Genomic DNA, 56,441 nt, shown 5'->3' with positions numbered 1-56,441 from the left:
TCGTCGACGTAGCCGTTTCCGCCCTGAATCTCCATCGCGTAGGAAGCGGTGTCGACGGCCATCCGGCCCGTGCGGAGCTTCGCGATCGGGACCAGCAATCGCAGCAACCGGTAGGTGTCGTCGAGTTCGTCGCTCGAGTCGCCGTTCCGTCTCGCCCGCTCGCGCTCGGAGAAGAGCCGACCCGCCTCGTAGACGTACGCCGTCGCGGCCTCGTAGTCGACGGTCATGTCGACGAGATCCTCGCGCATCAGCGGGAACTCGTCGATCGTCCGTCCGAACGCCTCCCGGGTCGCGGCTTGCACCTTGCTCTCGAGCAGGGATCGACCCATGATACCACACGATGCGGCGGCGTTCGACAGCCGCTCGAGGTTCAGCATCTCGGTCATCTGTTTGAATCCGGCTTCCTCCTGTCCGACGAGGAACGCCTCCGTCTCCTCGAACTCGACTTCGCCGGTCGGGACGGAGATGGTTCCGAGCTTGTCCTTTAGCCGACGGTACAGCTGGTCGTTTACGGCGTCTCCCGGCGGTTCTCCGTCGAAGTCGTGCCGGTCGCCCTTGGTCATGACTCCCCCGTCGGGGTCGCCGTGAGGGACCAGGAACATCGAGAGGCCGTCGGTTCCCGCCGGCGCGTCCGCCGTCCGGGCGAGCGCGAGCGTCCCCTCGGCGTCGATATTCGAACAGAACCACTTCTCTCCCGTGAGCCGCCAGCAGTCGGCCGTCTCGTCGTACCGCGCGGTGGTTTCGTTCGCCCCCACGTCGCTACCGCCCTGTTCTTCGGTGAGGAACATCGCGCCTTCGATCAGGTCGTCGTAGTCCCGGCTGACGAGCCCCCGGTAGTAGTCCGCGAGTTCGCCGTCGTCGAACCGCTCGAGGACCAGCGCCGCGCCGGCCGTCATCGCGACGGGACAGCCGAAGCCGGCGTCGGCGTAACACAGCAGATGCAACCGGGCGAGATAGTGGCTGAACGGCAGCGGTTCGTCGCGGCCGGGCGGGGCCTCGAACGCGTCGGCCACGATGCCCGCCTCGTAGACCAGTTCGTCGTTCTCGCGTTGCTCGGCCGGGTACCGGACGACGTTCTGTACGTCGCCATACCTGTCGTACGTCTCGAGTTCGGGTCCGTGATCGTCGATGTAATCGGCGTTGTCCGCGACCGTGTGGCCGATCAGCTCGCCGAACTCGGCCAGTCGAGGCTCGTCCCACTCGACCGTCTCCGTCTCGGACGCCCGACGCAGTTCCCGCTGGAGCGTGTGGTCGAGGTTCCAGTAGTTTACGTACCGCCCCTCGTCGAACTCGCCGTAGTCGATTCCCGTTCCCATAGCACGCTCATCGGTACCAGTACACAAGAAAACGGGCGGTTTCAATTTCGGACGCGTTGGAAGCGGTTGTCCGGGCGGTTCGACGGGTGCGTTACCCTGACAGCCCGTTCGCGGGTTTCTCGAGGCGGGTTCGCGGGAAGACGTAGACCTTCAGCGACGACGGGACGACGCCGTTGGTCGCCACGGTCGCGTGCGGATACACCGCGCCGACGACGGGGACATCGGGGTCGTACGCCTCGTTCGTCCCGTACTCGGCGACGGTGCAGTCGGCCGCCCCGATTTCGACGGCGTCGGCCCGGAGCTCGGAGACGTCGACGACGGTGAGGCGATCGCCGGTCTCGCGGTCGAGGACGGTGTCGCCCGGGGAGATCGTGTGACGATCACAGTAGAACGGCGCGGGTGCCTCCTCGTCGACGAAGATCGTCTCGCCGCAGTCGTGACAGTCGACGGCGATTTCGCCCGGCGGCGGGGTCCGGCCCTCCGTGATCTCGATCGCGACCCGCCGGACGTGTTTGCACCGGGCCCCGCGGAAGACGTGGTCCGGACAGGTACAGCGGCCGGCCTCGAGATCGACGAGGTAGGTGTGATCGCTCGCGGACTCGATCTCGTAGAGGCCGTCGCCGAGGGGCAACACCGACATCGGTTCGGTGCGCGCCCGGCGCGATCGCTCGGTGAGGTGGTCGGGAGACGGTACTGGAAGCGGTGCTTTCGGTGACGCTGTTGTTTTCATGGATGCGTCGGAGTGGGAATCGCTGGTCGGCTGGCTATTCGACAGTGATAGGGGCTGCAGTCGAATAACGGACACGCTTGCGTACCCACGGTCGGCGTTTATATGACGACGCGGTTTCGACCATCGCGATCGACCCGCCCCGCCGCAGCCCCCTTCGAAGCGCTTTTCACCGGCCCGGCGAAACCGATCGGACAATGGTCGAACGCGAGCAGCTCATCGAAATCGTCGTCTCGGTCGGTGCTGTCTTCTTGATGCTGGCGGCTATGATCGCCATCGGCTCTACCTACGGAACCGAAAACAGCACGCTCTCGCCCGAGGGCGGCCAGATGCTCATCGGCGTCATCGTCGGCTTCATTATCCTGATGGCCGCGGTCGGCATCGGCCTGGCCTACACCCTGAACGATCCCGAGGACGGCCTCGAGACCAACGACGATGACGACAACGGTGACGCCAAGGGGACGTTCTGAGGGCGGCTCCACTGTTCGTCGCTGTCGATTTGAAACGACCGTAGCGCTTCTTCACGATTCACTGCCCGACAAACGGTCCGACAGTCGTGAGTAACCGGCCGACGCCGTCGACGATCCACCCTCGAGTCCGAACCCCGAGCTCGGTCAGTCGCCGCTCGCCGACTGCCCGTCGTCCTCGCTCTCCCGCCAGTCTTCAAGCTCCTCGTCGTCGGCCTCGTCGATTCGCTCCTCGTAGTAGGCCATCGGATGCGGGATCCGTTCGCAGAGGTCGTCCTTGTTCACGCAGTCGCCGTAGGACTGCATCGTCGCACAGGAGGGAGCGGAGTACTCCGTGGGCGAACTGTCCCCGCGGATGTGATCGGTCTGGTAGCGGGTCATCTCCTCGCCGAAGGAGGAGTTGACGCGGTAGAGCTCGACGATCTGGTCGGTGTTCATCCCGATGCTCGTCAGGAACGCCGTGATCGCGAACCGCGAGTGATGGGGTAGGTGCTCGCCCTTCTGGATCTGATCGAGCAGCGCCTTCATACACGGCGGGAAGAGGTCCGGCACGACGGTGTCGATGTCCTGGGTCAACTCGAGGTCCGCCAGCACCTCGCGGATCTCGGCGACGTCGTCCTCGAGCCCGGTCGCGATGGCGTCGGGCACTTCGAAGGGAAGCCCGTCCTCGATACGGCCCCGGATCGCTTCCCGCAGGAGCGTGAGGAGTTCGTCCTCGTCGACCGGGATCTCGCCGGCGTCCAGCGGCTGATTGACGAGTCGCCACTCGTCGTCCCACAGGTCCTCCGCCAGCGGCAGGTAGGTGCCGACGTCGATCCGGTAGCCCTCGCCGTCCGCTCCCGCGCGGATGGCCTCCCGCAGGTCGAACTCGGCGAGCAGGTCCGCGAGCTCCAGCCCCGTCGACTCGACGCTCTTCAGTTCGGTCGTATCGGCCATGTCCGTGGTGAACCGCTCGTAGGCCGTCGCGGCCTCGGCGCGGGCGTACTTGCGCACGAGAACGCGTTCGTCGACCATCGAGACGAGCACCCGCGCGACCGGGTAGGAGAGCAGCTCGATGCGGGCGTCGCGGTGTGGCTCTCCCGTGTCACCCTCTTCGAGCGCGGTAATCACGCGTTGGCGCGCGCGGTCGACGACCGCCCGGTCCTGTTCGACGACGGTCGCCAGATCGACCGCCTCCGTCGCGACCGACTCGCGAGCCGCCTCGAGAAACGGGTACCGGGCGTGGAGTCGCTGCATCGGTAACACGATATTACTCCGATGGGATAAACGCGCTGATTACCACAATCGTCCTTTATTATGACTGCCAGCGCGGACGGTATGCGACGCCGATTCGACCATCGCCAGCGCTGCTGCTACTCACCGATCACGGTGGCAGTATAATCGTATTACCGGCACCCGGCTCCGGTCACCCGGCGGACAGCCGTCGGCGTCCCGCGCTCGAGGATCGATTTCAAGAGTGTTCGACACGTCGGTCCGGGTATGCCACAGGCGACGAGAGACGGCGTGTCGATTTACTACGAGTACGATCGGAGCGACGGAGACGGTCGAGCGCCAGTCGTGTTCGTGCAGGGGCTCGGGTTCGGGCGGTGGATGTGGCGCTGGCAACGCGAGGCCGTCGCCGACGAGTACGACGTCGTCGCCCCCGACAACCGGGGCACCGGCCGCTCGGACGTCGGCCTCCCGCCGCTGGTCCCGCGTCTGCCCGGCAAGCTCCGGGCCCTCGTGTTGTTCAAGCTGGCGGGCTACTCGATCGGGGGGCTGGCCGCCGACCTCGAGGCCGTCCTCGACGACGCGGGGATCTACGACGCCCACATCGTCGGCGCGAGCATGGGCGGGATGATCGCCCAGCGCTACGCGCTCGAGTACTCCCGGGCGAAGTCGCTGACGCTGTGCTGTACGACTCACGGCGGTACCGACGCGGCACCGGTTCCCGACGAGACGCAGGAACACATGTTCGACACGCCCGACGGGGCGAGCGAGCGGGAGACGCTGCGCCACCGGATGCGACCCGCGTTCAACGACCGCTTCACCAACCGGAACCCGCACCTCATCGATCGGATCCTCGAGTGGCGACTCGAACAGGACGCCGACGACCCGGCTCGCGAGGCCCAGGCCGCCGCCGTCCTGAATTTCGACGTCAGCGATCGCCTGGACGCGCTTCGGATTCCGACGCTGATCCTGCACGGGACGGACGACAAGGTCGTGCCCGTCGAAAACGCGCGGCTGCTCGAGGAGAAGATCGCCGATAGCCGCGTCGAACTCGTCGAGGGCGGCTCCCACCTCTTCTTCATCGAGAACGCCGACGAGGTCAACGAGACGGTGCTGTCGTTCCTCGACGAGCAGGACTGACTCCCGGCCTCGAGCGCGCCGGCGAAGTCGTCTCAGCTGGCAGTCGAGGTGGCGTCCCGGATCCGAATTTCGCCGTCGCTTCGAACGCCCACGTCGACCCCCTCGTAGGTGAACCACACCTGATGGGTGCCGGTGTCGCCGACTCGCTGGGCGTGCTCGACGAACGAGTCGAGCGCGTCCGGCTCGACGACGTCGTAGAGCGGGGAGAGATCGCCCGGTTCCGCCCCGATGACGGCAGCGACCGCATGTACGATGGCTTGGCTCGCACGGTCGTCGGCCGGATCGAACGTCGTGACGTAGTCGGCGTCGCGTCGAGCGGGGCCGTCGTCTCTGGAGGGCATAGATCAGGTACGAGGACGATACTCGTAGCCGCAGTCCTTTCCATGTCCCCTCATTAAGTCACGACGGGTCCGCCTCGTCGTTCGATCGGGACTCGAGCCACCGTCCGTGGAGTGCCCTCGGGCCCGAACGCGATACGCTCGCGAATCAGCCCCGACTCGAGTGCGAGCGGTCCGACCAGCACCGCGGAACGCGCCGCGGCCGGTGGACGCGGCTTCTACCGGTCTGACCACCCGTTACGGGCGCGCAGGCCGACGACCGCACCGACCAGCGCAGCGATCGCAGTTGCGACGCCGAATCCGGGAACGGCGTCCTCGTCGGTGACCGTGACCGTTCTCGCGTCGGCGTCGCCGACGGCGATTTCGTGTTCGCCGGCTCTTTCGAAGGATTCGGTGAACGACACCGTCTCCGATTCGTTGCCGTCGAGGGTCACGTCACGCTCCGCAGCGACCGATCCGTCAGTGACAAGCTGGACCGTGTCCGTCTTCGACTCCTCACCGACGTTCCTGACGGTCGCCGTCACGTCGACGCTCTCGCCGGCCTCGAGTTCGGTCGCACTCACCTGTGCGGTAGCGACCTCGAACGCCGCGGGCGCTCGATCCCGGACGGTGACCGTTCCGAGTTCGAGGTCACCGACTGCGATATCGGCGCTCCCTGTCTCGTTAAACGGTCGCTCGAAGGTCACGTTCTCGGCGGCTCCCTCCTCGAGCGTCACTTTTCGTTCGGTGTCGACGTCACCGTCGACGAGCAGTTCGACCGGTTCGGTCCCGTTTCCGCCGCCGTTCTCGACGGTCGCCGTCACATCGATGCGCTCGCCGACACGGACGGTGTCGGCACTCAGTTCGCCGTCGACCACCTCGAAGTCGGGACCCGTCGTATCCGGATCGGGGTCGGAATCGGCGGTCGACCCTGTGCCTGATGCTGGTGTCGAGCCCTTCTCGACGGTGAGACTCACCACACCACCACTACCGAAGGTGACGGCCGGATCCGCAGTGGCTTCCTCGCCGTCGACGAGAAAGGTGACGGGTGTTCCGGTCTCGTTGGCCGTCCCCGAGACTGACAATCTGTTATCCATGGACCCGAATTCGCCGGCTTCCTCGACGGTAATCGAGCCGCGTTGCTCGCCATCGATTTCGGCGGTGACGGTCGTTCCGACGGGTGCGGGTTCGCCGTCGATTTCGACGGTACCGATATACGTGTCGGAGTAATTGGGTGCGGAATCGGGCCCGCCATCCTGCAGTGCAGTTGCGACACCGCCACCGACGGCGATCGCGGAGAGCCCTACTAGTAGCATGACTACGAGTACGATACCCCACTTCCGCGACGTCCCTGCCGATCGAATTCCTGCTGTTCTATCGCGTGGCATTGTATCCATCTCTGAGAAAAACGAAACGACGAGTATTACGCCGCGATCGCCCTCAGCGAAGCACTTCGCTCGTTCGCTCCGGCCGCGATCTCACTCGACGTACCGTTCTCGTCGGTGACGGTGACGTTCACGACTTCGCTATCGTCCGGGGTGAAGACGCCGATCTGGCTCTCACCGGTGACCTGTTCGTCGATCACTTCCGACCGGATCTCGAGCGTCGTCGTGGCGCCGGGTTCGAGTTCGACGACCGTACTGTTGATCGCGACGACGTCCTCGCTCAGCCGCGCTCGTTTCTCGTCTTCGAGACCCGGCCCGAACTCGACTTCGACGATCTCTGACGCCCGTTCGGTGCCCCTGTTCTCGAGTTCGTACTCGATCGTGTACTCGTCACCCACGCTAAGGTCCGTCTCGTTCACGGCGAGGTCGGTAACGTCGAAGAAGACCGTCTGCTGGAGTTCGACGGTCTCGCTCTCGTCGAGACTCACGGTCCTGTTTTCGAAGCCGTCGGCGGTGACGGTGACCTCCTGCTCGACACCGGTCGGGAGCGCCGGGAGCGTGAACGACCCGTCGGTGCTCGTCGTTGTCGAGACCGAGGTTCCCGGGACGCGAACCGTCGCGTTCGCGACGGGTGCGCCGTCGACGCTCCGTTCGACGGTACCAGTCCGTCGCTCGGCGTCGATCTCGAGGTCCTCGTAGGCGGAGTCGAGGGTCGTTCCCTCGTCCACGGTAGTCTCGAGCTGGGTATCTTCCGAGGCGAACACGAAGTAGCCGGTGAACGGATTGACCGCGTTGTGGGTTTCTTCGAAGATTCCGATGCCGCCGAACCCGCTCTCGGGAACCATTTTCGAGTCGGGTGCCCGCTGAATCCGGAACACGCCGAGGGTGGCGTCCGAATCGTGCTCGAACGCCGCCTCGGGGTCGTCGTAGGCGGCCGGTGCGACGAAGTTCCAGCCCCGCTCGATATCACGCGGCTCCGTCACTCCGTCGCCGGTGCCGGGCGTTCCGGCCAGTTCGACGGTCACCGTGGTGTCCTCGAACGGCGTCACGAGGAGCGCGTCGAGCGGCTCGAGTTCGTCGTCCGGGCTCGGCTGCACCCAGCGGTTGGTCGTTTCGTTGTACGTGAGGACCGTGGCGTTGGTTTCCTCGGGAACGACGTCACCGACGGTCCCGCCCTCGACCGGACCCGGCAGCCCGACGGAGTAGGTCTTCCCGCCCTCCATCGAGAGCTCGAACGTTGGATCGCTGCCGACCGTGAGATTCCGTTCGATCGGATCGAGATCGTCGTCGAACTGGACCGTCGTGCTCGTCGGCCCGTAGCTGGCCGCATCCGCAGTGACCGTCCACTCCCCCGGCGCGTCGACGATGATACTGTATGCGCCTGAACTGTCAGTCACGGTACTGAACTCGGCGTCGCCGTTCGTCGCCGTGACCTCGATACCGGGCAGCGGCTCGCCCGTGTCCGCGTCGGTCACCGTTCCGTTGAGTTCGCCCCCGACGATGTCCGTGGTGAACCGTTCCTCCTGGATCGGAGACAGCGTTTCGTTGACCAGCACGAACCGATGGTCGACGGTCTCGCCGGTGTCGGCGATGTACGACCACGGTGCCGGCGAGCCGTCACCGAAGGAGAGCGTGCGATTGTACGTCGCGGTCTCGCCCGGCTCGAGCTCGTACTCCTCGGAGGAGAAGTCCCCGATCGGCGTCTTCCAGACCACGGTGCCGTTCTGGGTGACTTCGTCGTCCGTGTTCTCGACGACGACTGGACCCGGTGCGATCTGCTCGCTGGCGAGCGCCTCCTCGACGATGTCCGTCTCGACGATTCGGAGGGGGTCTGTCTCAGAGACCTCGGTGACGACGGTCGTCGGCCCGGTCGTGACCGTTTCCGTCGTCCCGTCGCTTCCAGTGAACGTGTGCTCGAGTTCGATCGTTTCGCCCGCGTTCGCTCCGTCGACGGTAATCTCGAGCGTGGCGGGCGTCGCGGTCAGCGGTTCGCCGAACGCGACGGTGTTGCCAAGCACGTCCGATTCGACGCCGACGAGGTCGACGGTCACGTTCGATTCGTCGACCGTCGATTCGTCGGCTAGCTCGACGGTGAGTTCGTCGAGGTGGGCGACGTCGACCGCGACCTCGGCCGTGCTCCCTGCCTCGAGTTCACGGGGTTGTCCCCGAACGACCGCGAGGTCGAAGCGCTCCTCGAGGACGATGTCCCGCTCGACCGGTTCGCTCGCATCGATCATCTCCGTCGTTTCGGCGTAGCCGAACGCGCCGGAGACGGTCACGTCGTGGTGGCCTTCCGTGACGTCGAATTCGAAACTCCCGTCGGCGGCGTACTGGGTTCGATTTGCGTCGTCGATCGTGACCGTGGGGCCGCTACCGTCCGGGAGGTCGTTGGAGCGATCCGTGATCGGTTCACCGTCGCCGTCGACGACGGTCCCGTCGATCCGGCTTTCGTTTGCCAGCGCTGCCGACGCCGCGTACGCGTCGATGATGCCGTATCCGTACCGGACATCGCGTTCGTCGTCGTCGTAGACGTTCTCGTACTGTTCGTCGCTCACCTCTCGTGCTTCTGCGGTGACCCGCTGACTGATCCGATCGGGAGCCGGCTTCGTCGCCGTCTCCTCGAGGAGCGATTTCATCTCGTAGGGGTCCTCGACGCCCTGGGCGGCCAGAAGCGCAGCCACGCCGCTGGTGTGTGGCGTGGCCATACTGGTCCCGGAGAGTTCCGCGTAGGTGTCGTTGCCGCCGACGTAGGAGCTCCGGACGTCCACGCCGGGTGCGGAGACGTCGGGCGTCGCGTACGATTCGGGCCAGTCGCCCGGTGCGACGGGGCCCCAGTCCTCGTCGGTGTTCACCGTCGCGCCGGTCGAGAACTCGGCCACCTGCTCGTTCGCGTCCGTCGCACCGATCGAGAGCGTGTCGTAGACGTTCCCCGGCGTTCCTTCGGCACCAGGGCCGTCGTTCCCGGCGGCGCTCACGATGAACGTGCCCGCCCGCTGGGCGTTCCGGATGACGTCGACGTAGATCGCAGCGTATCCGCCGCCACCGAGGCTGAAGTTCGCCACGTCGGCGCCCTGCTCGACCGCTTCCTGCATGCCGGCGACGATCGCCGCGAGCGTCGTGGACTGCCGATCGGGCATCCCCGGGAAGACGTTGATCGGGATCAGCTCCGCGTCGGGTGCGACGCCGATCCGCTGCCCGTCGGCCTCACCGCCCAGAATCGTCCCGGCGACGTGGGTCCCGTGTCCGTTCCGGTCGTAGGGCTGGCTCTCGATTTCGCTCCCGTCGAAGTCGAACTCCGCCCAGTTATCCCGGACCTCGTCGCGATCCGCGAACTGCTCGTGCGATGCCGCGAGCCCGGTGTCGACGACGGCGACCGAGACCCCCTCACCGGTCGCGTCGAACTCCTCCCACACCTCGGGCGCGTTCACCTGATCGAGGCCGTAGGTGACCGTCGAGTCGTTCGCCGACCCGTCGTTCGCGTCCGGTTCGACGAGTTCGACCTCGTAGTTCGGGTGGAGTTCGGTGACCCCGTCGATCCGCGCGAGTTCCTCGATATCGACCCGCGTCGTGTCGACTTCCACGAGGGCCGCGTTCGTGAGCCAGAATTCGGTGACGATCTCGACGCCGTCGACGTCCTCGGCGTACGTCTCGAGGCTCCGCTGTGTCGCTTCCGCCTCCCGTTTGAGCGCGGTCGCGCTCTCGGCGTCGGTTGCGGTCGCGAACTGTGATACCTCGGCGTCCATGCGCACGAACACGTCGACGGTGTCCGCCGACGATGCCGACTGCTCGAGTTCGGACTCGATCCGAACGTCTTCTCCTGACTGCGTCTGTACGTCTGAAACCGTGAGCGATTCTCCATCTGCGCTGCTACCTGCATCCGTGAGGCTCCCTGTTGCCATGGCGACTGGAGACGTCACCAGCAACAGCGCCACGAGCACTACGAATACGGTTGCTCGACTGAGTCCATATGTCATTGCCACAACTAGATCTAAAATATTGTTCAATACAATAAAATTATGCAATCCGGAGAATACACATTGCTAACAGCTATCTGGATTGGGTGAAGAAATGGACGCCTTGAATAATACAGTTATTGTATAGTAGAAGAATCGAGTATAGGGATCGCCCGCGAATTTCCCGTGGATTCGGTCGAATTCGAGCGACGACCGACGTAACACCGAGATCCGGAGCCCCATCTGACGCCACTTCCGAGGGTCACGATAGCTATCGCTCGAGAACGCCGTCTTCCCGAAAAAACGAGTTCGACTGCTCGAGCGGCGCGGTCGTCAGTCGCTCTGGATCCGCGGCGCGAGCATGTACGTGACTTGGCCCTTCCCCTCCCCGAAGCCGAAGTAGATCTTGACGGGGAACTCCTCGCCGAGATCGAGCGTGACCTCGGTATCCTTGGGGATCGCCTTGTTCATGTCCTTGAGATAATCCAGGGAGAACAGCGAGTGAGCGGGGCCGACCTGCAGATCGATCAGATCCTCCTGCGTGAGTTCGAGGTGGACGTCGTCGGTGTCGCCCTCCGCGTCGACGTAGAAGTACTCCTCCGTTTCGTCGACGCCGAGCGCGATGTGATCGGAAACCATGTCGGCGGCGGTCACCGAGCGGTTGACGTCTTTCCCCTCGAGGACGACCTCAGCGGGCAGATCGAGGTCCGGGATGTCCGGCTCCTGGCGGATCGAATCGGGATCGATGAGCGCGAGCGTGTACTCGAGCCCGTCGATCTGGATGTGGAGCTTCCGGGTTTCCTCGTCGAGTTCGAGCTGGATAAGCTGGCCGGACTCGGCCATCCCAGCGATATCCTCGAGCCGCGAGAGGTCGACGCCGATCAGTCCGCCGTCCGCTTCGTAGGACTCGAACGCAGACGCATCGAGCGAGAGGTCGACCATCCCGACGTTCGCGGGGTCGACGGCCCGGATCTCCAGTCCGTCTTCCTCGAGGTGGATCTTGCACTCGTCGACCAGCACGCTCACCGAATCGAGCGCGCTGGTGAGCGTTTCGGCGCTCACGATGGCCTTGAACATATAGGTCGCCGTACGGACGGTCGACATAAAAAGGCACCCTTTACGCGCGAGGGCGCTCGAGTCGACGACTCCTGACGGGACACCGAACGGGCGGGCAGCTTCGCTTCGAAGTAGTAGATTCTTCCTTCAAACCACGGTCGATCGCGTTCTGCTGGCCGCGATTGCGGTGACCGAGGGCCTCCGTTCGATAGCCGCAACCGACGAGTCGCGTCACCTATCCGTATCGACCGTCTAGGGACGGTAACTGAGCGACATCGCCATGGCAGGAAAAGACCACTACTACAACAAAGCGAAGCAGGAAGGGTACCGCTCTCGAGCGGCCTACAAGCTCAAACAGCTCGACCAGCTCGAGAACGTCATCGACGGCGGCGACACCGTCGTCGACCTGGGTGCGGCCCCCGGCGGCTGGCTCGAGGTCGCCGCCGAGGCGGTCGGCCCCAACGGGAACGTCATCGGCGTCGACTTCCAGCGGATCAAGGATTTCGACGACCACGACAACGTCGAGACGCTCCGCGGGGACATGACCGAGGACAAGACCCGCGACCGCGTCGTCGACGCCGCCGGCGGCCCCGTCGACGTGGTCGTTTCGGACATGGCACCCAACATGTCCGGCGAGTACTCGCTGGACCAGGCCCGCTCGCTGCACCTCGCGCGGCAGGCCTTCGAGACCGCTCTCGAACTCCTCGACAGCGGCGGCGACTTCGTCGTGAAGGTCTTCGAGGGGCCGGACGTCGACGACTTCCGGGCAGACGTCGAGGAGGAGTTCCAGTACGTTCGCGCGACCTCACCGAAGGCCAGCCGCGACGAGTCCTCCGAGGTCTACTTCATCGGGAAGGGGCGGCTCACCGCACCGGTGCGGCCCGGCGACGAACTCGAGGTCGAGATCGAAAGCGTCGGTACCGAGGGCGACGGCATCGCGTCGGTCGACGGCTATCGCCTGTTCGTATCGGGCACCGAGGAAGGCGAGACCGTCGACGTCCGCGTCGAAGACGTGAAGCCGAACTTCGGATTCGCCCAGCGGATCGACGCGGAGTAACACTACTCCTGGTCCTCGAGGCGGTCGTGGCGTTTGTCGATCTCGTCCAGGATATCCAGGTTTTTGCGGATCGAGGATCGGATGGCGTCGCTGCGGTTGACGAACTTGCCGTCGTCGCCGACGTGGTCGTCCAGGTCGTCGAGGAGCTCCTGTGGGATTTCGACGCTGATCTTTGGCATCAGTTGCCTAGCCGTTCGCAAGCCCCCGACTTAAGCCGTCGGCTCGCGGCACCGAGCCGTCAGTCGACGACGGTGGCTCCGGTGTCGCCGTCGGCGTTCGGATCGGTCGCCGATCCGCCACCGCCGCCGTCGAACAGCCGTCCGCCGGCGGTCAGGACGTAGAGGACGGCGAGCCCGATCAGGTACGTGAGCGCGATCGGGATCGAGAAGATCAGCATCATGAGGATCCCCTTCGGGCTGAAGAAGGCCGCGAGGACGAAGATCCCGACGACGACCGGCCGCCAGCGCTCGAGCATCGAGCGGTAGCTGACGATGCCGCCGACGTGGAACAGGGCCATCGTGACGATGATGTTCAGCAGAAAGCCGATCCCGACGGTGGTGAAGATCACGAGCCAGAAGAAGCTCTTGATCCGGTAGGAGACGACGATATCGTTCGCGAGGGCGTCCGAGACCAGATACGAGATGATCGACGGGGCGATCCAGAAGAACCCGAGGTAGGTCCCGACGGCGAAGCCGGCTAGCAGGCCGCCGCCCCAGACGATGAACGTGCGGCGGTCGCCGTAGACCAGTCCGCGCTCCTTGGCGGCCGGCCAGGCGAAGTACAGCACCACCGGCAACACGGCGACGAGGCCGGCGAGCGCGCTCACCTTCGCCTCGAAGATGAGCACCTCGACGGGGTGTAAGGCGACGACGATGTCCAGTTCCTCGATAATCTGATGGAGGAACTGCGTCTCGTTCAACTCGCTCAGATTGACGTCTTCGCCGACGACCTCGGCGAGCACGTCTCGGGGTATCCGATCGAGGAAGAGCAACAGTACGTTCCCGAGACCGCCCGAGTAGAGCCAGAAGAAGGTGCCGCCCATGACGGCCATGAACATGCCGACGATGATGAACATCCGCGAGGCGAGGCTGTTGAGGACGAATGCGATGTCGTAGGCGTAGCCGCCGATGTCGTCCTCGGTGGTCTCGTCCTCGGTGAAGGGGTCGAGCATGCCGGCGGCGGTGTTGGCGAAGAGGCCGCCCTCGTCGTCACTCGAAGCGGCCCCGCCGGCACTCGCTGCTCCGCCTGCGCTTCCGTCTCCGCCCTCGGCTTGCATCTCCTGGACCGTATCGAAGCGATCGAGGATGGCCTCGGCCTTCGATCGGTCGTCGTCGTACATCGCCTGCCGGGAGTACTCCAGCGCCTGCTCCTCGCTCATCGTCCGGAAGACCTGCGTCGAGAGGCCCTCGATATCGTCCGCCTCGAGCGTGTCGAAGTCGACGTCCTCGTGGGAGTCGGCCCGTCGGATGTCGTCCGGTCGCGGATAGACCGGCTCCTGCAGCACGTAGATCGTGTAGCCGAGCAGGACGAGGAGCCCGACGGCGGCGGCGAGGAGGAGCCCGACCGCGACCTCGCCGAGCAGTCCGTGTTCGATCGCCGTCGTCTCGAGTCCGGTCGGCCTGCTGGGGCGCACCGCCGACGGGAACGCGGGGAAGACCGATTCGTGGAGGTACCCGAAGGCACCCTGATCGACGGCGACGGTGATCGCGAGGGCGACGACGCCGAGCGCGCCGCCGAACTGGAGCAGGCGGCGCTTGATGTGTGCCGTCCCCGTCCCGCCGGAGGTCGCCGCGCCGCGCCGTCGCACGTTGGTGACGACCTTGGCCAGTCCGAGGCTGAAGACGTAGAGGACGATCATCGGCATCGCCCACATGACCTGCGTGAACGGGTCCGGCGGCGAGAACAGGGCCCCGAAGATCACGATCCCGATAACTGCGTATCGCCACTTGTCCCGGAACGTTTCGAAGGGAATGATCTCGGTGTAGGAAAGCGCGCCCATCAACAACGGCAACTGGGCGGCGAGGCCGAAGGAGAGCGTCAGAAGGGCCATAAATTCAGTAAACTCGGTAATGCCGTAACTGGGTTTGACGCCGGCGCTGACGGCGTTCTTTGCGAGGAAGCCGAACGCGTACGGGAAGAAGATGGTGTAGGCATAGACGACGCCCGCCATGAACAACGACAACGCCATAATCACGAATCCAGCGATGTACCCCTTCGAGATCGGGACGACGCTGGTGTAGCCGCGACGGCGGAGCGCTTTCCGAGAGAAAAAGAGCAGGGCGGGGAGTGCGAAGAGCGCTCCGACGACCATCCCGATCTTGGCCTGTAACAGGATCACCTCGAACGGCGTCCGGGTGATGATATCGGTCGAGCCGGCGATCTCCTCGTTCATCTGGCCCTTCGCGGTCGCCTCGAGGAAGTCCCAGACGACCATCCGAAGCGCGTAGAAGGCGCCGACGAAGCCGACGAGAAAGACGATAAACACTTTCTGGAGGTGCTGTTGGGCACCCGAGAGTAACGCGCCGATCGTCTCCCGGCCGCTGTTGATGGCCTTGGCAGTGTCCTCGTCGACGGCAGAACTCATTGGGTAGGTGGTAACTGACATCCAGTTATCAACCTTTCGAGTGGGTACGCGGTTCGTGGGGCGATCGGACGACCTTCTCACCCTCGAGGGGTCTTCGTAAGAAAAAGGCCTATAACCGGTGGCCTATCAATATCCTGTAGATGTCGGACGAGCCGGCGGAGGACCGCGACGTCGAGGGCCCGGCAGAGCCGCGGGAGGACCCCGACGAGCACCGGCCAACCGCGACTGACGCGTCCGAACCGGAGTCCGGAAGCGACGCAGAGACGTCCGAACACGACGGTGCGGACGATCCCAACCTCGAGACGGACGGTGAGGGAGTCGTCAGCGACCGTCACAACCCTGAACCCACCTATCCCGACCCCGACGACGACATCGGCGGTATCTCGACGCCGCCGGACGACGAGGAGATGCCGCTGGCCGATCACATCGAGGAGATGGTGCTCCGGCTGGCGGTCGTCTTGCTGTTCGGTGCGGGCGGGACGGCGATCGGCCTGCTGTGGGCCTCCGACGCGATCCAGTTCGTCTGGTTCAACGTCTTCCCGGCCGGTGGTGACGCGCCACCGCCGCACGTGTATAATCCGCTCGAGCTGTGGTTGACCCGGATCAAGATTTCGTCGCTGCTCGGGATCATGGTCGCGTTGCCGGCGTTCATCTACGAGTGTTACCTGTTCATGCGGCCGGGACTGTACCCCAACGAGCGCAAGTACTACCTCGCGGCGGTGCCGACGAGCGTCGTGCTGGGAGCGCTCGGGATGGTGTTCTCCTACCTGCTCGTGTTGCCGATCCTGTTCGAGTACTTCACGTACTACGCGGAGGCGAGCGCGGATATCCAGTACGCGCTCGGCGACACGTTTAACCTGATCATCACGCTGACGGGCTTCCTCGCGATCGTCTTCCAAATTCCGCTGTTCATCATGCTGGCGATCATGCTGGGCGTGACGACCCGTCGCTGGCTGGCCCAGAAGCGGCTGTACTTCTGGGCGGCCTTCGCGGCGCTGGCCTTCGCGTTCACGCTCGACCCGACGGGGATGGCACCCATCCTCGTCGCCGTGACGATGATCCTGCTGTTCGAGGGGACGCTGTTCATCCTCAAGTGGGTCGGACGGGAATAACCGCACTCGAGTCAGTTACCCGTTTTCGACACGACGACGGCCACTTCGAGCGATCACGCCTGCTATCGATTCGTGGACATTCGTTCGCTCCCCGAGCGAAATGGTCCTCATATAATGCCCTTATATTCTCCCTATCCGTCCGCATATTCCGGACTCCTGGCCATTTCCAAGCTAAAACCAACAGTTTGTAAACGATCACCGTTTAGTAGTTCCGTATGTTCTCCTAATCTGTGAAACTCTGCATGATATTACGCGAATCTCCATTGGACGAGTGTGATTGTAAATCACACAGTCTCGTTCACTCCCGTACCGCGGCGAGGTGGGTATCGTGACCGATCTCGTCCCGACCACGTGTATGCGGTGTGCGGTCGGGTGTGGGCACGTCCAGCAGAGTCCGGAACGGGGCTACGGCCTCGAGACCGTCCGCGGCGATCCCAGTCATCCGGTCAATCAGGGACTGGCGTGTCAGCGCGGCGTCAGCGAGACCGCCGATCCGGGCGGCGAGTGGCTGACGCGGCCGCTCGTGCGGGAAGACGGCGAACTCGTGCCGACGACGTGGGAGTCCGCCCTCCAGCGCGCGGCGGAAGGGCTGGGGACCGCTCACGAGGCCGGTGGCGACAGCGTCGCCGTCCTGGGAAGCGGCCAGCAGACCAACGAAGCGGCCTACGCGCTGGGCAAACTCGCCCGCGGCGGCTTCGGAACCCGGTACTACGACGCCAACACGACGCTGTGTATGGCCTCGGCCGTCACGGCGTACTACGACGCGTTCGGGAGCGACGCGCCGCCGCCGACCTACGACGACATCCCCGAGGCCGAAACGCACGTGGTCTGGGGAGCGAATCCGGCGGCCGCCCACCCGGTCATGTTCCGCTGGATTCGGCAGTCCGCGGCCGAGGACGACTCCGAGCTGATCGTCGTCGATCCCGTCCACAGCGAGACCGCCGAGGTCGCCGACCACCACGTGCCCCTCGAGCCGGGCGGCGACCTCGCACTCGCTCGAGCCGTCCTCGCCCGCGTTATCGAAACGGACGGCGTGGACGAAGCGTTCGTCGACGAGGCGACGATCGGGTTCGCGGAACTCCGCGCGGACCTCCCCGACGCGGCCGATGCCGCCGAGATGGCGGGCGTTTCGATGGCCGACGTCGACCGCCTCGCGGCGGCGCTCGAGGACCCCTCCCTGCTCTACTGGGGGATGGGAATCAACCAGAGCGTCAACGGGACCGCAGCCGCGGGCGCACTGATCGATCTGTGTCTCGCGACGGGTAACCTCCGGCCGGGCTCGGGGCCGTTTTCGCTGACCGGTCAGGCCAATTCGATGGGGACCCGCGTCTGTTCGTCGAAGGGGTCCTGGCCCGGCCACCGACCGTTCGCTGATCCGGAGCACCGACGGGAGGTCGCCGAGACGTGGGACGTGCCGGTCTCTCGGTTTCCCGACGACCCCGGACCGGGACCGGTCGGCATCGTCGACGCGATCGGCGACGACGTCGACGCCGTCTACGCGGTCGCGACCAACCCCGTCGCGGGCATGCCCGATACCACGCGCGTCCGCGAGAAGCTCGAGGACTCGTTCCTCGTCGTTCAGGACGCCTTTCGCAGCGAGACGGTCGACTACGCCGATGTCGTTCTCCCAGCCGCGACCTGGGGGGAGTCTGAGGGGACGACGACCAACATGGAGCGGACCGTCTCCCGGGTTCGGGCGGCGACGGAGACGCCCTCGGGCGTCCGAACCGACCTGGCGTTGATCGGCCAGCTCGGCGATCGGCTCGTCCCCGATCTGTTCGACGGCCCGCTCGAGCCGGAAGCCGTCTTCGACGAATTCGTCGCGCTGACCGCTGGGACCCCAGCGGATCTCTCGGGGATCAGCTACGACCGCCTCGAGGCCGAACACGCGGTCCGCTGGCCGGCACCGGCACCGGACGTAGCGGGCGGGTACCGGTACTACGAGGCTGGAGAGCCGGACGATGCGACCGGTTCCGTCGATGACCCGAGCGACGAATCGTGGTCGTTCTACACCCAGTCCGGCCGCGCCCGGTTCTCGATGAACGAGGCCCGAGCGCTCCCGGAACCGACGGACGAAACGTATCCGTTCACGTTGACGACCGCACGCCGCCCCGACGCGTACAACACCGGGGTTCGGACCCGCGAGGACGAACCGCCGACGGCCCGGGTCAGCCCGGCGACGGCCGTCGCGTTCGCCGACGAACTCGCGGCCGCGGCCGAAGAGACCGAGGCCGACGAGGAAGACGACCGGTTCGCTCGCGTCGTCTCCCGACGAGCGTCGGTGACGGTCAGCGTGGAGACGGACGAGGCGATCCCGGACGGAGTCGTCTGGCTGCCGATTCATCACCCCGACGTCAACGATCTCACGCTCCCCGACGTCGACCCGCGCTCGAACGAGCCGAACTTCAAGCAGTGTGCGGTTCGTCTCGAGCCGCCGCGGGAACGGGACGTCAGGGCGGTCGCGGAAGCGAGCGCCTGACCACTCATGACCGCGAAATCGACCCCCGAACCGACGAGCGACGGCACACGCGATATACGGGGGAGCCCGCGACGCGGCGTCGCGTCAGCGACCCTCGGCTTCTTTGTCGGGTTCGCCGGCGTCGTCCTCTACGGGCCCGTCGCGACCGAGCTCGAGGGAGCGATGGGGTTGTCCGGGCTCGCGCTCGGGTTGCTGGTCGCTGCACCCCAGTTGACCGGCTCGTTGCTCCGGATTCCGTTCGGCGCGTGGGTCGAGGACGTCGGGGCGGCGAAGCCGTTTCTGGTCCTGCTGGGCTGTGCCGTCGTGGGAATGGCCGGCCTGTCGACGATCCTCGTGACCGTCGGCACGGACGGCCTGACGATGGCCCACTATCCGCTGGTGTTCCTGTTCGGCGCGCTGAGCGGGTGCGGGATCGCGACGTTCTCGGTCGGCGCGGCCCAGACGTCCTACTGGTCGCCCGAGGACCGACAGGGAACGATGCTCGCGGTGTACGCGGGACTCGGCAACAGTTCGCCGGGGATCTTTACGCTCGTCGTTCCCGTCGCGCTCGCCGCCCTCGGGCTGACGGGTGCGTACCTCGCGTGGTTCGGGTTCCTCGTCCTCGGAACCGTGGTCTACGCCGTCGTCGCCGTCGACGCCCCGTTTTTTCAGCTCCGAAAGCGGGGACTCGAGGCCGACGACGCGAAGCGAGAAGCCAAAGCGCGAGGGCAGGACCTGTTCCCCAGCGGCGACGCGACGGCCTCGATCCGCGAGGCGGCCGGAATTCCGAGAACCTGGGTGCTCGTCGTCCTGTTCTTCGCATCGTTCGGCGGCTTCCTCGCGCTGACCACCTGGTTCCCGTCGTACTGGACGGCCGTCCACGACCTCGACTTGCAGGGTGCCGGGACTCTCACGGCGGTGGCGTTCACGCTCCTCGCGGCGCTCGTCCGCGTGCCGGGCGGCGTCGCGAGTGATCGACTCGGCGGCGAACGGACCGCGATCGCGAGCTTCGTCGTCGTCGGCGTCGCCGCAGCGATTCTGGTCGTCGCTCGAACCGTCCCGCTCGCGATCGGCGCGACGGTGCTGCTCGGCATCGGGATCGGCGTCGCCAACGCGGCGGTGTTCGGTCTCGTCCCGAAATACGTCCCGGAGGCCGTCGGGGGCGCGTCGGGACTGGTCGGCGGGCTCGGCGCGTTCGGCGGCTTCGTCATTCCGCCCGTGTTGGGACTGTTCGTCGATCTGCAGGGAACGGCCGGCTACGCGAACGGCTTCGTCGTCGTTCTCGTCCTCGCGGTCGCGTCGATCGGCCTCTCCGGCCGGCTGTACCGGACTCGAGTGGAGCCGGCTCCGGACGGACCGGCTCCGGCCGACGATTGAGTTCGTTCGGGTTTCGTGCTCCGTTCTACCCGTTCGTCGGGGTTTGATCCGTCAGCGATCGTCGCGACAACGGTGTATACCGTTTCGAGCGTCCCGCGCGGAACCGGAACCGCCGAATCGGACGTTGCCCAGCGTTCGCGTGCGAGCGAGATCGAACTGCTGGGATCGCGTTTGTAATCGCCAATTCTCCACCCGGTCACTCGCGATATACGTCCTTATACAGACCATATTCCATTGGAGATGCCACGTCCGGCCCCGAATGCGAGCGAAAAACAGATGTTTGTAAACGATTACCGTTATAAGGTTTAGTACCATGTGGTCAAAACGTGAATTACGACATGTTTGGTGAAGAACTTCGCGATTTCGCGTCCGATCGTTCGGTCAGCGAGGTGGTCCCCGATGGCGCATAAGAAAGAGGAACTCAAGGACGGCTGTTACGGGGACGAGGTCCGCGAACACATCCTCGACTTCGCCACCGACGGCGGCTACGAGGCGATTCCGGAGGACGAACACGAGAAGTGGTTCACCCGCTTCAAGTTCTGGGGCCTGTTCCACCAGCGTTCGGGCCAGGAATCGTACTTCATGATGCGCCTGACCAACGCCAGCGGGATTCTCGAGCCCGAACAGCTGCGGACGATCGGCGAAGTCGCCCGCGAGTACGCCAAGGGCCCAGTCGAAAATCCCGAGTTCGGCAACGGCTGGATCGACCTGACGACGCGCCAGTCGGTCCAACTGCACTGGCTCGAGCTCGAGGACGTCCCGGCAATCTGGGAGAAACTCGAGTCGGTCGGCGTCCACTCCCGCTCGGCCGGCGGCGACACGATGCGCAACATCTCGGGCTGCCCGCTCCACGGAAAGGCCGAGGAATTCGTCGAAGCCGGGCCGCTGCTCGAGCGCTTCGAAGAGGAGCTCCGAAAAGACGACGCGCTCGCGAACATGCCCCGCAAGTTCAACATCAGCGCGTCGGGCTGTACGGTCGGCTGTGCACAGGATTCGATCAACGACATCGGGTTCGAGCCGGCGAGGAAGGAGATCGATGGAGAGACGGTGAGGGGGTTCAACGTCCGCATCGGCGGCGGGCTCGGCGGCCGCCAGCCCCGCGCCGCGACGCCGCTGGACGTCTTCGTCCGGCCCGAGAACGCCTACGAGGTCGGTCGCGGCTTCGTCGAGCTGTACCACGACTACGGCGACCGACAGAACCGCTCGAAGAACCGCGCCCGGTTCTTCGCCGAGGACTGGGGCATGGAACAGATCCGCGAGACGCTCCAGGAGGAGTACGTCGAGTTCGACATGCACACGGCGGGCGAGGATTTCCGCGAGGAGTACACCTACAACGCCGGGAAACCGGTCGAGGACGGCCAGCACGACCACGTCGGCGTCGGTGACCAGAAAGACGGCCGGAACTACGTCGGACTGAGCGTGCCCGTCGGTCGGCTGCCGGCCGAGGACGCCATCGAACTGGCCGATCTGGCCGACGAGTACGGCTCCGGCGAGGTCCGGCTGACCCGCCGGCAGAATCCGGTCATCGTCGACGTCGCCGACGAGGATCTGGACGCGTTGCTCGCGGAACCGCTGCTCTCCGAGTACCCCGCCGAGCCGAGCCCCTTCGAGCGCGGCGCGATGGCCTGCACCGGAACCGAGTTCTGCTCGATCGCGCTGACCGAGACGAAGGGGCGGATGGCCCGCATGCTGCGCTGGTTCAACGCGAACGTCGAACTACCCGACGACGTGGGGAAGATCAAGATGCACTACTCCGGCTGTACGGCCGACTGCGGGCAGGCGATGACCGCCGACATCGGCCTGCAGGGCATGCGCGCCCGCAAGGACGGCGAGATGGTCGAGGCCTTCGACATCGGCGTCGGCGGCGGGGTGGGCGAGGACCCCTCGTTCATCGACTGGGTCCAGCAGCGCGTCCCGGCCGACGAGGCTCCCGGCGCGATTCGGAACCTGCTCGAGGCCTACGCGGCCCACCGCAGCGAGGGACAGACGTTCCGCCAGTGGGTGGAGGCGACGGCCGAGGCACAGCTCGTGGAGTTCTGCGAGCCCGAGGAGACGGACTTCGAAGCGCCGTACATGGCCGACGCCAAACAGTCGTGGTACCCCTTCGCGGAGAGCGAGTCCGCGGCGGCTGCGGCGGCCGACGAGTCCGCAGCGCCGTCCGACGACTGACACGGTCCCTCGTTCCCTCGGCGGTATCGAACTGATTTTTCGTCTGCGTATTTATCAACGTGCGGACCGTATAGTCTCGTATGCCCGAAGAGGTACTCTTCAAATCCGAAAGCGAACAGAGCAGAGCCGAAATCGCGTCGCTCCTCCGCCGCGTCGCGGACAATCTGGACGACGGCGAACCGATCACGCTCAAAGCGGGATCCGAGTCGGTGACCCTCGAACCGCCCGCTCGGCCCACCTTCGAAGTCAAGGCCGAACGCGAGGGGCCGACCGACGCACCCGGTGAATTGAGCGTCGAGTTCGAACTCGAGTGGGACGAAACCGACGGCGAGGACGCCGATAGTGGACAGTTAGAAATCGAGTAGCGCCACGCTCGCACTCGCCCCGGGAGATTCGAGCGACGGCCCGTGGTCGCTTCCACCAGCCGATCAGCGATGGCCTCGGGTTCGCTCGTAGGCGTACTCCAGCGCGTCCTCGAGCGAGCCGGGGCCGTCGTAGCTGGCCGAAAAGAGGTCCATAAATTCGCCGGCGATCCGGTTGCACCGCTCGAACGTCAACACGGTCCTGACCCGCATCGTCTCGGAGAGATCGAGCCCCGGATAACTCGTCGCCGTCAGCGCGTAGCCGGGATGATCTTCGCCGTCGAGCGACGCGGGCGCAACCTTCAGCCGCAAATCACCTGATTCGTGGAGATACGTCCGATACTGCATTTCCCGGTCCGTGTCGGCCGGGGTGTAGGTCCGACACTCTTCGGTGGTCCACTCGAGCGGCACGTCGGCTTCCATCAGTCACTGATAGCAACCCAAGCGCTACGTTCGTATCGCAACGAGCAATATTATCGAACGATAGTCCAGAAGCTCCAACAATGATGGGTTCTCTACGCGAAACGTGGTTATATTCTGGATTTTTGTTTACCAAAGGCGATTGTAACCGACCGTTCGATGAATCGCACCTCGCCGTCACGATCGGTTCTCACACCAACCCCGTAATCGATTGCTGGTTCTCAGCTGATAGCCGTCGCCAGTCGCGGATTCGAAGCCCGTCTCTCGTTATCGAACGCAAGGAATACGGCTTTGGCCGGGAGCGCGTTCGCCGCAATCGCGGCGAATCGCGCGACCCGGGGGAGGGCAGGCGGTTCACCGATACTCGCCGCGAGCGAACGGAGTGAGCGAGCGGCCTTTTTTGGTCGAGATTTTTTGCGCGAGGGGTGAACGCAGTGAACCCGAGCGGAAAAAAGGTCGGTGTTAATCATTGGTCGAGGACTCGACGGCCGACTCTTCCTCCTCGGTTTCGGGGCTGACGCTGCCGGTCCGGTAGCCGTGGAGGTCGAGCGTGACGTGATCGAAGCCGAGGTTCGACAGCTCCGCGCGAACCGTCTCGACGAACTCCCGATTCAGGGCGCGCTCGAGTTCGTCGGGCGCGACCTCGATGCGGGCGAGCCCGTCGTGGTCGCGGACGCGGAACTGGTCGAACCCCCACTGGCGGAGCAGCGCCTCGGCCCGTTCGATTCGCGTGAGCCGGTCCTCGGTGACCTCGAGCCCGGTGGGTATCCGGGAAGAGAGACAGGCCATCGAGGGTTTCTCGGCGACGGAGAGATCGTATCGGTCGGCGATCTCGCGGACCTCGCTCTTCGAAATGTCGTGGGCGAGCAGCGGCGAGTGGACGTCCAACTCCTCGACCGCCTGCAGTCCGGGTCGGTGGCCCGCGCCGGGATCGTCGGCGTTCGTCCCGTCGCAGACCGTCCCCGCGCCGAGTTCGCGGGCGGTCTCGAGCATCTCGCCGAGTCGCATCGTTCGACAGTGATAGCAGCGGTCGTCGTCGTTCTCGACGAACGCGTCGCTCTCGAGCTCGGAGAAGGAGACGATCTCGTGGCGGATGCCGATCTCGCGTGCGACCCGCTTTGCGTCCTCGAGTTCGGCCTCGGGGAGCGTCTCGCTCTTCGCGGTGCAGGCGACCGCGTCCTCGCCGAGCGCGTCGTGGGCCAGTGCGGCCACCACGCTCGAGTCGACGCCGCCGGAGAAGGCGACGACGACGCCGTCACGAGCCGCGAGGTCGTCGCGGGCGGCCTGAAGTTTCGGCTCGACCGTTGTCATGGACCGTCGTTCGAACCCGACGGGCAAAAGGACGTTGTCGCCGGTCGATTTCCGGCAGCGGTCTCGCTCACCGGCGGCAAGCGGCGTCGTCGACGCCCGTGATCTCGAACCGTGCACCGCCGTCTTCCCCCTCGGTGACCGACACCGACCAGCCGTGCGCTTCCGCGATTTGCGCGACGATAGACAGTCCGAATCCCGTTCCGTCGGTCCTCGTCGAATAGCCCCGCTCGAGTACCCGTTCGCGCTTGGCAGGCGGAATTCCGGGGCCGTCGTCGGCGACGTAGAAATCGGGGCCGCCGCCGATACGGCCGACCGTCACCGTCACGTCCGATCCGCCGTGCTCCGCGGCGTCCTCGTGAGCGTGTGAACGAGGGCTTGTGGAGCTATGCTCCACAGCGTTCCGAAACAGGTTCTCGAGGAGCTGTTTCACTCTGTCTCGATCGGCACTGATCACCGCGTCCGTCTCGACGGTGAGTTCGGCTCCCGCCGTGTCAACGGTGTGCCAGCAGGCGTCAGCGAGTTCGGCCAGTCGGACGGACTTGAACTCGGTTACCGCTTCACCTTCCCGCGCCACCAGCAACAGGTTGTCGATCAGCGACTCCATCCGATCGTGCGACTCCGCGACGGCAGCGAGGTGGTCGTTGTCGTCCGACGCTCTGGCCTCCTCGAGACGCCCCTGCGCGACGTTCAGCGGGTTTCGAAGGTCGTGGGATACGATACTGGTGAACTCGTTGAGCCGCTTGTTCTGGCGCTCGAGTTCCTGCTCGTAGCGTTTCCGTTCCGTGATGCGGTGACTGATCCCGATGAGGCCCTGTACGGTTCCGTCCTCGTTGCACCAGGGGACTTTCGAGGTCAGGTTCCACTCGTCGGAAAGCGGACTGTACTCCTCTTTGTTGATGATCGGCTCGCCCGTCTCGACGACGCGCATATCGTCGTCGTACGCCTGGCGCTCGTGTTCGGTGGTCGCGATTTCGCGATCGGTTCGACCGAGTATCTCGTCCCGGGTGAACGAATCGACTAGCAGGGCGTCCGTATCGTGCGTTGTCCGCTCGGTGAGGTGTCTGCTCACGCGGACGTGTCGTCCCTCCGCATCTTTCACGAACAGGTGTATCGGGACGTGATCGAAGATCGCCGCCAGCAGATTACTGTCCTCCCGTCGCTGTTTCCGGCGTCGGTATCGTTCGACGGCGGTCGTAATCCGATCGGCGAGTCGATCGGCAGCTCCGTCTGCCGATTTCCGTAGATACTCCGTCACGCCGAGCGAGATGGCCTCGCTCGCGACGGCTTCTGAACCCGCGTCGGTGTAGAGAACGAAGGGGAGGTCGGGGTGCGCGTCGCGGACTGCCGCGAGGAGTTCGAGTCCGTTGCGTCCGCCGGCGAGTCGATATTCGGACACGATGCAGTCGATCGATGCCGGTACGGTTTCGAGCCGATCGAGTGCCTTTCCAGCGGTGGGCTCCGTACGGACATCGAATCGGCCAGATGGCCTGTCCAACCGAGCGGTCAGCAGACCCGGATTATCGGACTCGTCGTTCACGGAAAGAATCCGGATCGGGTCGGGCATTGGTAGCCGCAACGGATTAAGTGGGTAAAAATATACTTGCCGAAACCTGTCGGCTCCGTTTCGACCATCGGTCGGGCCGTGTCGCCGATCTCACGATCGCTGCATTAATCGCCGACGCCGTCTCGAGCCGCGAGGTCGTCGCGGGCGGCCCGGAGTTCTGGCTCGACCGTTGTCATGGACCGTCGTTCGAACCCGACGGGCAAACGGACGTTGTCGTCCGCGTATTAGGTGGGGTTGTCAGATCTCGACGGGACGATCGCGATCGGCGCTTTCCGACAGTGCGTCGAGCACCCGCATATTGGCGATCGCCTCGTCGCCGTCCGTCCGCGGGGTCCGGCCGGCGGCGACGCAGTCGGCGAAGTGATCGATCTCGAGCCGGAACTGGTTGACTGGATCGAACGTCTCGACGCCGCGGCGGCCGTCGATCCGGTACTCGAGTTCGAGCCTGCCGTCGGGCACGTCGAACGCGTTCTCGACCTCGATCCAGCCGTTGGTTCCCTCGATCCGGTAGCGCTGGACGGTTTCCGTGTCGAAACTCGACGAGACGCGACCGGTCGCCCCGTCGGCGTACTCGAGGATCCCGGTCAACTCCGAATCGACGCCGGCGTCGCGGGTGTCGACTGCGGACGCGTACGCCCGCTCCGGTTCGCCGAGGACCTGACGCACCACGGAGACGGGGTAACAGCCGACGTCCATCAGGCTCCCGCCCGCCAGCTCGGGCGAGAGGCGGATGTCTCCCGTCCGGTCGAGCCGGAATTTGAACGTCGCCGTCACCGAGCGGACGTCTTCTAGTTCGTCGCGCGCCAGGGCGAACGCGCGCTCGGTCCGCGGATGATATCGGTACATGAACGCTTCCATCAGGGTCACACCCCGGTCCGCACAGTGGTCGACGACGTCGCACGCCTCGGCCGCATCGACTGCGAGGGGCTTCTCGCAGAGGACGTCGAGTCCGGCGTCGGCCGCGCGTTTCGTCCACTCCGCGTGCAGGGCGTTCGGCAGCGGGATGTAGAGGGCGTCGACGTCGGCGTTCTCGATGAGGTCGCCGTAGTCGCCGTAGGACGCCTCGATATCGTACTCCGCTGCGACGACGCGCGCGTCGGCTTCGTCGCGAGACGCGATCGCCGTCACGTCGTGGTCGCTGGCTTCGATTCCCGGGAGGAACGCCTTCTGTGCGATGCCCGCCGTACTGAGAACGCCGAAATCCATGCCCGTGTGTTTCGCCGACCCGTATAAGTATTCCAGCAGTCTCCGACGAGCGGTGATCGTCGCGACCACCGGACCCATCGCTGCCGAGTTACCCCGGTCGTGGCCGCGATAGGCGAACCAGTACACAGCACGCCGGACGGTTAAGGCGATGTCTCTGGTAGGACCGCTATCCCGATCACCATGGCTATCTCAAATCGACTGGGACGACTCCGTTCGGTTATCGACACCGAGGGCCACACGAGCGAGGCCGACGAACACTCCCGCGAGGAACACATCGCGGACGCGGTAGCCCGCGGGATGCAAGGGGGAGTCGTTGCAACGCTCATTATGACGGCGTTTCGGCTCCCGCTCCTGCGATCACTGCCGCCGTCGGCGAACTTCTGGTCGCAGTACGTCGCCGGCGGCGACCCCGCCGACCACCGGATCGCCGGCCTCGGGCTCCACCTCCTCTATGGGGTCAGTTCGGGCGCGGTCTTCGGCGCGCTGTTTTCCCTGTACACCGCCGGTCGGTCCATCGAGCCCGAACAGCGCGGGCTCGTCTGGGGCGCGGTCTACGGCATGGTCCTGTCGGCGTTCGGTGTCCAGGTCGTGCTCCAGGAACTGCTCGATATCCGGCTCGAGGCCGACGAACTCGCGCTCTTTCACGCCGGTCACCTCGTCTACGGGCTGGCGCTCGGGGCCTGGGTCGGCTCTCGAACCGAGGGCGTCGAGGATCCGGAACGGGAGTACGAGTACGACGACGGGAACTGACTCCGTCGCCGGCGCTCGCCGTGACGGTTGCCGGCAGGCTAACGCATAGGCCCGTTCGAGAACACGCTCGCATATGAACCATCGACGACTCGGTTCGACCGGACGCGACGTCTCCGAGGTCGGCCTCGGGACGTGGAATATCGGCGGCGACTGGGGCGACGTGGCCGACGAGACCGGCCGCGACGTCGTCCGCGCTGCCCTCGACGCGGGGGTCGACTTCGTCGACACCGCGGACGTGTACGGCGACGGCCGCAGCGAACGCCACATCGGCCGCGTCCTCGACGAACGGGACGCCCACGACGACGTGTTCGTCGCGACGAAAGCGGGGCGACGCCTCGAGCCCCACGAGGCCGACGGCTACGACTACGACCACCTCTCCGCGTTCGTCGACCGGAGCCGCGAGAATCTCGGCGAGGAAACCCTCGACCTCCTTCAGTTGCACTGCCCGCCGACGGCGGCGTACTACCAGCCGTCGACCTTCGACGCGCTAGAGCGACTCGCCGACGAGGGAAAGATCGCTCACGCCGGCGTGAGCGTCGAAAAAGTCGAGGAAGCGCTCAAGGCGATCGAGTACGACGTCGTCGAGACCGTCCAGCTCATCTTCAACCCGTTCCGCCAGCGGCCCGCGGAGCTGTTCTTCGAACGCGCCCGGGCGGAAGATATCGGCGTGATCGTCCGGGTCCCGTACGCCTCGGGGCTGCTGACCGGCGCGCTCGAGCGCGACCAGACGTTCCCCGAGGACGATCATCGCAATTACAACCGGGAGGGCGAGGCCTTCGACGTCGGCGAGACGTTCGCGGGCGTTCCCTACGAAACGGGTCACGACGCCGTCGACGCGCTCGAGGCCCACGTGCCCGACGACCTGTCGCTGGCAGAACTCACGCTCCGGTGGATCCTGGACCACGAGGCGGTTTCGACGGTCATCCCCGGGACCACGTCGCCGGACCACGTCCGCAGCAACGCCGCCGTCTCGGAGCTCCCGCCGCTCTCGAATCGGGTTCACGGGGCCGTTCGGGACGTCTACGAGGAGTACGTGTTCGAACACGTCCACCATCGCTGGTAGTACCGGCGGCTCTCTCAGCAAGCCCTCGCGGACGAGGATCGAGGTGTCGTTTTCGAGGCCCACTCGAACCCACTGAGAACGCAAGGGGGACGCCGATTTTCCGGCGCGGGGTAGCCACGCACATGACCGACTACGAGATGCACGAACCCGACTTCTCCGGCACGACGACCGAGGAATGGGACGAACCGCAACTCGAGGATTTCGACACCGACGACCTGAGCGAGGTCGCCGACCACTTCATTCTCTCGGCCTCGGGGTTCCCGCCGGAGAACTTCACGGATCTGAAGCTCCCGGTGGTCGATCCCGACGGGGACCTCAACAGGAACGCCCTGCAGACGGCGAAAAGCGGCGGCCACGGCGTCGGTGCAGTCGAGGATCTCGAGGACGACGAGCAGGCCGAAATCGAGGACATGATCGACGACCTTGCGAACGAACACTTCGAGGACGCCGACTTCGGCGACTAATCGGATTCCGGCCGATCACCGCGGAGCACGTCTATAACGACTCCCGATCGGGCGAGGACGACGAGGCCGAGCAGCAAGAGTCCGCGCTCCCAGTTTCCGCGGTCGAACTCCCGCGTCGCCGCCACGAGGAGCGTGCGGATCGACAGCGTTCGTATCGGTTTCCGCCCCGTGAGCGCCGTGACTGGCATACTCGTGCTACCACCACCGATGAAATAACGACGATACCGGCGGACGCAAGCGGATCCGTATCGAACGGGATCGTCGGCTCGCTCCGCTCACTCCGGATCGAACCCGCCGACGAGGAGCTCGAGCGAGAACAGGGCGATCGCTCCAACCACTGCCCACGCGGCCGTTAACCCGATCGTCTCCGTCGTCCACGCGTGTGCGTCGGCGATGTTGTGCAACGGGGCGGGAACCGACCCAGCGATGAGACTCACCAGGAAGACGAGAGTCAGGCCGCGATTGCGGGCCAGTGCGGCACGTACGACTCGAGCGATCGTGACGAGGCCGACGATTCCGCCGACCATGAACAGCGCGACGGTCGTTCCCGGGCCGGTGACTGCCGCGAGCGATCCGTCGTCGAGCAGGCCCAGGCCGGCACGGACGAACTCGCTCAGTTCGCCGGAGAGGAAGACGTACTGGCCGAGCAGGATCAGGATCAGCGAGCCGGAGATCCCCGGCAGGATCATCGCACTGATCGCGATCGCACCGGCGAAGACGATCACGAGCGGACCGCCACCGGGGAGCTGGAGGACGTCGGCAGCGACCAGCAACGCGAGGGTCGCACCCGCCACCGCAGCCCCGACGTGTGTGGGCGAGGACAACTCGAGGCTCCGACCCAGCGTGATCGCCGAGGCGGCGATCAGCCCGGTAAAGAAGCCGAAGATGGCGATCGGATGGGTTTCCGCGAGCGACGAGACGACGTCCGCGATGAGGACGACCGCGGTGACCATGCCGACGCCGAGCGGAATCAGGAACTGCAGGTCCAGCTCGAGCAGCTCCTCCCGCGCTCGCGTTCGCCGCTCGGGGTGGTAGCCCCGGAGGACGGCGATCGCTCGGCGGGGAGTAAACGCGGTGATGGCGGCGATCAGCCGGCTGTAGAACCCGAGCAAGAGCGCCACCGTACCGCCGGAGACGCCCGGGAGCGCGTCGGCCGCGCCCATGCAGAGCCCGTAGCCGTAGGCCCGGAGCAGTTCGAGTCGATCGACGGGGACGTCTGTGCGTTCATACTCCATGTGTTCGCTCCTGCCGCCCCTGAGTCGGGTACTGACTCGACGGCGGTCGACGCCACTGCCTCGAGCCCGAGCGCTCGGGCCGCCGATTCGGCTGCATGCTCGATGGAGCGACGCGCGGCCGTATAAAAGTGGGACAACCCCGTCAGCGCGTGCTATTCTCGCCCACGGGTTCCGATTCGACGTCGACGAGAGACGGGCTCAGGCCGGCCGCCCGATCGTATACAGGAAAATCGGGGTTTGTCCCGCGGCACGCGGCGCGAAGAAGTCGGAGACGGCGTCGTCGTAGAACGTCAGTCCGGTCCCGCCGAGATCACGGTGGGCGTAGGTTCCCAGATACAGCCGGCCGGCCGTCAGCGACGCCTCGAGTTGCGCTACCCGATACCCACGGTCTCCGAGCGCGTCGACGATATCCTCGAGGTCGGTCAGGAAGTAAATACAGGCAGCGGCGTCGGCGGCCAGCCGCTGATCGATTGCGAGGTGGCCCGCTTCGCTACGGAACTCGCCAGCCCGGAGCCGCTCGAGCTCGCCCGCCGCCGGGTGATACCGATACGTGCCGGCCTCGAGACCCTCGACGGCGGTGACGACGAGATAGGGGTCGACGAACGACAGCGGCGGGTCCCTCTGTCGTCGGATATCCATCGGAACACCCCGAACGGCGCGGTCGAGTACGGTCGAGAGCTTCCGGAAGCTGATCGAGTCACGATCGTACTCGCGACAGGAGCCGCGGCGACGGATCGTCTCGTGGATCGGCCGGCTCGAGGCCGTCTCGTCATCGACCGGCTCGAGTGCGATCCGGTCCCCGTCACCGTGTTCGCGAGTCCCGATCGGTGCCGCGGGTCGTTCGGACCGCCAGGATTTCGCCATCGCACCGCTCTCGAGGGTACCGGCCGACCACGCCTCGTGGATCGTCGGGAACGACTTTTCGGTCGGTGAAAGAGGTTCGGTGGCGTGGTCGATCGCCTCGAGATCGTCACGGTCGGACTCGGGAACACTGTCGCCCGTTCCGATTGGGACCAGTTCCAGCGGCGCTTCGCGTTCGGGCTCGAGTCCGAGCAGGTCGGCGACGGGTCGGTCCGCGAAGCCGGTGACGATCTCGGCGCGGTAGTCGAGCGCGTGGGCGACCGCGAGCAGGTTCGCGAGGGTCGTGCCGGAGTCCCAGAACGCGTGGCGAAACGTCCGGTCGCCGTACTTCCAGGCGTTGCGCCACCACGTCGAAGTCGCGACGAACGAAAGTGGCGCGTCGGCGACACCCTCGTCTGCGCTCGCACTCGCGAGCACGCCGCGGTAGTCTCCCTCTCGGAGTACGTCGAGCGACAGCGTCCGGGGATCGAAGTGGTAGACGCCGGCCTCGAGATCGGTCCTCGGAGTACCCGAACCGCCGGGTCCCTCGAGATCGCCGCAGACGACGTACAGATCGACGTGGTAGAGCGCGCCGGTCGTCGCCGCGGCGCGAAACAGCAGCGAGCGCCCGCGCTTGGTTATTCGCTTCGTGATACCCGCGGCGTAGTAACACAGATTCGTGACGGTCTCGCGATCGGGGTGCCGATCCCGGGTCGGGGTCCCGTCGGGTGTCGACTCTGCGATCGCCGCCAGCGCAGGTTGCTGAGGCGGCCGAATCCGATCGGCTAGCGGTCGTTTTGGGCGGTCCACGTACTCCTTGTACGGCCGCGGCTTGTTGTCGAAATCGAGCCCGTATCCGGCTTCGCGGACGGTTCTGGGCGAGTGCTTCGTCCGGTCGTGATAGTCGAGCGCGCCGATCGGCATGGCTCGAGCTACCACGTCGGCCCCGAAAAGCCCGGGCGGGAACTTTTTCTCATTCCGGTTTGATACGCATCTCGAGAACATGGACCTCGAGTCGATTCCGGGCGTCGGTGAAAAGACGGCCCGAGCGCTAGCCGAGCTCGACGATCCCGAGCGCGCGCTGCGGACGGGTGACGTGGAAGCGATCGCGGCCGCGCCGGGGATCACCCAGGGGCGGGCCGCCCGCATCGCGCGCGGCGCGATCCGGCTCGAGCACGACGATCCCGGCGGGTTTCTGGCGACCGACCGCGCACGGGAAGTCTACCGCGCGGTCCTCGAGCTGCTCGAGGAGCGCACGGTCACCGACTACGCGGCCCGGCGACTCGAAACGCTCTATCCGAGTCCAAAACGGTCCCGCATCGAAGAGGTACAGGCGTTCGCGGCCGATGCGCTCGAGCGCGAGCCCGACCCCGACGTGCTCGACGCGCTCGAGGGACTGGAACCCCTCCGGGAACCCGGTGACGTGCAGGTCCGCGAGCGGTGTCTGGCGACGACGGACGCCGAGCGCTACTCCGAGGCGCGCGAAGCGATTCCGGAACTCTCCGTCGAGGTCGTCGAAGACGCACAGGGGCTGGCCGAACTCGCCCGGGGGTACTCGACCGTCATCGCCCTCGACGAGTCGTTCGCCGGCGTGACACTCGAGGGCGACGTGCAGGTCCGACCCGACGCCCTCGAAAATCCGTCGGACGTCGTTCCCGAGCGCTCGCTGGCGTTTTTCGCTCGCAATCGAGATCGATTACAGGCCGCCATCGAGGTCCACCGGACCGCCGGTCTCGAGGCGCCCTGCGACCTCACGGCGCTCGAGGACGGCCTCTCGCGGCTCGAGGAGGACGGCACGGTCGCGGGCGACGACGAACTCGACCGGCTGACGACGGCGGTCGACGACCTCGACGCGGCGGCGGGCGCGGCCGAGAGCGTCGCTAACGATCACCTGCGCCAGGCGATCCGCGAGCAGGACGTGACGATCGAGGGCTCGGACCTGCTCTCCCTGGTCGAGCGCGGGGCCGGCGTCGACTCGCTGCTGTCCCGCGAACTCGCGGACGAGTACGCTGCGGCCGTCGACGCGTCCCGCGATCACCTCGTCGACGCGCTCGATCTCGATCAGGGGGAGGCGGAGATCGCTCGCCGGGCGTTCAGCGACGAGCCGACGTTCCCGGTCGAGCGCGACGAGGACGTCGTCAGCCGACTGCGCGAGGAACTCACGGCGGCCAAGGAGCGCCGCGCGGGCCGGCTCAAACGCGAACTCGCCGCGGACCTCGCGGATCAGCGCGAGGGGGCCCGCCAGCTCGTTCGGGACGCCCTCGAGCTCGATGTCGAACTCGCGATCGCCCGGTTCGCTCGGGAGTACGACTGCGTGATGCCGGAATTTGTCACTGACGACGCCGCGGACGACGTCGGGTTCGCGATCGAGGGCGGTCGGTCTCCCCTGCTGGACGAACCGCTCGAAGCGATCGACCCCGTCGATTACGAAGTCTCGGGCGTCGCCCTCCTCTCGGGGGTCAACAGCGGCGGGAAGACCTCCACGCTGGATCTGGTCGCGAGCGTGGTGATTCTGGCCCACATGGGACTGCCCGTCCCCGCCGAGCGCGTTCGCCTGCGGCGATTCGACGATCTCCACTACCACGCCAAGACGCAGGGCACGCTGGACGCGGGCGCCTTCGAGTCCACCGTCCGGGAGTTCGCCGATCTCGCCGAGGGCGGGGAGGGCTCGCTGGTGCTGGTCGACGAACTCGAGAGCATCACCGAGCCCGGCGCGTCGGCGAAGATCATCGCCGGCATCCTCGAAGCGCTCTCCGAGAACGGCGCGACGGCGGTGTTCGTCTCGCATCTGGCCGACGAGATCCGCGAGATGGCCGAGTTCGACGTGACAGTGGACGGGATCGAAGCCGTCGGCCTCGTCGACGGGGAACTCGAGGTGAACCGCTCGCCGGTCAAAGACCACCTGGCGCGGTCGACGCCGGAGCTGATCGTCGAGAAACTGGCCGACGAGGCCCGGGACGAGGCGGTCGCGGCCAACGGCGGCGCGCCGAGCGGGGACGAGGGCGATTCGGACCCGGTCTTCTACGATCGGCTGCTCGAGAAGTTCGAGTGACCGCTCCGCCGTCGACCGGCGAGGAAATGCAGCGTTGGTATACCGCACTGGGGCATGCAAGTGCAACGCCTACCACTACAGAATGACTATGTTAGGGTATGCCATATCAGTTCCAGTGTCCCAGGGAGGGGTGTTCCTTCGAACTGCGCTGTGATGCCGATCACGAGGCGGCGCGCCTCGCGCGAGCCCACGCCCGCGTCTCACACCGCAGTCGGATCGCTCCGGCCGATCTCAATCGGTGGCTCGAGCGGGTCGAAGCCGCTTGAACCGTCTTCAGAACCCGTCTCTCGGCACCACCCACCGTGACACACCAGAACCTTCTGTTTTCTCCACGCTACTTTCTCACCGCTGGCGGTCCGGTGCCGTCAGTGCTGTCACTTAGACAGGCAGAGTGGCCATTGGTTTTTGTGGATGAGTGTCATGGTCAGATATAATACCGCGGTCGAACCGTGGATCGGGCCACCGAACCATTAAGACGCTGCGGAAGCAGGGTGAAAGTGATGGGAGACGACCCCGACGAGGGGATGTTGTCGTGGGACGAATCCGTCTTTAGAGACGAGCACGTCTTCGAAATCGACTACGTTCCCGAGACGTTCAAGCACCGCGAGGGCCAGACCCAGAGCCTGACGTACGCGCTACGCCCGGCGGTGCGGGGGTCGCGACCGCTGAACGTCGTGGTTCGAGGGCCGCCGGGCACCGGAAAGACGACGGCGATCCAGAAGCTGTTCGACGAGGTCGGTGCCCAGACGAGCGAGGTCCGGACGATTCGAGTCAACTGTCAGGTCAACGCGACCCGGTACTCGGTGTTCTCGCGCCTCTTCGAGGGGACGTTCGACTACGAGCCACCCTCCTCGGGCATCTCGTTCAAGAAGCTGTTCGGCCAGATCGCCGAGAAACTCGTCGAGGAGGACAAGGTCCTCGTCGTCGCGCTCGACGATATCAACTACCTCTTCTACGAGAACGAGGCCTCGGACACGCTCTACTCGCTCCTGCGGGCCCACGAGGAGTACCCCGGCGCGAAGATCGGCGTCGTCGTCGTCTCCTCGGACCCGGCACTGGACGTGATCGACGAACTCGACTCGAGAGTCCAGAGCGTCTTCCGCCCGGAGGACGTCTACTTCCCGGTCTACGACCAACCCGAGATCGTCGACATCCTCGAGGAACGGGTCACACGCGGCTTCCACGAGGGCGTGATCGGTCGGGAGACGCTCGAGTACGTCGCCGAACTCACCGCCGAGAGCGGCGACCTCCGGGTCGGGATCGACCTGTTGCGCCGGGCGGGACTCAACGCCGAGATGCGGGCCAGCCGAACCGTCGAGCGCCAGGACGTCGAGGACGCCTACGAGAAGTCCAAGTACATCAACCTCTCGCGGTCGCTCTCGGGGCTGACCGACACCGAGCGGGCGCTGCTCGAGGTGATCGCCGAACACGACGGCGAGCAGGCCGGCGAGGTCTACGAGGGCTTCCACGAGCGGACCGACCTCGGCTACACGCGCTATTCCGAGATCGTCAACAAACTCGACCAGCTCGGACTGATCGACGCCGATTACGCGGAGGTCGACGGCCGAGGCCGCTCGCGGTCGCTCTCGCTGTCCTACGAGAAAGAGGCGGTGTTGGATCGGCTCGAGTAGGTCGCCAACGATGATTCCGGGTGGAACGCCGGGAGAACACTGATCGTCGCGGTTTCGGTCATCGTTGCGCTCGTCCGAACGCGCTCTCAGGCCTGCTCGAGGGTCTCGCGGTAGTCCTCGGTTGTCTCGATGGCCGACTCGACCTTGTCTTTCGTGGTGCCGTCGGCCCGCTCGCGGACCTGCCGGAGCGTGTTGAGCCGCTGGTCGAGGATGGCGTGATCCGGTTGCGTATCGCTCGTCACGTAGTCGGCGAAGGCGTCCGTCGTCTCGCGGATATCCTCGCGAACGTCGTCGCTGTCGGCCGACTTCGCCGCCTCCTCGAGGTCGTCTCGGGCCTGCTGGAGTTGCTCCGTCATACCCCGGTCGACCACGGCTCGGTCCATAACGGTTGGGCGGGCAGTGGCCACGTTCGGATGCGATCCGAGGCTCGGTGGCGACTGTTCTCGACTGCTGCACTGGTCGGCCAGAACATCTCGACATCGAGTTCGACTGCGAGTTCACGTAATGCGAGCGCGTAAAGTGGCTCGAACCCCTGACTCCGATAATGAGTGACGCGCAAGGTCCCCTGCAGCCGGACCGACCGGACGTCGACCGTCCGTTTCGGGTCGACGCCCCCTTCGAACCCGCGGGCGACCAGCCCGAGGCGATCGAACAGTTAGTCGACGGCTTCCAGTCGGGAATGGACAAACAGACCCTGCTCGGCGTGACGGGGTCGGGCAAGACCAACACCGTCTCGTGGGTCGTCGAGGAGATCCAGAAGCCGACGCTGGTCATCGCCCACAACAAGACGCTGGCGGCCCAGCTCTACGAGGAGTTCCGGAACCTCTTCCCGGACAACGCCGTCGAGTACTTCGTCTCCTACTACGACTACTACCAGCCCGAGGCCTACGTCGAACAGAGCGACACCTACATCGACAAGGACGCCTCGGTCAACGACGAGATCGATCGCTTGCGCCACTCCGCCACGCGGTCGCTGCTGACCCGCGAGGACGTCATCGTCGTCGCGAGCGTCTCCGCGATCTACGGCCTCGGCGACCCGCGCAACTACATCGACATGTCCCTGCGCCTCGAGGTCGGCGAGGAGATCGGCCGCGACGAACTGCTCGCGCAACTCGTCGACCTGAACTACGAGCGCAACGACGTCGACTTCACGCAGGGTACCTTCCGCGTTCGCGGCGATACCGTCGAGATCTACCCGATGTACGGCCGCTACGCAGTCCGCGTCGAACTCTGGGGCGACGAGATCGACCGTATGGTCAAGGTCGACCCGCTCGAGGGCAAAACCCAGGGCGACCAGCAGGCGGTACTCGTCCACCCTGCAGAGCACTACTCCATTCCGGAGAACACGCTCGAGAACGCGATGGACGAGATCCGCGACGATCTCGACTCCCGAATTTCGTACTTCGAGCGGCAGGGCGACATGATCGCCGCCCAGCGCATCGAGGAGCGCACGACGTTCGACCTCGAGATGATGCAGGAGACGGGCTACTGTTCGGGGATCGAGAACTACTCGGTCTACCTCTCGGACCGCGAGTCGGGCGAAGCGCCGTACACCCTCCTCGACTACTTCCCGGACGACTTCCTCACCGTGGTCGACGAATCCCACGTCACGTTGCCCCAGATCCGCGGGCAGTACGCCGGCGACAAGTCCCGGAAGGACTCGCTGGTCGAGAACGGGTTCCGACTGCCGACCGCCTACGACAACCGACCGCTCACCTTCGAGGAGTTCGAGGACAAAACCGACCAGACGCTGTACGTCAGCGCCACGCCGAGCGACTACGAGCGCGAGGAGAGCGGCCAGATCGTCGAACAGATCGTTCGACCGACCCACCTCGTCGACCCGGCGATCGAGGTCTCCGACGCCACGGGCCAGGTCGACGACCTGATGGACCGCATCGACGAGCGGATCGAGCGCGAGGAGCGTACCCTCGTCACCACGCTCACCAAGCGCATGGCCGAGGACCTCACCGAGTACCTCGAGGAGGCCGGCGTCGACGTCGCCTACATGCACGACGAGACGGACACCCTCGAGCGCCACGAGATTATCCGCTCGCTCCGGCTGGGCGAGATCGACGTTCTCGTCGGCATCAACCTCCTGCGGGAGGGCCTGGACATCCCCGAGGTCTCGCTGGTGGCGATTCTGGATGCGGACCAGGAGGGGTTCCTCCGATCGGAGACGACGCTCGTCCAGACCATGGGCCGAGCGGCCCGGAACGTCAACGGCGAGGTCGTCCTCTACGCCGACGAGCCCTCGAACGCCATGGAGTCCGCCATCGAGGAAACCCAGCGCCGCCGCGAGATCCAACAGGAGTACAACGAGGAACACGGCCTCGAGCCCACGACGATCCAGAAGGAGATCGGCGAGACGAACCTGCCGGGGAGCAAGACCGACACCAGCGAGGTTTCCGGCCGGGAGCTCGAGGACGAAGACGACGCCGCCCGCTACATCGACGAACTCGAGGAGCAGATGCAGGAAGCCGCGAACAACCTCGAGTTCGAGCTCGCGGCCGACATTCGCGATCGGATCCGGAAGGTACGAGAGGAGTTCGAACTCGAGGGCAGCGACGAGGGGATCGCGCCGCCGACCGAGGAGTTCTGAGCGAAATTCGGTCTGAAATACTCCGATAGCGGCTCGAGCGACCGACTCGAGCACTTCGATTATAGTCGCGTCCGCGAAGAGTGTCCTGCTATCGTGGCAACTCCGTGTTGCCACGCCCTCCCCAGCCGATTCACTCGCTCCGAAGTCGCTCGTTCATCCCTCGCACAGTGTCATCGGCCGTCCTCACGTGTCGTTCGGCCGGCCGACAGCGCGCGCCACCGCAACGCCGGTTGATCGGTTTAGCGTGATACGTTTTGTCGATCAACGATTGCTGGCCACTGATCACAGCACGCCGAACCCGAACTCCGCCATCCCGAAGACGGGACCCCACAGGAAGTGGAGCGCGACGCCGACGACGACGGCGGGCAGGAAGTTGTAGATCGTGGCGACGATCGCGGCCTTGGCGTCGACGGCCAGCAGCGGGAACAGGGCGTCGCCGTCCTGGGCGATCGCGTTGGCCGACAGCGCCGAAAAGGGCAGCCCGCCCTCGGCGTAGACGCTCGCCAGCAGGATCTGGGGGCCACAGCCGGGGATCAGCCCGACGACCGCGCCGCCGATCGGGGCGAGGACCCCAGCCGTTGCCGCGAGCGTCGCGACGTTCGCGCCGCTGAAGAGGACGAAGTACTCGTAGGCCAGGAAGGCCGCGAGCACCCAGACGGTGACGAAACTGGTCTCCATCGCCGCGTGGGTGAGCGTGTCGTAGATCGATCCGAAGGAGTCTCGAGCGCGTGCGATCTCTCCCTCGCCGACGTAGTGACGGCCGACCGCGTATAGGTACAGCGACAGGAGCGCCCCGACGATGCCGGTGACGGTAAAGAAGCCATCGAAGCCGAAGTCGGCGACGAGCGCGACCTCGGGGGCGCCACGGAGCAGGTAGAGCGTCCCGAAGACGAGCCCCGAGACGGCGGTGACCCACCACAGGACGTGTGCGAAATGGGAGAACGGGGTGAGCACTCGAGAGTGCCGATCGGGGCCAGTTTCGTGTGCGTGCGTCGGGGCCGGGCCGCCGTAGTCGTGGGCGGGGTTCGGGCCGACGCTACTGTTGACGACCGTCCCGCCGTCGGGCGTCGCGGCGGGCGAGAGCTGTGCGACGGCGGCGTCGACGCGGGAGACTCCCAGTCCGACCTCGTCGACGAGGTAGCCGGTCGCGACGGACGCGACGAACGCGATGGCGTAGGCGTACAGCGCGGCCTCCGGTGCGAGTGCGAGGATGACGAACGCCGAATCGCCCGCGGTCGCGCCGAGCGTCGCGACCACGGTTCCGAAACTGACGGTTCCGCGGACGTACAGCGGCATCACGACGATCGCACCGCCACAGCCGGGTGTCAGTCCCAGCAGCCCGCCGAACAGCACCTGTAGTCGCTCGTTGTCCTCGACCGCGCTGAGTACGGCCCCGCCGGTCCAGTACTGAAGCAATCCGAACGCCAGTACCGTCACCGCGACGAACGCGCTCACCTGGACGTAGCCGTCACGAAGCGATACGAGGAAGACCTCCAGGAGTTCGTTCACGGGGACTCACCGCCGATTTGGGAAAGGGTGGACGAAAGATTAGACATCTCTAAAAATAGGTTTAGTAGCATAGGGTAAATACCTGCTGGTGGCGGTAGAAGGTTCCGGACAGGGCACCGACTGGCCGATTGAGGAAGAGAGCGGACACGCAGTGAATCCTCGAGCCAGCGGTTAGCCGGGACCGACGACGGAGGCCTGCGGCCGACGCATTCCTGAAACTCGATCAGTTGCGTTGAGCTCGCGACGCGTCGTGACGGCGGTCCGTCGCTACTCGCGTTCGCGTTCGCGTTCGTGTTCGTGCTCGTCTCGGAGGTGCTCGATCGCGTGGAGTTCGACGACGGGGAAGATCTTGGCGACGGTGAGGAAGATCAGCGAGACCATGCCGATCGTCCCGAGGATCGACGCGATCTCGATCAGGCTCGGAACGTAGACCCCCGGAACGGCCTCGTAGATATCGAACGTCGGGTGGAGGAACCCTTCGACGACGAACAGCACTTTCTCCATGATCGTCGCGGTGAGGACGGCGAGGCCGGAGACGACGGCCCGTTCCTTGGTGAACAGGGTCGGTCGGATCGACTGGGCGAAGATGTAGACCAGGGTCAGGAAGACGAGCGACATCGAGGTGAGGTAGATCGGATTCGTGGCTCTGGCGCGCGCAGCGATGGTCAGATCGACCGGTGCTTGGAACAGGCCGGTGATGTTCTGTTGGAGCTGCAGCCAAAGGAAGAGGAGACAGAAGAAGCCGAGCCAGAGGAGCAATCCGCGGAAGATATCGTCGGTGAAGATGTGATCCCAGTCGTAGGCGTGGCGGAACGAATAGGCGAGGATGATCACGCCGCTGATAGCGGAGGTGAGGGCGATGGTGAGGAACTGCGGTCCCTGGACGCCGCCGAACCAGGTCGGCATCGTCGGGATCACGGCGAACAGCCACGGAATGACGCCGCCGTGGAGCAAGAGCGGGGCCATGATGATGATCGCGAGCGCGAGCCACCAGACCATGCGCTGGACGACCGCGTCTTCCCGCTCGGTGTAGCCCATCGTCACGAGCGCGTAAATCGGATCGAGCCGGTCCGGCAGCTGATCGCGGAGGCGACTGACGTCGTAACGCAAGGTCAGCGCGAGGTAGGTCGCCGTCAACACGAAGTAGGCCGTGATGACGGTTACGTCCCACACGAGCGGCGAGGCGTGGACCGTGATGTGGTAGTGACCGATGACGCTCGTGACCATCCGGTCGGGGCGGCCGAGGTGGACGATGATGTAAAAACCGGCCGCGGAGAGCCCGGCGATGGTCAGCAACTCGGCGAGTCGCGCGACGGGCATGTACCGGTCCATCCCGAGGAGCCTGACCGCGGCCGAGAGGATGATGCCGCCGTGAGCGATGCCGACCCACCAGATGAACGCGCCGATGTAGACCCCCCACGTGACGCCGCCGCCGCTCCCCCAGTCACCGAGTGCGGTGACGATCAGTCCCTCCTCTAACTGGTACGCCCACCCGATCAGGAAGGCGACGAACGCCAGCCCCGCAATGCCGACCAGTACGAAGTACGTTGTCGAGACGCTTCCGATCGGCCGCAAGATGTCGCCCTCGCTCGGCGTTTTCGTCGCCATCGTGCTACGGTGGACCTCACCGGCGCCGCACTTGCGTCCGTGCTATGAATTTGCAAGGTCGTCTACCGTAAAACCGGTTCACCGAATCGGCCGGTTCGTCGATCGGGACCGACGCCGCGATTGAATCGCGGCTCGAGTCGGTTCTCCGACCACTTACAGTTCGAGCGTGTAGACCACTTCTCGTCGCTTTTCGCCGCCGATTTCGACGTCGTCCTCGCCGGTCGGTTCGAACCCGTGTTCCTCGTAGAACTCCCGGCCGCCGTCGTTCGAGGCGAGATCGATCGCTCGCATCCGCTCCATGTTGAAGTCCTGCAGGTCCGCCCGGAGACGTTCGTACAGTGCCGTCCCGATCCCCTCCCCCTGATGGTCCGGATGGACGGACATGCGAAGGACGTCGCCTTCGTCCTCCGTGACGACGCCGTGCGTGAAGCCGACGACGTCGCCGTCCGCCTCCGCGACGAGAAAAGCCGTTCCGGGCTTCGAGAGCGCCGTCTCGAGCGCCTCGTCGCCGTACCACTCGTCGATCGTCTCGTCGATGGTTTCGGGCTCGAGTTCGTCGTACGTTTCGTGCCAGGTCTCTCGGGCGACGCTCCTGATCCGGTCGCGGTCGTCGAGGGCAGCCGGTCTGATCTCCATGTGGCACGCTACGACGGAGAGTATCAAAGTGATTGGTCCCTCACAGTTAGGTATGGGCGGCGCGACGGACGCGACGACCGGAGCCGAGATCGCCGGCCCTCACGACGGAACTCGTCTGAAAGCGGAACGAACGACGGCCGTTCTGAAAAACGGCCGCTGATTACAGTTCGAGCGTGTAGACCGCTTCGTCGTAGAACTCACCGTCGATCTCGACCTCGCCCGTATCGGTCTGTTCGAAGCCCAGTCCCTCGTAGAACGCGCGGCTGGTCTCGTTGAACGCGAAGTCGATTGATCGGATTCGGTCGACGTCGTAGGACTCGAGCTCGGCGATCAGTCGGTCGTGGAGCGTCGAGCCGATCCCTTCGCCCTGGTGGTCAGGGTGGACGTACATCCGAAGGATGTCGGCTTTGTCGCCCTGTGCGACCGCGTGGGTAAAGCCGACGAGTTGGCCATCTCGTTCGACGACGAGAACGACCGTACCAGGGGCCTCGAGCGGCATCGAGTCGTCGGTGTACCAGTCGTCGACGGTTCGGTCTATCACCTCGGCCTCGAGTTCGTCGTAGGTGTCGTGCCAGGTATCGCGAGCGACGGCGGTAATCGCCTCGAAGTCGTCTGGTGTCGCGGCTCGGACGTTCATACCTCATCATCGAACGTGAGACTTAAATAACTCGCTGACACGAGACGAGCGCGCCGCCTGGAGACACTACTCGAGCGGTCTGGGGTAGCGAAGCCGGCCGATCGATCCGGATCGTGTCACTCGCGAACGTCGAACCCTCGATCCCGGAGGAGCTCCGGGACCCGATCGCGGTGATCTCCTTGCAATTCGATGCGACCGTCGTCGACGGTTCCGCCCGTACCCAGCGAACTCTTCAGATCCGAGGCGGTCGATTCGATCTCCGATTTCGTGAGATCGAACCCCTCGATGATCGTCACCGGCTTGTCGTAGCGGCGGCTCTCCGTTCGGATCGACAGCATCTGCTGGGACGTCTCGAGGTCGCCCTGACTGTCGAGTTCGTCGAGGAGGTCGTCGAGCTCGTCGTCGTTGTCTGCCATATCGTCACATGGCTCGGGACCGGGGATAGCCCTGTCCTTGCCGTCGCAACGGTCGACGACCGGCGACGTCGGCCCGCGGTGTCGATCGATCGCGGTCCGCATCGGACTCTCGAGTGAGTCGCGCCGCCGACGCTCCGTCCGGTAAATACGCGGTTGACACCCCGGCAACTGGCGATTTGGCTCGGAGGGTCGTACTTATGTGTCTCTGTCCGCAATCCTCATTTAATGAATTACGAGGGGTCTCGGCCACGGTTCGATCGGTGGGAGAATCACCTGCTCGTCCTCAGTGGTCTCGTCGCTCTCGTCTGCGTGGCCTTCATCTCAGCGACGCCCGGACCGAAATTCTTCGAGATTCCCGAAGTGATCGTTCCGCTGGGGGTTTCGATCGGCCTCAGTCTGTATACCGTCCGGTTGCAGCGACGAAATCGGCCGACGGACCGGCCGGATCCGATGATAACGTACGTGTGGGCCGGCGCGCTCGCGTCCGGCGCTATCGGCGCCTTCTGGATGGGACTGCACCTCTACTACGGCCTGCCGATCGACGTGTTACCGGACAAGATACTCACCGTTCTGAGCGGGGGGCTGGCCGTCGGCGTCTTCCTGGGCCGATCGGCCAGTACCGGTTACCGGCCCGATGCGGACGCCGATCGAGCCCGCGTCGTTGCCGAGACCAGCTGGACGACCCCCTCGGAGCCGAGCTCGATCCTCGAGGCGGTCGTGGAGACGCTGGCGGACCTCGAGGGCGTCGATCCTCACGAACTCGGCCCGCTCTACGACTCGATCGATCCGGAGGTGTTCGACGGATTACAGGCCCAGGACGACTCCCACTGGCAACTGCTCTTCTACGCGGACGAGTACGAGGTGCGCGTGAACAGTCACGGGACGGTCACCGTCTACAGCCTCGAGTCGCCGGACGATCGATCGCGACCGACGTCCGTAAACTGATCGTTCAGAGCCGGGATTTGATCGTCTCCGCCGTCTTCTCGCCGATCCCCTCCACGCTCCGGAGATCCTCGAGGCTCGCCTCGCGGACGTTCTCGACGCTGCCGAAGCGACCGAGCAGCCGCTTTCGCGTTTCGGGCCCGACCCCCTGCACGTCGTCGAGCACCGTCTTCACCTCGTCCCGCACCGTCTGGTGGTACTGCACGGCGAAGCGGTGGGACTCGTCGCGCACGCGCTGGAGGAGATGCAGGTGCGGCGCGTCGCTCGGCCACGAGAACGTCCGGTGGGGCGTCACCACGCGCTCCTCGGCTTTCGCCAGCGCGACTGCCGGGACGTCCCAGCCGACCGCCTCGAGCGCGTCGCGGGCCGCCTCGAGCTGTCCCTCTCCGCCGTCGATCAACAGTAAATCTGGGTCGGGCCGGTCGTCCCGGTCCTCGACGGCGCGGCTGGCGCGCCACTCGAGCAAGGCGCGCATATTGTCGTAGTCGTCGTTCTGATCGGTCAGCTTCTTCCGTCGATAGTCGCCCTTCTCGGCGCTGCCGTCGACGAACGTGACGTTGCTCCCGACCGCTGCCTTCCCCTGGGCGTGGCTCACGTCGAATCCCTCGATCCGCCGGGCCGAGTCGATCTCGAGGGCGTCCGCGAGCATTCCGCACTCGTCGCGTCGGCCCACGTTACGCCGGGCGTTCTTCAGCGCGAGTTCGACGAGTTTCGCCTCCCGGCCCGCACCCGGGACGCGGACCGAGACGCCCGCGGCCTCGAGCCAGGCGGCGACCTCCTCGTCGCCGTGGCGCTCGGGCAGGAGCAGGGCGTCGGGGAGCTCGCGCTCGGCGTAGTACTGGACGATGAAGGCGGCGAGGACGGCGGGGACGCCTTTGGTTTCGCCGGCGACGCCGTCTCCGGTAGCGCCGGGTGCCTCGAGCGTGTGCCGATCCCGATCGACCAGTTTGCCGCTTTCGGCGCGCAGGCGCGCGACGGTCGCGTCCTCGCCCTCGATGGCGACGCCGAGGACGTCGACGCCCTGCTCGTCGCCGACCGACTGGACCGCCTCGCCGCCCTCGCCGTGGAAGGCCTCGACGGTCTCGAGGCGGTCCCGCAGGTTCGCCGCGCGCTCGAAGTTCTGCTCCTGCGCTGCGGCCTCCATCTCCCGGCGCAGCGGATCGGCGAGGATTCCTGTCTCGCCCTCCAGAAAACGCTCGACCGCGGTGACGTCCTGTCGGTAGCTCTCGAGGTCGATTTCGCGGGTACAGGGGGCCGTACAGAGTCCCATCTCGTAATCCAGACAGGGCCGGTCGCGGCCCGCGTACTTGTGGTCCGAGCAGCCTCGGACGCCGTACGTTTCCCGGAGCGCTTTCACGACGGTCTCGACCTGGACCTTGCTGGTGTAGGGCCCGAAGACGGTCGCCGACTCGGCGGGATCGCGAGTGATCTCGATCCGCGGGGCGTCGTGGGCCGTCAGCTGGACCATCGGATACGATTTGTCGTCCTTGAGCCGGACGTTGTAGCGGGGCTGGTGGCGCTTGATCAGGTTCGCCTCGAGCAGCAGAGCCTGCGTCTCGGTATCGGTGACCGCGATCTCGATCTCGTCGGCCCGGTCGACCATTCGGCGGATCCGCGCGCTGCGCGGATCGGCGTAGGATCGCACCCGATCCCGAAGGTCGACGGCCTTCCCGACGTAGAGGGTCGTCCCCCCCTCGCGGAACTGGTAGACGCCGGGCTCTCGCGGCAACGATCCGGCACGCTCGCGAACCCCGTCGGCGTTCATCGGCGGCCCTACGGAGTCAGGAGGTTTCAGCCTGACTCCTCGGCACGGGTGTCCTGGCTGATCGACCGTGCTCCCTCGTCGTCCCGGATTTCCTCGAGTCCCGGCGTCGAGCCCGAACCCGGGCGAATCGCCCGCTCGAGGTCCTCGACCGATCCGGCCGCGACAGCGGCGTCGCTGACGGGGATCTCGATGTCATTGCCACCGCTGACGCGGAGCACGAGTCGTCTCGAGCGCGATCGGAGGACGGAGACCACGAAGACGGTGGCGACGACGAGAGCGGCGACGCCGAGCAGGAGAACGCCGCCCTCGAGTACCACGAGGGCCGTCTCGATGGCTTCGAGCGTCGCCTCGACGACGCGCGTGAGCTGCGTCGCCCCCGGCATCGGCCGGATCCCCTCGAGATCGACGGTCGGAGCCGCCGTCGCGAACCTGCTGCCCCTCGCGAGCTCGAGCAGCCCGACACCGACGACCGCGGTGACGCCTCCCAGACAGAGCTGCCGCAGTGGCGTGTCCGTCTCGACGGACACGGTCCCGACGTCGGGCCGGTCGACGTGACGGAACTTCGGCTCGTCCCCGCCGGGCGTAAACGCCAGCACGCGCTGGTTCGTGACGACGATCGTCCCGCCCTCGAAGTCGGCGCGGTGGTCGACGGTCTCCCCGTCGTGACAGAGCTCGTCGGCGTGGGCACGCCACTCGTCGATGCGTTCGGTCCGGGTCCGGGCCATCGGTAGTCGTCACTGGTCCAACGGCGACCGTCAAGTACGCGGGGGCTCGTTCACGCGGGTAGGGGTCGCCTTCGCGTTCGATATTTCGAGGCCGAACTCGAGCCAGTCCCCGACGAGGAAACGCGACGGTAGTCTACAGGGGAGACAGTAGACAGTGCAACCCCGCCGATTCATTTTCAATTAGGCTTTATGTAGGAGAAAACTAATGGGAGATTGACGACCGACCGCTGCTGAGGCGATGTATTCACGACGAAACCGAAAATATGCTCGACGTATCGTTCGACTACGCCGTTTTGGTGGTTGGCCTCTTCGCAGTTCTGGGGCTAATCCGGACCGTACTGAGCAACGTGATCAATAAAGACGATACGGATCTCCGGCGCATTGGTGTCTTCCTCGTCGTCATCGCCTACGTACTCTCGAAACTGGTTCCGAGTCGGTTCGTGACGGTATCCGGGACGATCGACAGTGCTATCGGCGCGGTAACGATCGCGTTCCTCGTCGTCGGCGTCGTGCTCCTGTTCCGGCGCAACTGAGTGCCATCCACTGCCGGGAGGGGCGCAGTCGACCCGCGACGACCGTTCGATCGCGGTGTCGAGCCGACGTCCCGTCACGACCGGGTCGACTCGGGACCGTCCGATTCACTCCGAGACCGACCGCTTCGACTCGGTACATTCTCGGTGATCGATTCCGAACGCCCGGGTATGAGTGATTCGACGGTACAGTGCTGGCTCGTCGAACGGGAGGTCGGCGATCGCGACTTCGTAACGCTCGTCTACGCGACGCCGGACGGTTCACGCTACCAGCAACGACAGCGATCCTCTACGGCCCTGCGAACGGGCTCCGAAGTGACCGCAGCGACCGATATTCCCGAAGACGAACTCGAGCCGGTTCCCGACGAGGAGACGCGCGAGCGGTACGCAGACGAGGTCGACCGAACCGCCGAGCGGTACGATCCCGACGATCCGATATAGGCGTCCGTTTCTTCAGTCGTTGGCATCGCGAAATGACGACGAGTGACGCCGTCAGTACGAGGAAATCGATGCTTTCAGTTGTAGTGCGGATGTCACAAACCTTTTTGCGGAACGCTGCGACCACACAGCCATGCCAGCTATCACAGTCGACAATCTGACCAAATCTTTCGGTCAGACCCTCGCACTCGACGATCTCTCCTTCCAGGTCGAGGAGGGCGAGGTGTTCGGATTCCTCGGTCCCAACGGTGCCGGGAAGTCGACGACGATCAACATCGTTCTCGATTTCGCCCGCCCGTCCGCGGGCGAGGTCACCGTCCTCGGAATGGATGCCCAGCAACGCAGCCGGGACATCCGGCGGCGGACCGGCGTCCTGCCCGAAGGCGTCGAGACCTACGATCGCCTGACCGCCCGCCAGCACCTCGAGTTCGCGATCGAGTCGAAAAACGCGAACGACGAGCCCGAAACCCTGCTCGAGCGCGTCGGCCTGGTCGACGCCATCGACAAGAAAGCCGGCGGCTACTCGAAGGGGATGTCCCAGCGGCTCATGCTCGCGATGGCGCTGGTCGGCGAACCCGACCTCCTCATCCTGGACGAGCCGTCGACCGGCCTCGACCCCAACGGTGCCCGCGAGATGCGCGACATCGTCCGCGAGGAGAACGAACGGGGCGCGACCGTCTTCTTCTCGAGCCACATCATGGAGCAGGTCGAGGCGGTCTGTGACCGCGTCGGCATCCTTCGCGACGGCGAGATGGTCGCCGTCGACTCCGTCGAGGGTCTTCGCGACTCCGTCGAGGGCGGCACGACGCTGCGGGTCACCGTCGACCGGATCGACGACGACGCCCTCCAGGCGGTCCGCTCGCTGCCCGACGTCGGCAGTGCGACTGTCGAAGACGGAACTCCGCCGACACTCATCGTCGACGTCGACGGGTCGAAGACCACCGTCCTCTCGACGCTCGAGGACCGCGGCATCGAGGTCCAGGACTTCTCGACGAGCGAGGCGTCGCTCGACGACGTCTTCCGCTCGTACACGACGGAGACGGAGGTGCAGGCGCGATGAGCGCCGAAACGGGCTCCGCCACGGCGGGGTCGGGCGGCGCGGCCTCGAGTTCGATCAACCCCGAAAGCGTCCGCGCGATCGCGAAGAAGGACTTCCAGGATTCGGTCCGATCGTGGCTGTTCTGGGGACTGAGTGCGTTCTTCTTCGCGCTTCTGGTCATCGTGACGGGGGTTCTCTCGTACTTCGGTGAAGATATCGCGGCGCAGGGGGCGACGACCGGGATGCTCGTGTTGTTCGTCAGTCAGATCACGAAGCTCGTGGTCCCGCTGATCGCACTGGTACTCGGCTGGAAGTCGATCGCGGGCGAACGCGAGTCCGGGAGCATCAAAATCCTCCTGTCGCTTCCTAACTCTCGGAAGGACGTCCTGCTCGGCAAGCTGCTCGGCCGTTCGGCCGTCCTATCGCTGTCGCTGACCGTCGGGTTCGGACTCGCCGCCATCGTCGTCGCCGCGTTGCTCGGCGGCTTCGATATCGTCGACTACGTCGGCTTGCTCGTGATGTCGATCGTCTACGGCGTCGCCTACACGAGCATCGCCGTCACACTCTCGTCACTCACGCGCTCGACGACGATGGCCGGGGCCGCGATGGCCGGCATCTTCGTCATGTTCTACGGCGTCTGGAACGGCCTCGAGGGAGCGTTCCGCCTGCTCGCCCAGCGGGAATTCCTCTTCTTCGATACGGTCACGTATACGGCGACGGTCCAGGGCCAAGAATTCGAGGCGGAGCGGCTCCAGGACTGGGTGTATTTCGTGCTGAATCTCGACCCGGGCCAGGCCTATACGAACGGTTTGACCCTGCTTACGGACGTCGACGCGCTCGAAAACCAGGCCACGATCAACGCACAGATGTTCGGTGGCGAGTTCCCGATATTCCTGCAGGACTGGTTTTCCTTCCTGATCCTGCTGTTCTGGATCGTCGTCCCGATGGCCGTCGCGCTCTATCAGTTCGATCGCGTCGACATCTGATTGCCCTCGCCGTTCGCTCCCGTTCTACCGCCACGTTCGACTCGTTCTCGCCCGGGCGATTCGTTTACACCGCATGCCGTGGTAGCCGTGGCCGTGACCGACTGCATCTTCTACGGCGGTAAAGGCGGCGTCGGCAAGACGACCTGTGCGGCCGCAACTGGCCTCTCGCTGGCCGCTGACGGTCGGGAAACGCTCGTCGTCTCGACCGATCCGGCCCACTCGCTTGCCGACTCGCTCGAGGCCGATATCGGTCCGGAACCGACCGAGATCGTGCCGTCGGAGTCCGCTGTCGCGCTCGCGGACGGCCCAGCCCAGGACGGGAGCCTGTGGGCCGTCGAGATCGACCCCGAAACCCAGCGAGAGCGCTACGAGAAACTGGCGCAGGCGCTGGCGTCGGACCTCCGCAGTGCCGGGGTCAGCCTCTCCAACGAAGAAGTCGAACGGCTCTTCGCGACGGGTGCGCCGGCCGGCAGCGACGAGATCGCGGCCCTTGATTTGCTGGTCGAGTACGTCGATTCGGGCGAGTGGGATACCGTCGTCTTCGACACCGCGCCGACGGGCCACACCCTGCGACTCTTCGATATGCCGGACGTCATGGGGATGGCGCTCGAGACGGCCCAGTCGCTCCGCGGACAGGCAAAGCGGATCGGGAACGCGGCCAAGACGGCGGTGTTCGGGCCGATGTCGATGATGACCCGCAGCGGTGACGACGAGGAGGAGAGCCTCGCGGTGTTTCAGGCTCGCCTCGAGCGCGCCCGCGAGGTACTCGTCGACCCGGAGCGGACCGAGTTTCGCGTGGTACTCATTCCGGAGTCGATGGCGATTTCGGAGACCGAGCGGCTCGTCGAGCGACTCCGCGAGGCTGGCGTCCCGGTCGAACGGTTGGTGGTGAACCGCGTCCTCGAGGACCCCCACGAGGGCTGCCCGCGCTGTCGGTCGCGCCAGGACCGCCACGAGGAGCGACTCGCGGAGGTCCGGTCGACGTTTTCCGAGCTCGAGGTCGTGACGCTCCCAGATCTCGAGGGCGAGGTACAGGGCCGCGAGTCGCTCGCGGTGATCGCCGAGCGGCTCCCCCGGTGATGGACTCGCTCGAGCGGCTGGCACCACTAGATTGAAAATGTGGGAAAACGCACATTACCCCATGGCACTCTCGCTCGGTCGAAACTCGTCCCCGCTCGTCACGGCGATCGGAGTAACCGTTGCACTCGTGGCGATCGTCGGAACGCAGTTCCTCGGCTGGGAGTGGGGGTCGGGACAGCTCGTCCCGACGATTATCGGCGTCGTCGCTGCCGTAATTGCCGCCTTCGTGGTCCTCACTCGCCGCGGGTGAGTCGGGCCGTCGTCTCCCGTATCGAGTTCGGCAGTCGACAGCCCGAGTCGTGGCATTCCGCGCCGGAAATAATGTCGTATAACTTATACTGGCCACGAAGCTTATACCCGATTACTGACTGCTGGACGCTGTAGCTGGCACGCTACTGATCCACATGAAACTCCTCGAGAAGTACCTGAGACGGTTGAAACGACCGAAACCTGAGCAGCGAATCTACCAGTGTTCGAACTGCGGGTGTACCTACGAGACCAACAACTCGACCTGTCAGGAATGCTGGAACGAGCGACTCGTTCGAATTAAGTAGTCGATTTCGCCCCGGTTCGATCCGGCGTTCGATTCCGGCGACTGGAACGGTACCGATTACTCGAGGTCGATCCCTCGCTCCTCGAGCAGCGCCCGAAACTCCGCCTCGTCGACGATCGGCACGTCGTTGTCCCGCGCGTCCGCCTGTTTCGTCGCGCCCGGATTCTCGCCGGCGACGAGGTAGTCCGTGTTGCCCGAGACGCTGCCCGTCGCGTTCGCGCCGCGGGTCTCGACGAGCTCCTGGGCCTCGTCCCTGGTCATTCCCTCGAGCGAACCGGTGAAGACGAAGGTGAGGCCCGCGAGTTCGTCGCCGCCGGCATCGGTCTCGAACTCCTGGGGTGAGACGTGTTCGAGCACGTCGTCGACGACCGCGGCGTTGGCCTCGCCCGTGAAGAATTCGTGAATCGTCTCGGCCACGGTGTCGCCGACGTCGTCGACCCCCTCGAGTCGGTCGGGGTCGTCTTCGGCGGCCTCGCGGAGCGCCTCGAAGGTGCCGAACTCGCGGGCGAGTTCCCGAGCCGTCGTCGGACCGACCAGGGGGATACCCAGCGCGGAGACGAAATCGGGCAGTGGCGGCTCGCGGCTCCCCTCGATCTCGTCGAGCAGGTTCTCGGCGCTGGTCTCGCCCCATCCCTCGAGCGCCGCGAGATCCTCGTACTCGAGTTCGTAGAGGTCGGCGACGGAGTCGAGCAGGCCGGCGTCGACGAGCTGACGGACGCTCTTCTCGCCCAGCCCCTCGAGATCGAGCCCGTCGTCGCCCGCGTAGTACTCGATCGAACGCCGGAGCTGGGCGTCACAACCCAGCCCGCCGGTGCAGAAGGCCATCGGGCCGTCGCGTTCGACGGGGCTGTCGCAGACGGGACACGTCTCGGGCATCTCGTAGTGGCCCTCGCTGTTCTTCTCGACGACCTCCTCGACGTACGGGATCACGTCGCCGGCGCGCTGGACCCGGACCGTGTCGCCGATATTGACGTTCTTTTCGGCGATCTCCTCGGGGTTGTGCAGGCTCGCCCGCGAGACGGTGACGCCGCCGACGTCGACCGGCTCGAGCAGGGCGACGGGCGTCAATCGCCCCGTCCGGCCGACCTGAACTGCCACGTCGGCGATCGGCGTCACCTCGGCGCGGGCGGGGAACTTGTAGGCGAACGCCCAGCGGTCGTGACGCGCCGTTTGTCCGAGTTCTTCGCGCGCGTCGCGGTCGTCGACCTTGATGACGACGCCGTCGATCTCGTAGTCCAGGTCGTCGCGGGCCTCGAGCAGGCGGTCGCGGTAGTCGATCGCGCTTTCGATATCGTCTACGACCTCCACGCGATCGTTCACCCGGAGCCCGAACTCGGGGAAGCGCTCGAGCGCTTCCCGGTGCGTGTCCTCGAGTTCCGAGGCCTCGAGGACGTCGAAGTAGAAGACTGCGAGCGGGCGGTCGGCGACGACCGAGGGGTCGAGCTGGCGGATGGTCCCGGCGGTGGCGTTCCGGGGATTGGCGAAGGGTTCCTCGCCGCGCTCGATGCGCTCGCGGTTGTGCGCCTGGAAGGCGTCTTTTGGCATGTAGACCTCGCCCCGCACCGCGAGGGAGTCGGGGTAGTCGCCGTGGAGTTGCTGTGGGACGGAACCGATCGTGCGCGCGTTGCGCGTGACGTCGTCGCCCTCGCGGCCGTCCCCGCGAGTGACCGCGCGCTCGAGGCTCCCCGCTTCGTAGACGAACTCCATGGAGACGCCGTCGAACTTGGGTTCGCAGACGTACCGAACGTCGCCAACCTCCCGTCGGACCCGCTCGTCGAACTCCCGGACGTCCTCGACGTCGCCGCTCTGGTCGATCGAGAGCATCGGCGCGACGTGCTCGACCGTCTCGAACGCCTCGATCGGCTCGCCGCCGACGCTCCGCGTCGGGCTGTCGGGATGGGAGAGATCGAACGCTTCCTCGAGTTCGCGCAGCCGGGTGAACAGCGCGTCGTAGGTCCGGTCGGCGATGACGGGCTCGCTCTCGACGTAGTACCGGCGGTCGTGCTCGCGGATGGCCGCGCGCAACCGTTCGACCTGTCGCTCGGCCTCGGCTGCCGAGAGGGCCTCGACCGGCTCGAAGTCAGTCGGCGGATCCCGGAGGTACGGGTTATCTTCGTCCGCGTCTTCGTCGGCGACTGGCATTGCTCGAGGGTAGCCGTTCGCACCCGTTAACCTTACTGACTGTGTCGCGAACGCCTCGCGCTGCTCTCGGCTCGAGACGCGCTACTTCCACGGGTTCTCGACCAGTTCCGACTGCACGCTCGAGCCGACCGCGATCCGACAATCGGCCCGCGGCGAGGCGACGCACAACAGCACGTACCCCTCCGTTCGGTGTCGGTCCTTCAGCGCCCGAGGTCGCCGGCGGTACGCGAAGACGTCCTCGGCGGTGACGGCTCCGGTGTCGTCGTCCGTCGGCTCGGCTCCGTCGCCCTCGAGCAATCGCCCGGTACAGGTTCCGCAGGCGCCGGTCAGACAGCCGTAGGGGAGCGCGACGCCCGCCCGCTCGGCGGCCTCGAGGACCGTCTCGTCGTCGCGAACCGCGAGCGTCCGCGTCCGGCCGTCGGGCCACTCGAGTCGGACCTCGTGGGTCGGGGGACGGCCGTTCGATCCGCCGCTCACTGCCAGACGTCGCTCGTACAGTCGCCGTCGGGCCACCGGATCTCGTGGGCGCGGGCCGGCCCTTCGGGGCACTCGCCCCAGTCGACGAGGAAGTCCTCGTCGAGCTCGAGCGTCCCCGTTCGCGGATCGACGTCGGCTTTCAGCATCACCGATCCCTGCTCGCCCTCCTCGGGATAGAACTGCTCGTCCCACGAGGAGAACAGCGACGTCGTCCAGTAGAGACGCTCGCCGTCGAGCGAGAGCTGTAACATCTGCGGACCGGCGTTCAGCTCGCGGCCCTGCACTTCCTGAACCTCGCCGAAGGTCCCGCCGACGGAGAGCGAGTCAGCCCGTCGCGGGTTCGACGGGTCCGAGATGTCGTACATCCAGACCTCGCCGTGGAGCCAGTTCGAGCCGAACAGGTACCGATCGTCCATCGAGATCAGGATATCGGTCGTCAGGCCTGGAACGGGCATATCCCAGTCTTCGTGCTCCCGGCTCTCGAAGTCGATGGCCTTCTCGGCGCGGTACTCGCCCGCGTCGTCGTCGCGCCAGAAGTGGAATATGTTCGACGAGAGCGCGGCCCCGACGAACCCGTGCGTCGATTCTGGCGTGTGGAGGAATCGTACCTCGAGCGGGATCATCCCCTCCTCGCCGAGGTCGATCGTCTGCTCGACGGTCCCGTTCTCCCAGTCCCAGAAGTGGAGCTTCCGGCCGTAGTTGCCCGCTTCGACGTCGTCGAGGTCGAAGCCCGGATAGTACGTTTTTGGGGCGGCCCACTCGCTGGACACCATCACGTTCTGTCGGGGCTGGTACCAGTAGTCGTAGTTCATCTCGATCTCGCCCGGCGGCTCCCAGCGCCCTTCGATCTCGAAGTCGTCGTTCAGCTCGAGGAAGCCGCCCGGCAGCTCGCCGTCGGCGTCGCCGAGCATGCTGATCAGAATCTCGCCGTCCGGGATGCAGTGGACGGTGTGGGGTGCCGAGAGGTCGTACTCGAAGACCTCCTCGGGTTCGATCACCGTCTCCAGTTCGGGATTCCGCCGGTCTTTCGCGTCGATTACGTGAATTCGCGAGGAGCGTTGGCCGGGAACGATCAGATGTCGCCGCTCCAAGCCGTCCATGTGGCAGGACGACGAGCAGGCGTTCCACCCGAAGTGATGGAGTTCGTCGCCGCGCTCGGGCATCTCGATGCGGTCGACGATTTCGGCGTAGGTGTCCGACTCGGGATCGAGGTCGACGACCGCGACGAAATCCGACGCGTCGACGTCCGTCCCGACGTAGAGGCTCATCACGTAGGCCAGTTTTTCTCGCTCACCCTCCTCGATAGCGGCCTGTGGCGTCGCGTAGCCGGGGCCCTCGTGGTGGTGTTCGTGGTCGTGGTCCGGTTCGACGTCGCCGCCTGTGCTCGCATCACTCATGGGGTTTCCCGACCACGAACACGTAGATAAGTCTGTTCGGGATTCGCAACGGGAGCGGGAGCTACGACCAGGGACTGTCCCCGACTTCGGCGCGGACACGCGGCCCGACCTCGATGCGGCAGTCAGTCCGTGGCTGCGCGATGCACAGCAGGACGTAGCCGTCCGCTCGTTCGCCGTCGGTCAGCGCCCGGGGGGTCCGACGATACGTGAACGCGTCGGCGTCCCGCGGCCGCGCCGTCTCGTCCGTCTCGGATTCGCTCCCTCCGTCTTCGAGGCCGACCAGCCGACCGACGCAGGTGATGCAGGTCCCTTTCCGACAGTCGTAGGGCAGCCGAATGCCGGCCCGCTGGGCCGCGTCGAGGACCGTCTCGTCGTCGGCGACCTCGAGCGTCCGGTTCGGGCCGTCAGTCCGCTCGAGCGTCACGTCGTAGCTCGTCATCGCTCGATCCCCGTGTGGCGGCGCTCGGTCGAGTTACTCACGAGCGGTACTACCGCGGACGGCACAAAAAGTGTGGCCGCTCGAGCGAGTCCCAGTCTTTACCCCCACGCGACCCGTAGCGTCGAACAGATGGAACAGGGAACGGAGTTCGGACTGGTCGACCTCGAGGAAGTGGAGACGCCGGGCGACGAGTGGGAGGAGATCGACGTCTCGGATACCGAAGCGGATCGGATCGCGCGCAAGCGCGACCGCGAGTTCGAACAGTTCGAAGAGCGCATCAAGGACGCCGACCAGTTCA

The 56,441-nt window shown here is 65.6% G+C and carries 51 protein-coding genes (2 of these 51 running past the window's edge); 23 read left to right on the top strand and 28 right to left on the bottom strand.

All coding sequences use genetic code 11. The annotated features are described in order from the left end of the window. Together LDB05_RS14495 and LDB05_RS14490 are read right to left on the bottom strand one after the other, a co-directional pair. Positions 1-1,316 carry the 5' portion of an acyl-CoA dehydrogenase family protein gene (locus LDB05_RS14495; protein ID WP_226004702.1) on the bottom strand. Its footprint begins 523 nt before the window's first position, so only the first 1,316 of its 1,839 coding nucleotides appear in the window; its start codon is at positions 1,314-1,316; its stop codon lies off the left edge, out of view. A gap of 91 nt (positions 1,317-1,407) precedes the next feature. Beyond that, entirely contained in the window at positions 1,408-2,046 is a 639-nt protein-coding gene (locus LDB05_RS14490; protein ID WP_226004701.1) for an SWIM zinc finger family protein, read from the bottom strand. Positions 2,047-2,240: 194 nt separating this feature from the next. Here LDB05_RS14490 and LDB05_RS14485 point away from each other — a divergent pair, with 194 nt between their 5' ends. Next, on the top strand, positions 2,241-2,513 hold the full coding sequence (locus LDB05_RS14485; protein WP_226004700.1) for a DUF7472 family protein: 273 nt from the start codon (positions 2,241-2,243) through the stop codon (positions 2,511-2,513). Positions 2,514-2,657: 144 nt separating this feature from the next. Here the strand turns inward: LDB05_RS14485 and priL are convergent, their stop codons facing one another. Beyond that, the gene (gene priL / locus LDB05_RS14480) at positions 2,658-3,746 is read right to left on the bottom strand and encodes a DNA primase regulatory subunit PriL (protein ID WP_226004699.1); all 1,089 of its coding nucleotides are present in this window, start codon (positions 3,744-3,746) and stop codon (positions 2,658-2,660) included. 243 nt (positions 3,747-3,989) lie between these two features. On the opposite strand from priL, the gene LDB05_RS14475 reads away from it, so the two are divergent. After that, positions 3,990-4,859, top strand: a complete 870-nt coding sequence (locus LDB05_RS14475) for an alpha/beta fold hydrolase (RefSeq protein ID WP_226004698.1) — start codon at positions 3,990-3,992, stop codon at positions 4,857-4,859. Positions 4,860-4,891: 32 nt separating this feature from the next. Here the strand turns inward: LDB05_RS14475 and LDB05_RS14470 are convergent, their stop codons facing one another. From LDB05_RS14470 to LDB05_RS14455, 4 genes are all read right to left on the bottom strand, one after another. Further along, positions 4,892-5,200 (bottom strand): HalOD1 output domain-containing protein, encoded by a 309-nt coding sequence (locus tag LDB05_RS14470; protein ID WP_226004697.1) that lies wholly within the window; start codon positions 5,198-5,200, stop codon positions 4,892-4,894. Positions 5,201-5,415: 215 nt separating this feature from the next. Further along, positions 5,416-6,492, bottom strand: coding sequence for a CARDB domain-containing protein (locus tag LDB05_RS14465; protein WP_226004696.1), 1,077 nt, complete (start codon positions 6,490-6,492; stop codon positions 5,416-5,418). 107 nt (positions 6,493-6,599) lie between these two features. Beyond that, positions 6,600-10,535: a S8 family serine peptidase gene (locus tag LDB05_RS14460; protein ID WP_226004695.1), complete on the bottom strand. Its 3,936-nt coding sequence runs from the start codon at positions 10,533-10,535 to the stop codon at positions 6,600-6,602. Between the two features lie 312 nt (positions 10,536-10,847). Next, entirely contained in the window at positions 10,848-11,591 is a 744-nt protein-coding gene (locus LDB05_RS14455; protein WP_226004694.1) for a DNA polymerase sliding clamp, read from the bottom strand. A gap of 259 nt (positions 11,592-11,850) precedes the next feature. Here LDB05_RS14455 and LDB05_RS14450 point away from each other — a divergent pair, with 259 nt between their 5' ends. Then, on the top strand, positions 11,851-12,627 hold the full coding sequence (locus tag LDB05_RS14450; protein WP_226004693.1) for a 23S rRNA (uridine(2552)-2'-O)-methyltransferase: 777 nt from the start codon (positions 11,851-11,853) through the stop codon (positions 12,625-12,627). A gap of 2 nt (positions 12,628-12,629) precedes the next feature. Here the strand turns inward: LDB05_RS14450 and LDB05_RS14445 are convergent, their stop codons facing one another. Both LDB05_RS14445 and LDB05_RS14440 read right to left on the bottom strand, forming a co-directional pair. Further along, a complete protein-coding gene (locus tag LDB05_RS14445) occupies positions 12,630-12,806 on the bottom strand; it encodes a hypothetical protein (RefSeq protein WP_007109894.1) in 177 nt (58 codons plus the stop codon). Positions 12,807-12,865: 59 nt separating this feature from the next. After that, positions 12,866-15,211 (bottom strand): twin-arginine translocase subunit TatC, encoded by a 2,346-nt coding sequence (locus LDB05_RS14440; RefSeq protein ID WP_226004692.1) that lies wholly within the window; start codon positions 15,209-15,211, stop codon positions 12,866-12,868. Positions 15,212-15,351: 140 nt separating this feature from the next. Between LDB05_RS14440 and tatC the strand changes: the two genes are divergently transcribed. From tatC to LDB05_RS14415, 5 genes are all read left to right on the top strand, one after another. Then, positions 15,352-16,323 (top strand): twin-arginine translocase subunit TatC, encoded by a 972-nt coding sequence (gene tatC, locus LDB05_RS14435; RefSeq protein ID WP_226004691.1) that lies wholly within the window; start codon positions 15,352-15,354, stop codon positions 16,321-16,323. Positions 16,324-16,678: 355 nt separating this feature from the next. Beyond that, a complete protein-coding gene (gene nasA / locus LDB05_RS14430; RefSeq protein WP_250160943.1) occupies positions 16,679-18,802 on the top strand; it encodes an assimilatory nitrate reductase NasA in 2,124 nt (707 codons plus the stop codon). Between the two features lie 6 nt (positions 18,803-18,808). Further along, positions 18,809-20,158 (top strand): MFS transporter, encoded by a 1,350-nt coding sequence (locus LDB05_RS14425; RefSeq protein WP_226004689.1) that lies wholly within the window; start codon positions 18,809-18,811, stop codon positions 20,156-20,158. 399 nt (positions 20,159-20,557) lie between these two features. Beyond that, positions 20,558-22,327 carry a nitrite/sulfite reductase gene (locus tag LDB05_RS14420; RefSeq protein WP_226004688.1) on the top strand — a complete coding sequence of 590 codons (1,770 nt, stop codon included), beginning with the start codon at positions 20,558-20,560 and terminating at the stop codon, positions 22,325-22,327. Between the two features lie 80 nt (positions 22,328-22,407). Beyond that, positions 22,408-22,692, top strand: a complete 285-nt coding sequence (locus tag LDB05_RS14415) for an amphi-Trp domain-containing protein (RefSeq protein ID WP_226004687.1) — start codon at positions 22,408-22,410, stop codon at positions 22,690-22,692. Positions 22,693-22,755: 63 nt separating this feature from the next. Here LDB05_RS14415 and LDB05_RS14410 read toward each other — a convergent pair whose 3' ends face one another. The 4 genes from LDB05_RS14410 to LDB05_RS14395 all read right to left on the bottom strand — a co-directional run bounded on the left by LDB05_RS14410 (position 22,756) and on the right by LDB05_RS14395 (position 27,190). Then, complete coding sequence (locus LDB05_RS14410) at positions 22,756-23,112, bottom strand: hypothetical protein (protein WP_226004686.1); 357 nt, start codon at positions 23,110-23,112, stop codon at positions 22,756-22,758. A 459-nt stretch (positions 23,113-23,571) separates the two neighbouring features. Continuing rightward, complete coding sequence (gene larE / locus LDB05_RS14405; RefSeq protein WP_226004685.1) at positions 23,572-24,420, bottom strand: ATP-dependent sacrificial sulfur transferase LarE; 849 nt, start codon at positions 24,418-24,420, stop codon at positions 23,572-23,574. A gap of 67 nt (positions 24,421-24,487) precedes the next feature. Beyond that, positions 24,488-25,984, bottom strand: coding sequence for a sensor histidine kinase (locus LDB05_RS14400; RefSeq protein ID WP_226004684.1), 1,497 nt, complete (start codon positions 25,982-25,984; stop codon positions 24,488-24,490). Positions 25,985-26,221: 237 nt separating this feature from the next. Further along, positions 26,222-27,190 carry a Gfo/Idh/MocA family protein gene (locus LDB05_RS14395; protein ID WP_226004683.1) on the bottom strand — a complete coding sequence of 323 codons (969 nt, stop codon included), beginning with the start codon at positions 27,188-27,190 and terminating at the stop codon, positions 26,222-26,224. Positions 27,191-27,370: 180 nt separating this feature from the next. Here LDB05_RS14395 and LDB05_RS14390 point away from each other — a divergent pair, with 180 nt between their 5' ends. From LDB05_RS14390 to LDB05_RS14380, 3 genes are all read left to right on the top strand, one after another. Continuing rightward, positions 27,371-27,940, top strand: coding sequence for a hypothetical protein (locus LDB05_RS14390; protein WP_226004682.1), 570 nt, complete (start codon positions 27,371-27,373; stop codon positions 27,938-27,940). Between the two features lie 73 nt (positions 27,941-28,013). Further along, entirely contained in the window at positions 28,014-29,003 is a 990-nt protein-coding gene (locus LDB05_RS14385) for an aldo/keto reductase (RefSeq protein ID WP_226004681.1), read from the top strand. Positions 29,004-29,125: 122 nt separating this feature from the next. Beyond that, the gene (locus LDB05_RS14380) at positions 29,126-29,467 is read left to right on the top strand and encodes a hypothetical protein (protein ID WP_226004680.1); all 342 of its coding nucleotides are present in this window, start codon (positions 29,126-29,128) and stop codon (positions 29,465-29,467) included. On the opposite strand, the gene LDB05_RS14375 is transcribed toward LDB05_RS14380, so the two are convergent. The 3 genes from LDB05_RS14375 to LDB05_RS14365 all read right to left on the bottom strand — a co-directional run bounded on the left by LDB05_RS14375 (position 29,464) and on the right by LDB05_RS14365 (position 32,466). Next, positions 29,464-29,655, bottom strand: a complete 192-nt coding sequence (locus tag LDB05_RS14375) for a hypothetical protein (protein ID WP_226004679.1) — start codon at positions 29,653-29,655, stop codon at positions 29,464-29,466. The two genes, LDB05_RS14380 and LDB05_RS14375, sit on opposite strands and share 4 nt — an antisense overlap. 87 nt (positions 29,656-29,742) lie before the next feature. Next, a complete protein-coding gene (locus LDB05_RS14370; protein ID WP_226004678.1) occupies positions 29,743-30,702 on the bottom strand; it encodes a DUF368 domain-containing protein in 960 nt (319 codons plus the stop codon). A 198-nt stretch (positions 30,703-30,900) separates the two neighbouring features. Beyond that, the gene (locus LDB05_RS14365) at positions 30,901-32,466 is read right to left on the bottom strand and encodes a SagB/ThcOx family dehydrogenase (RefSeq protein ID WP_226004677.1); all 1,566 of its coding nucleotides are present in this window, start codon (positions 32,464-32,466) and stop codon (positions 30,901-30,903) included. A 79-nt stretch (positions 32,467-32,545) separates the two neighbouring features. Here LDB05_RS14365 and LDB05_RS14360 point away from each other — a divergent pair, with 79 nt between their 5' ends. The 3 genes from LDB05_RS14360 to LDB05_RS14350 all read left to right on the top strand — a co-directional run bounded on the left by LDB05_RS14360 (position 32,546) and on the right by LDB05_RS14350 (position 36,225). Next, complete coding sequence (locus LDB05_RS14360) at positions 32,546-34,594, top strand: MutS-related protein (protein WP_226004676.1); 2,049 nt, start codon at positions 32,546-32,548, stop codon at positions 34,592-34,594. 98 nt (positions 34,595-34,692) lie between these two features. Beyond that, positions 34,693-34,860, top strand: a complete 168-nt coding sequence (locus LDB05_RS14355) for a hypothetical protein (protein ID WP_226004675.1) — start codon at positions 34,693-34,695, stop codon at positions 34,858-34,860. Between the two features lie 234 nt (positions 34,861-35,094). Beyond that, on the top strand, positions 35,095-36,225 hold the full coding sequence (locus LDB05_RS14350) for an ORC1-type DNA replication protein (protein WP_226004674.1): 1,131 nt from the start codon (positions 35,095-35,097) through the stop codon (positions 36,223-36,225). 86 nt (positions 36,226-36,311) lie between these two features. Here the strand turns inward: LDB05_RS14350 and LDB05_RS14345 are convergent, their stop codons facing one another. Then, positions 36,312-36,581 (bottom strand): DUF7553 family protein, encoded by a 270-nt coding sequence (locus tag LDB05_RS14345; protein WP_226004673.1) that lies wholly within the window; start codon positions 36,579-36,581, stop codon positions 36,312-36,314. Between the two features lie 188 nt (positions 36,582-36,769). Between LDB05_RS14345 and uvrB the strand changes: the two genes are divergently transcribed. After that, positions 36,770-38,824 (top strand): excinuclease ABC subunit UvrB, encoded by a 2,055-nt coding sequence (gene uvrB / locus LDB05_RS14340; protein WP_226004672.1) that lies wholly within the window; start codon positions 36,770-36,772, stop codon positions 38,822-38,824. A 282-nt stretch (positions 38,825-39,106) separates the two neighbouring features. Here the strand turns inward: uvrB and LDB05_RS14335 are convergent, their stop codons facing one another. From LDB05_RS14335 to LDB05_RS14315, 5 genes are all read right to left on the bottom strand, one after another. Beyond that, positions 39,107-40,333 (bottom strand): putative manganese transporter, encoded by a 1,227-nt coding sequence (locus tag LDB05_RS14335; RefSeq protein WP_226004671.1) that lies wholly within the window; start codon positions 40,331-40,333, stop codon positions 39,107-39,109. Positions 40,334-40,600: 267 nt separating this feature from the next. Next, positions 40,601-41,941, bottom strand: coding sequence for an NrfD/PsrC family molybdoenzyme membrane anchor subunit (gene nrfD, locus LDB05_RS14330; RefSeq protein ID WP_226004670.1), 1,341 nt, complete (start codon positions 41,939-41,941; stop codon positions 40,601-40,603). A 153-nt stretch (positions 41,942-42,094) separates the two neighbouring features. Next, on the bottom strand, positions 42,095-42,577 hold the full coding sequence (locus tag LDB05_RS14325; protein ID WP_226004669.1) for a GNAT family N-acetyltransferase: 483 nt from the start codon (positions 42,575-42,577) through the stop codon (positions 42,095-42,097). A 160-nt stretch (positions 42,578-42,737) separates the two neighbouring features. Then, the gene (locus LDB05_RS14320) at positions 42,738-43,214 is read right to left on the bottom strand and encodes a GNAT family N-acetyltransferase (protein ID WP_226004668.1); all 477 of its coding nucleotides are present in this window, start codon (positions 43,212-43,214) and stop codon (positions 42,738-42,740) included. A 116-nt stretch (positions 43,215-43,330) separates the two neighbouring features. Next, positions 43,331-43,630, bottom strand: coding sequence for an SUI1 family translation initiation factor (locus tag LDB05_RS14315; RefSeq protein WP_226004667.1), 300 nt, complete (start codon positions 43,628-43,630; stop codon positions 43,331-43,333). Positions 43,631-43,855: 225 nt separating this feature from the next. Here LDB05_RS14315 and LDB05_RS14310 point away from each other — a divergent pair, with 225 nt between their 5' ends. Continuing rightward, positions 43,856-44,575 carry a HalOD1 output domain-containing protein gene (locus tag LDB05_RS14310; protein WP_226004666.1) on the top strand — a complete coding sequence of 240 codons (720 nt, stop codon included), beginning with the start codon at positions 43,856-43,858 and terminating at the stop codon, positions 44,573-44,575. A gap of 4 nt (positions 44,576-44,579) precedes the next feature. Here the strand turns inward: LDB05_RS14310 and LDB05_RS14305 are convergent, their stop codons facing one another. Continuing rightward, positions 44,580-46,337, bottom strand: a complete 1,758-nt coding sequence (locus LDB05_RS14305; RefSeq protein WP_226004665.1) for an excinuclease ABC subunit C — start codon at positions 46,335-46,337, stop codon at positions 44,580-44,582. Between the two features lie 26 nt (positions 46,338-46,363). Further along, on the bottom strand, positions 46,364-47,062 hold the full coding sequence (locus LDB05_RS14300) for a hypothetical protein (protein WP_226004664.1): 699 nt from the start codon (positions 47,060-47,062) through the stop codon (positions 46,364-46,366). 263 nt (positions 47,063-47,325) lie between these two features. On the opposite strand from LDB05_RS14300, the gene LDB05_RS14295 reads away from it, so the two are divergent. The 6 genes from LDB05_RS14295 (at position 47,326) to LDB05_RS14270 (ending at position 51,385) form a co-directional block, all read left to right on the top strand. Beyond that, positions 47,326-47,595, top strand: a complete 270-nt coding sequence (locus LDB05_RS14295; RefSeq protein WP_226004663.1) for a hypothetical protein — start codon at positions 47,326-47,328, stop codon at positions 47,593-47,595. Positions 47,596-47,763: 168 nt separating this feature from the next. Continuing rightward, complete coding sequence (locus LDB05_RS14290; RefSeq protein ID WP_226004662.1) at positions 47,764-48,033, top strand: DUF7967 family protein; 270 nt, start codon at positions 47,764-47,766, stop codon at positions 48,031-48,033. A gap of 130 nt (positions 48,034-48,163) precedes the next feature. Beyond that, complete coding sequence (locus tag LDB05_RS14285; RefSeq protein ID WP_226004661.1) at positions 48,164-49,090, top strand: ABC transporter ATP-binding protein; 927 nt, start codon at positions 48,164-48,166, stop codon at positions 49,088-49,090. Next, entirely contained in the window at positions 49,087-50,055 is a 969-nt protein-coding gene (locus LDB05_RS14280; RefSeq protein WP_226004660.1) for an ABC transporter permease, read from the top strand. Before LDB05_RS14285 ends, LDB05_RS14280 begins: the two co-directional genes overlap by 4 nt. 93 nt (positions 50,056-50,148) lie before the next feature. Beyond that, positions 50,149-51,135: an ArsA family ATPase gene (locus tag LDB05_RS14275; protein WP_226004659.1), complete on the top strand. Its 987-nt coding sequence runs from the start codon at positions 50,149-50,151 to the stop codon at positions 51,133-51,135. A 61-nt stretch (positions 51,136-51,196) separates the two neighbouring features. Beyond that, positions 51,197-51,385: a multidrug transporter gene (locus tag LDB05_RS14270; protein ID WP_226004658.1), complete on the top strand. Its 189-nt coding sequence runs from the start codon at positions 51,197-51,199 to the stop codon at positions 51,383-51,385. Between the two features lie 360 nt (positions 51,386-51,745). Here the strand turns inward: LDB05_RS14270 and ligA are convergent, their stop codons facing one another. The 4 genes from ligA to LDB05_RS14250 all read right to left on the bottom strand — a co-directional run bounded on the left by ligA (position 51,746) and on the right by LDB05_RS14250 (position 56,143). Then, positions 51,746-53,830: an NAD-dependent DNA ligase LigA gene (gene ligA / locus LDB05_RS14265; protein WP_226004657.1), complete on the bottom strand. Its 2,085-nt coding sequence runs from the start codon at positions 53,828-53,830 to the stop codon at positions 51,746-51,748. Between the two features lie 81 nt (positions 53,831-53,911). Beyond that, positions 53,912-54,307, bottom strand: a complete 396-nt coding sequence (locus LDB05_RS14260) for a 2Fe-2S iron-sulfur cluster-binding protein (protein ID WP_226004656.1) — start codon at positions 54,305-54,307, stop codon at positions 53,912-53,914. Then, positions 54,304-55,704 carry a selenium-binding family protein gene (locus tag LDB05_RS14255; protein ID WP_226004655.1) on the bottom strand — a complete coding sequence of 467 codons (1,401 nt, stop codon included), beginning with the start codon at positions 55,702-55,704 and terminating at the stop codon, positions 54,304-54,306. Before LDB05_RS14255 ends, LDB05_RS14260 begins: the two co-directional genes overlap by 4 nt. Positions 55,705-55,765: 61 nt before the next feature. Next, on the bottom strand, positions 55,766-56,143 hold the full coding sequence (locus LDB05_RS14250; protein ID WP_226004654.1) for a 2Fe-2S iron-sulfur cluster-binding protein: 378 nt from the start codon (positions 56,141-56,143) through the stop codon (positions 55,766-55,768). 129 nt (positions 56,144-56,272) lie between these two features. Between LDB05_RS14250 and rio1 the strand changes: the two genes are divergently transcribed. Next, positions 56,273-56,441, top strand: partial view of a serine/threonine-protein kinase Rio1 gene (gene rio1 / locus LDB05_RS14245; protein ID WP_226004653.1) — the start only. The gene runs 707 nt beyond the window's last position; only the first 169 of its 876 coding nucleotides appear in the window; its start codon is at positions 56,273-56,275; the stop codon falls past the right edge of the window.

This window comes from Natrinema salinisoli, assembly GCF_020405205.1.
GTDB classification, from domain to species: Archaea; Halobacteriota; Halobacteria; order Halobacteriales; family Natrialbaceae; genus Natrinema; species Natrinema salinisoli.
This window is presented reverse-complemented; position numbering and strand designations above follow the sequence as displayed.

What these genes read in the sequence shown, in the direction of transcription:
- LDB05_RS14490 (WP_226004701.1), bottom strand. Translation starts at nt 2,046, where the DNA reads ATGAAAACAACAGCGTCACCGAAAGCACCGCTTCCAGTACCGTCTCCC.
- LDB05_RS14485 (WP_226004700.1), top strand. Translation starts at nt 2,241, where the DNA reads ATGGTCGAACGCGAGCAGCTCATCGAAATCGTCGTCTCGGTCGGTGCT.
- priL (WP_226004699.1), bottom strand. Translation starts at nt 3,746, where the DNA reads ATGCAGCGACTCCACGCCCGGTACCCGTTTCTCGAGGCGGCTCGCGAG.
- LDB05_RS14475 (WP_226004698.1), top strand. Translation starts at nt 3,990, where the DNA reads ATGCCACAGGCGACGAGAGACGGCGTGTCGATTTACTACGAGTACGAT.
- LDB05_RS14470 (WP_226004697.1), bottom strand. Translation starts at nt 5,200, where the DNA reads ATGCCCTCCAGAGACGACGGCCCCGCTCGACGCGACGCCGACTACGTC.
- LDB05_RS14465 (WP_226004696.1), bottom strand. Translation starts at nt 6,492, where the DNA reads ATGCTACTAGTAGGGCTCTCCGCGATCGCCGTCGGTGGCGGTGTCGCA.
- LDB05_RS14460 (WP_226004695.1), bottom strand. Translation starts at nt 10,535, where the DNA reads ATGACATATGGACTCAGTCGAGCAACCGTATTCGTAGTGCTCGTGGCG.
- LDB05_RS14455 (WP_226004694.1), bottom strand. Translation starts at nt 11,591, where the DNA reads ATGTTCAAGGCCATCGTGAGCGCCGAAACGCTCACCAGCGCGCTCGAT.
- LDB05_RS14450 (WP_226004693.1), top strand. Translation starts at nt 11,851, where the DNA reads ATGGCAGGAAAAGACCACTACTACAACAAAGCGAAGCAGGAAGGGTAC.
- LDB05_RS14445 (WP_007109894.1), bottom strand. Translation starts at nt 12,806, where the DNA reads ATGCCAAAGATCAGCGTCGAAATCCCACAGGAGCTCCTCGACGACCTG.
- LDB05_RS14440 (WP_226004692.1), bottom strand. Translation starts at nt 15,211, where the DNA reads ATGAGTTCTGCCGTCGACGAGGACACTGCCAAGGCCATCAACAGCGGC.
- tatC (WP_226004691.1), top strand. Translation starts at nt 15,352, where the DNA reads ATGTCGGACGAGCCGGCGGAGGACCGCGACGTCGAGGGCCCGGCAGAG.
- nasA (WP_250160943.1), top strand. Translation starts at nt 16,679, where the DNA reads ATGCGGTGTGCGGTCGGGTGTGGGCACGTCCAGCAGAGTCCGGAACGG.
- LDB05_RS14425 (WP_226004689.1), top strand. Translation starts at nt 18,809, where the DNA reads ATGACCGCGAAATCGACCCCCGAACCGACGAGCGACGGCACACGCGAT.
- LDB05_RS14420 (WP_226004688.1), top strand. Translation starts at nt 20,558, where the DNA reads ATGGCGCATAAGAAAGAGGAACTCAAGGACGGCTGTTACGGGGACGAG.
- LDB05_RS14415 (WP_226004687.1), top strand. Translation starts at nt 22,408, where the DNA reads ATGCCCGAAGAGGTACTCTTCAAATCCGAAAGCGAACAGAGCAGAGCC.
- LDB05_RS14410 (WP_226004686.1), bottom strand. Translation starts at nt 23,112, where the DNA reads ATGGAAGCCGACGTGCCGCTCGAGTGGACCACCGAAGAGTGTCGGACC.
- larE (WP_226004685.1), bottom strand. Translation starts at nt 24,420, where the DNA reads ATGACAACGGTCGAGCCGAAACTTCAGGCCGCCCGCGACGACCTCGCG.
- LDB05_RS14400 (WP_226004684.1), bottom strand. Translation starts at nt 25,984, where the DNA reads ATGCCCGACCCGATCCGGATTCTTTCCGTGAACGACGAGTCCGATAAT.
- LDB05_RS14395 (WP_226004683.1), bottom strand. Translation starts at nt 27,190, where the DNA reads ATGGATTTCGGCGTTCTCAGTACGGCGGGCATCGCACAGAAGGCGTTC.
- LDB05_RS14390 (WP_226004682.1), top strand. Translation starts at nt 27,371, where the DNA reads ATGGCTATCTCAAATCGACTGGGACGACTCCGTTCGGTTATCGACACC.
- LDB05_RS14385 (WP_226004681.1), top strand. Translation starts at nt 28,014, where the DNA reads ATGAACCATCGACGACTCGGTTCGACCGGACGCGACGTCTCCGAGGTC.
- LDB05_RS14380 (WP_226004680.1), top strand. Translation starts at nt 29,126, where the DNA reads ATGACCGACTACGAGATGCACGAACCCGACTTCTCCGGCACGACGACC.
- LDB05_RS14375 (WP_226004679.1), bottom strand. Translation starts at nt 29,655, where the DNA reads ATGCCAGTCACGGCGCTCACGGGGCGGAAACCGATACGAACGCTGTCG.
- LDB05_RS14370 (WP_226004678.1), bottom strand. Translation starts at nt 30,702, where the DNA reads ATGGAGTATGAACGCACAGACGTCCCCGTCGATCGACTCGAACTGCTC.
- LDB05_RS14365 (WP_226004677.1), bottom strand. Translation starts at nt 32,466, where the DNA reads ATGCCGATCGGCGCGCTCGACTATCACGACCGGACGAAGCACTCGCCC.
- LDB05_RS14360 (WP_226004676.1), top strand. Translation starts at nt 32,546, where the DNA reads ATGGACCTCGAGTCGATTCCGGGCGTCGGTGAAAAGACGGCCCGAGCG.
- LDB05_RS14355 (WP_226004675.1), top strand. Translation starts at nt 34,693, where the DNA reads ATGCCATATCAGTTCCAGTGTCCCAGGGAGGGGTGTTCCTTCGAACTG.
- LDB05_RS14350 (WP_226004674.1), top strand. Translation starts at nt 35,095, where the DNA reads ATGGGAGACGACCCCGACGAGGGGATGTTGTCGTGGGACGAATCCGTC.
- LDB05_RS14345 (WP_226004673.1), bottom strand. Translation starts at nt 36,581, where the DNA reads ATGACGGAGCAACTCCAGCAGGCCCGAGACGACCTCGAGGAGGCGGCG.
- uvrB (WP_226004672.1), top strand. Translation starts at nt 36,770, where the DNA reads ATGAGTGACGCGCAAGGTCCCCTGCAGCCGGACCGACCGGACGTCGAC.
- nrfD (WP_226004670.1), bottom strand. Translation starts at nt 41,941, where the DNA reads ATGGCGACGAAAACGCCGAGCGAGGGCGACATCTTGCGGCCGATCGGA.
- LDB05_RS14325 (WP_226004669.1), bottom strand. Translation starts at nt 42,577, where the DNA reads ATGGAGATCAGACCGGCTGCCCTCGACGACCGCGACCGGATCAGGAGC.
- LDB05_RS14320 (WP_226004668.1), bottom strand. Translation starts at nt 43,214, where the DNA reads ATGAACGTCCGAGCCGCGACACCAGACGACTTCGAGGCGATTACCGCC.
- LDB05_RS14315 (WP_226004667.1), bottom strand. Translation starts at nt 43,630, where the DNA reads ATGGCAGACAACGACGACGAGCTCGACGACCTCCTCGACGAACTCGAC.
- LDB05_RS14310 (WP_226004666.1), top strand. Translation starts at nt 43,856, where the DNA reads ATGAATTACGAGGGGTCTCGGCCACGGTTCGATCGGTGGGAGAATCAC.
- LDB05_RS14305 (WP_226004665.1), bottom strand. Translation starts at nt 46,337, where the DNA reads ATGAACGCCGACGGGGTTCGCGAGCGTGCCGGATCGTTGCCGCGAGAG.
- LDB05_RS14300 (WP_226004664.1), bottom strand. Translation starts at nt 47,062, where the DNA reads ATGGCCCGGACCCGGACCGAACGCATCGACGAGTGGCGTGCCCACGCC.
- LDB05_RS14295 (WP_226004663.1), top strand. Translation starts at nt 47,326, where the DNA reads ATGCTCGACGTATCGTTCGACTACGCCGTTTTGGTGGTTGGCCTCTTC.
- LDB05_RS14290 (WP_226004662.1), top strand. Translation starts at nt 47,764, where the DNA reads ATGAGTGATTCGACGGTACAGTGCTGGCTCGTCGAACGGGAGGTCGGC.
- LDB05_RS14285 (WP_226004661.1), top strand. Translation starts at nt 48,164, where the DNA reads ATGCCAGCTATCACAGTCGACAATCTGACCAAATCTTTCGGTCAGACC.
- LDB05_RS14280 (WP_226004660.1), top strand. Translation starts at nt 49,087, where the DNA reads ATGAGCGCCGAAACGGGCTCCGCCACGGCGGGGTCGGGCGGCGCGGCC.
- LDB05_RS14270 (WP_226004658.1), top strand. Translation starts at nt 51,197, where the DNA reads ATGGCACTCTCGCTCGGTCGAAACTCGTCCCCGCTCGTCACGGCGATC.
- ligA (WP_226004657.1), bottom strand. Translation starts at nt 53,830, where the DNA reads ATGCCAGTCGCCGACGAAGACGCGGACGAAGATAACCCGTACCTCCGG.
- LDB05_RS14255 (WP_226004655.1), bottom strand. Translation starts at nt 55,704, where the DNA reads ATGAGTGATGCGAGCACAGGCGGCGACGTCGAACCGGACCACGACCAC.
- LDB05_RS14250 (WP_226004654.1), bottom strand. Translation starts at nt 56,143, where the DNA reads ATGACGAGCTACGACGTGACGCTCGAGCGGACTGACGGCCCGAACCGG.